Origin of the sequence: Mesorhizobium sp. B283B1A (assembly GCF_020165735.1) — a bacterium.
GTDB classification, from domain to species: domain Bacteria; phylum Pseudomonadota; class Alphaproteobacteria; order Rhizobiales; family Rhizobiaceae; genus Mesorhizobium; species Mesorhizobium opportunistum.
The window spans coordinates 110589-167723 of record NZ_JAIUIQ010000012.1 but is presented as its reverse complement, the minus strand read 5'-3'; the positions used below and the strand labels follow the sequence as shown (position 1 = coordinate 167723).

Below are 57135 nucleotides of genomic sequence, written 5' to 3'. Positions count from 1 at the left end.
CTCGGCGGTGTCGTTGGTGATGTTCGCCATATTGCTCATCTTCACCATGATCTATGTGCGGCTGGCGATGCGGGAGCAGCGCGCATGACGAGTAAATTCAAACGCACCGTCATCGCATGGCTGCTGCTGTCGCCCTTGATCGTGGTGACGATCTTTCCCTTCGCGGTGATGTTCCTGACCGCAGTCAAGCCGCGGCAGGAGGTGCTGTCGCCGACATGGTGGCCGAGCGAGTTCCGTTGGTCGAATTTCTCCGACATGTGGGTGGCGACCGGCTTCGGCCAGGCGCTGGCCAATTCGCTCTACGTCTCGGTCATCGCCACGGTCGGCGCGATCCTGATCTCGGTGCCCGCGGCCTATGCCATGTCGCGCTTCCGCTTTGCCGGTTACGGCGCCTTCCGCCAGTTCCTGCTGATCTCGCAGATGATCTCGCCGATCGTGCTGGTGCTCGGCCTGTTCCGGCTGATGGCCGCCTGGGGGCTGGTCGAATCGACGACGGCGCTCGGCTTCATCTACATGGCCTTCAACGTCGCCTTCACGGTGTGGATGCTGCAGAGCTATTTCGACACGATTCCACGCGATCTCGAGGAGGCGGCCTGGATGGAGGGTGCCGGCCGCTGGCTGACGTTGCGAAAAGTGTTCCTGCCGCTCTGCCTGCCGGCAATCGCGGTGACAGCGATCTTCACCTTCATCAACGCCTGGAATGAGTTCGTCGTCGCGCTCACCATGCTGCGCAGCCAGGAAAGCTATACGCTGCCGATCCAGGTGTTCTCGCTGGTCGCCGGCCGCTACACGATCGAGTGGCATCACGTCATGGCGGCGACGCTGCTGGCGACGCTGCCGGTGGCGATCCTGTTCGTCTGGCTGCAGCGCTACCTCGTTCGCGGGCTGGCGCTCGGAGCCGTTAAATAGCAATCCCAGCAATTCCAGGAAAAGGGTGCAGCGGTTTTGCGTCCGGAATTGCGAAAACAAAAAGTCCATCCCTGGAGCTTCCATGCGCATCTTCACCGCCTCGCTGGCGACGGAAACCAACACCTTCTCGCCGGTGCCGACGGACCGGGCCTCGTTCGAGATGGCCTTCTATGCCGGGCCGGGCAAGCATCCGGAGACGCCGACGCTGTGCTCCTCGCCGATCGTCGCCTTGCGCCGGCGCGCGGCCTCCGAGGGGCTGACCGTGATCGAAGGCACCGCCACCTGGGCCGAGCCCGGCGGGTTGGTGCAGCGGCAGACCTATGAGGCGCTGCGTGATGAGATTCTCGACCAGTTAAAGGCAGCACTGCCGGTCGATGCGGTCATCCTCGGACTGCACGGCGCCATGGTGGCGCAAGGTTACGACGATTGCGAAGGCGATCTGCTGGAAAATGTGCGGGCGATCGTCGGGCCTGACGTGGTGATCGCCTCCGAGTTCGATCCGCACAGCCATCTGACGCCCAAGCGCGTGGCGGCCTCCGATATCATGGCCTATTTCCTGGAATTCCCGCACACCGATTTCTACGAACGCGGCGAGCATGTCGTCGAGCTCGGGCTGGCCGCGGCGCGCGGCGAGATCGAGCCGGTCATCTCGACCTTCGACTGCCGTATGATCCAGGTTTTGCCGACCAGCCGCGAGCCGATGCGCTCCTTTGTCGACCGCATCAACGCGCTGCAGGGCAAGGATGGCGTGCTGTCGGTCTCGGTCATCCACGGCTTCATGGCGGCGGATGTTCCCGAGATGGGCACGCGCATCCTGGTCGTCACCGACAATGACAAGGAAAAGGGCGATGCGCTGGCGGAACGGCTGGGGCGGGAACTCTATGCCATGCGCGAGAAGACGGCGATGACGATGCTCGATACCGCCGACGGCATCGATCGCGCCTTGGCCGTGCGGGCCGAAAGACAGGACAGGCCGGTGGTCATCGCCGATATCTGGGACAATCCCGGTGGCGGCGTTGCCGGCGATGGCACCGTCGTGCTGCGCACCATGCTGGAACGCGGCTTGAAGAATGTCGGCGTGGCGACGATCTGGGACCCGATCGCGGTAACCTTCTGCCAGGCCGCGGGCGAGGGTGCCGTCATCGACCTGCGCTTCGGCGGCAAGGCCGGGCCGTTGGCGGGCGAGCCGATCGACGCGCGCGTCAAGGTGCTGAAGGCGGTTCCGGAGGGATGGCAGAGTTTCGGCCCAAGCCGGGTGACGCTCGGACCGGCGGCACTGGTCCGCATCGAAGGCACCGAGGTTGACATCATCCTCAACACCAACCGCACGCAAACCTTCGAGCCGGACATTTTTTCCAACATCGGTGTCGATCCGATGAGCAAGGACGTGCTCTTGATCAAGTCGACAAACCATTTCTACGCCGGCTTCGAGCCGATCGCCGCCGAGATCATCTATGTCTCGGCGCCGAGTTCGTATCCCAGCAATCCGGCGGTGACCGCTTACAAGAAGCTGACGCGGCCGGTGTGGCCGAGGGTGGCTGATCCTTGGAAGCTGCCAATCTCCCCCCCTGTGGGGGAGATGCCCGGCAGGGCAGAGGGGGGCGCGAAGGATCGCGACCTCACTAGTCATGCAGGCAAGAAATCGAACGAAGATCGCTGATCTTTTTGCTGACAGGCCGGCGGGACAGCGCCCCCCTCTGGCCTGCCGGCCATCTCCCCCACGAGGGGGGAGATCGGCTAATCACACCAAACCCCGCTTCACCATCATCGCTTCGGGCGAAGGCATCTTGCCGCGGAACGCGGTGTAAAGCTCTTCCGGGTCCTTCGAGCCGCCGGCGGCGTAGATGTTTTTCCGCAGCCGCTCGGCGAGCGCCGGGTTGAAAGGGTCACCAGTCTCCTCGAAGGCGGCAAATGCATCGGCGTCGAGCACCTCGGACCACATGTAGGAATAGTAGCCGGCCGAATAGCCGTCGCCTGAAAAGACATGGCCGAAATGCGGGGTGCGGTGGCGCATCGCTATGGTGTCCGGCATGTCGAGCTCCTCCAACGTTTCGGCTTCGAAACGAAGCGGCTCCGCCGGGGCATCGGGCCGGGCGTGATAGGCCATGTCCATCAAGGCCGAAGCGGTGAATTCGACGGTGGCGAAGCCGGCGCCGAAGGTGCGCGCGGCCAGCATCTTGTCGAGCAGCGCCTTCGGCATCGGCTTGCCAGTCTTGACATGCAGCGCGTGCTTTTCCAGCACCGCCGGCACCGTCAGCCAGTGCTCGTAAAGCTGCGAGGGCAGTTCGACGAAATCGCGGCTGACCGAGGTGCCGGCGACCGAAGGCCACGTGACGTCGGTCAGCATGCCGTGCAGCGCATGGCCGAATTCGTGGAACAGCGTCTTCGCCTCGTCGACCGACAGCAATGCCGCTTCGCCCGCCGGCGGCTTGGCGAAGTTCATGATGTTGTAGATCACCGGCTTCGAGCCGTGGCCGAGCCGGTAGCCGGACTTCAGCGCGCTCATCCAGGCGCCGGAGCGCTTCGAAGGCCGGGCGAAATAATCGGCAAGGAACAGGCCGCGCTCGCTGCCGTCGGCATTCTTCACCAGGAAGACACGCGCGTCGGGATGCCAGGCGGCAATGCCCTTCTTCTCCTCGAAGGTTATGCCGAACAGTCTTGTCGCCACGTCGAAGCAGGCATCGATGACGCGCTCGAGCTGCAGATACGGTTTTAGCTCCGCCTCGTCGAAAGCGAACTTTTCGGCGCGCAGCTTCTCCTGGTAGAAGCGCCAGTCCCAGGCGGCGAATTTCTCGTTGCTGCCGGCTTCCGCCGCCAGCCGCTGCAGTTCGGTCTGGTCGGCGGCGGCCTTTTCCAGCGCCTTTTCCCAGACCGGATCGAGCAGCGCGTGCACCGCCTTCGGCGTCTTGGCCATGGTGTCGTCGAGCTTCAGCGCGGCGAAGGAGGCGTAGCCGAGCAGCCCCGCCTTTTCGGCGCGCAGCTTCAGCATGTCGCGCACCACGGAAGTGTTGTCGGTGGCGCCGCCGTTCTGGCCGCGCATGGTGAAGGCGCGGAAGGCGATCTCGCGCAGATCGCGGCGTTCCGAGAAGGTCGTGAACGGCTCATAGATCGAGCGCGACAGGGTGACGGCGTAGCGGCCTTTCTGGCCGCGCATCTCGGCGGCTTCCGCCATGGCGCTCTTCAGGAAATCCGGCAGGCCGGCAAGGTCGGCCTCGTCGAGGAACAGCGCCCAGTCACGCTCGTCGGCCAGCATGTTCTGGCCGAAAGTCGTGCCGAGCGAGGACAGTTCCTCGCTGATCGCCGCCAGCCGCTTCTTGCCCTCGGCGTCGAGCCTGGCGCCGGAGCGGACGAAGCCTTTCCAGGTCTTTTCCAGGACCCGCAGGGTTTCGGCGTCGAGCTTGAGGCTCTCGCGGCGCTGGTAGAGGTCGTCGATGCGGGCAAACAGCCTCTCGTTCATCGAGATCGCCGAGAAGTGCCTGGACATCTTCGGCGAGATGTCGCGCTCCAGCGCCTGGATCGCCTCGTTGGTGTGGGCGCCGGCCCGGCACCAGAAGATCGACGAGACGTGATCGAGCGCCTCGCCGCCGAGTTCCAGCGCGGCAAGCGTGTTCTCGATGGTCGGCGCCTCCTTGTTGCCGGCGATCGCTTCGATCTCGGCCTCATGCGCCTTCAGCGCGGCGTCGAAGACCGGGGAAAAATCGCCGTCGCCGATATGGGCAAAATCGGGCAGGCCGAGCGGCCCTTGCCACGCGGTCAGTGGATGGGCGGCGAGGTCGACGGTTTTCGTGGAGGGCATGGAGGGTCTTTCGCTGGTGATGGCAAGTGGGGTGGCAGGGTTGGCTCGGTGTCACCGATGTAGGGCGTGGCATTCGGCCCCGCAATATGGCAGTCGGCCGCCTCAGAAGCCGTCGCAGTTTTCGGCGATCGCCGCTTGTGAGCTGGCGATGATGCGGTTGTCGGTGACCGCGAAAGTCTCATGCATCAGCATGTCGTTGCCGGGGAAGTCGTAGCAGGCGATGACCGTGGTGACGCCGGCCTCGCTCTTCTCGATCCGGTGGCGGATCGCAGCACCCGCGACCGCGCCCCTCCATTCGTCGATCGAGGCGATGAATTCCTGCTTGTTCTGGACGATGCCGAGGTCGTCGAGCTTGATGCGAACGTCGTCGGCGAGCAGGTCGGAGAGTTCGGTGCGGTCGGCGACCAGCAGCGCCGAATACCAGCGGCTGATGATGGCGCGGTCATCGGCGCGGGCGGCCATGATGGCGATCAGCAGCGCGACGGTCGTGAAAACGACCGACCGGACGTTTACCACCTGCCGCGCCTTCCCGTTCATTCCAGCACCGGCCGCTCGAAATCCCCGGTGTCCTTGTTCATCAGCCAGAGTTCGCCGGTCGAAATGTCGAACCAGGCGCCATGCAGCGACAGCCGCCCCTTGCTCTCCAGGATCGAGACGCAAGGAAAGGTCCTGAGATTGGCGATGGAATAGCGGATCGAGATGCGCTCGAGCGCGGTCTGGCGCTCCGTTGTCGTCATGAAGGTGCTGGACGAGACGGTCTCGGCGGCGGGCGCGATCAGGCTCATCCATTTGCCGATGAAGTCGCCGGGCGACAGCGGCGCAGAGTTGGGATCGAGCGCGGCACGGATGCCGCCGCAGCGACCGTGACCCATGACGACGATGTTCTTGACCTTGAGGCTTTGCACCGCGAATTCAAGCGCGGCCGAGGTCGAGTGGAACTCGCCATCCGGCTCGTAGGGCGGCACGAGATTGCCGACATTGCGCAGCACGAAAAGCTCGCCGGGTCCGGCGTCGAAGATCGCTTCGGGGGCCGAGCGGGAGTCGCAACAGGCGACGATCATGGTCTCGGGAGCCTGCCCTTCCCGGGCGAGCTCGCGATAACGGCCGCTCTCGGTGAGATAACGGCCGTTCATGAAATTGCGATAGCCGGCGAGAAGGTGGTCGGGAAGATGCGGCATGGGCGGCTAAGGCCTTTCCAGTTGGAGGCGGAAGCTCGTTGCGGTCGAGAAAGGCTCTAACGGTAAAAGCCTGTTGCGAGCAATGCAGAATTGTGGGGGCTAGTCATAAATGCCATGCGTCAAAGCGGGGCGTCAGCTGATACTGTCATGCCCAGATGGCGACCTGTATGCCAAAACCGTCAACGAGCGGCGGGTTGGGAAACGACCTGGCCTTGCCGCTGGCGATGCGGCCGGCAATCAGCATCATCGCGGCGGCATCGAGAAAATCGTCGGCGGCCGCGCCGCGCGGCGGCACCTGGTCGAGAAAGGCCATGTCATAGCCGTGCCGGCACAGCAGCGCCTTGCGTTCGGCCACGCCGGCGGGATTGATGCTGCCCTTGATCTTCTTCGGCAGCCGCATCGCCTGGTCGTCGTTCAGGCGGCAGAAGGCGACTTCCGGATGCGATTCGAAGACGCAGCCGCGCAGATCGGGCCGCGCGATCAGCAAGGCGTCGATCTCGCGGATCTTCGAGAAGATGCCAAAGGCCTGGATCGAAACGCCGCGCGGCGGATCGGATGTGGTCCTGGCCACCTCGCTTGCCCTGATATGCGCGGCGTACCAGGCTTCGATCGTGGTGAAATCGCTGGTGTCTGCATAAAGCGCCGATCGGGACGGGATCGAAAAGACGCTGGACTGGCGTGGCCCGAGCATTGGCCGCACCAGCGCTTCCGGTCCGCGCCCGCTTTTGCTGGAAAACTCGGGCAGGCCGATCGGCATGTCGACGGCGACAACGGCGTTGTCGGGATTGGCCGCGAGCAGCGCCGCGAAGCTGGCGAAGACCTCGACGGAAGGCACCGCGCCCGGCGCGCACCGCACGGCGATCCAGCCGGCCTTGCAGCCGTCTACGCCGACCAGAACGACCTCGGTCGAGATCACGCCAGGCGATCCCGCCCCGGATGCGTGAGGTGGCGCAGCTGCACCATGGCCATCGGATGCGACAGGCTCTGCGCGTCGGTTTCGAGCTGCAATTCGTCGCCGCCGCGCTTGGCGGTGCGCGCGAGTATCTCGTAGACCGCCGCCGTGGTCGACTGCAGGGCCTTGATCGCCGGTTGGCCGGAGAGGATGCGGGCGAGGTAGACGGCCGCCGTCAGGTCGCCCAGACCGTTCGGCGGCTTGTCGATCAAGCGGTGCTCGGCAAGCAGCGCCTGGGTGCCGTCGAGCAAAAGATTGCCGGTGCTACCGGTCATCATCGACGGCGCCGAGGTGACCAGCATGGTCGACGGCCCGGCATGGAGTGCGGCCGAGATCACCGATTTGAGATCGGGAAGCGGCGCGCCGGCCATCCATTCCAGCTCGTAGCGGTTGGGGGTGGCGATGTCGGCGATCGGCATCAGCCGGTCGCGCATGGCGGCCGCGGTTGGTTCGGGCACATAGAGGCCGCCCGAATCGCCCATCACCGGATCGCAGATATAGACCGCGTCAGGCGTCCTGGCCTTGACGGCGGCGACCAGCGAGGCGACGGCCTCGGCCTGGCCCGCCTCGCCGAGATAGCCTGACAGCACGGCGCCAACCTCGCCCAGCCATGGCGCCCGCTCGAGGTCGGCCATCAGCGCCTTGAACTGGTCGAGCGGCGGCACGATGCGTGTCGCCCGCCCGTGGCCGGGATGCCAGGGCAGGATGACCGTCGGCACCGCCCAGACCGGAAACCCCAGCGTCTCCAAGGCAAAGACAGCGGCGCGGTTGCCGACCGAACCACGGGCGACATGGCTCGAAATGACGATGACCGCGCGCGGCGCGTCGGGTTTTTCGGCGCTCATTGTTTTTTGATTCCTAGCTGCCCCGGATGAGGAAAAGCACGAGCCAGACCATCAGGCCCAGCGCCAGAAGCAGGCCGAGTATCCTGCCAATGCGCGTACCCCAGACCTCGACCGGGTCCGCGCGGTCGGCGTCGGCGGCGGCGACGTGGTCGCGCACGCCTTTCGCGGTCCGCGCCACCAGCGAGGTGCCGGACGGATCGGTCTCCTGCGCGACGCGCTCGAGGATACGGCGCGATTCGTTGTCGCTGTCCTGTCGTCCGGCCATGATGGTGTCCTGCCTTCCGCCGACCTTATCGTGATCGCCCTGCCAATTACAGCGTCTTGTCAATTATAGGATATTGCCAGTTATTACAGGGTCTTGCGGTCGATGGTAACGTGGCGATAACCCGTTCCCGCCGAGGTCGTTTTCTTGCGCGCTGATTGTGGTAATGCTTCGCATGCAACTTCTGTCGAGGGACCGATCATGCTTGCCCAGCGCCTTGCCTCACCATCCATGTTCCGCACGCTTCCCGCCTTCCTGATGATGGCTTTCGTGCTGCCGCTGCTTGCCGGCTGCGGCTACAACACCATCCCGACGGCGGAGGAAAACGCCAGGGCGGCATGGAGCGAGGTGCTGAACCAGTACCAGCGCCGCGCCGACCTCATCCCCAACCTGGTCGAGACGGTCAAGGGCTACGCCTCGCATGAGAAGGACACGCTCGACGCGGTGGTCGAGGCGCGCGCCAAGGCGACGCAGATCACGGTGACGCCGGAAACGCTCAAGGATCCCGAAGCGCTCAAGAAGTTCCAGGATGCCCAGGCCGGGCTGACCAGCGCCCTGTCGCGGCTGATCGCGGTGTCGGAAGCCTATCCGGATCTCAAGGCCAACCAGAACTTCCTGGCGCTGCAGGCGCAGCTCGAAGGCACGGAAAACCGCATCGCGGTGTCGCGCCGCGACTATATCCAGGCGGTCAGGGACTACAATCTGACGCTGAGGACCTTCCCGTCGGTGCTGTGGGCGACCTTCTGGTTCCGCGGCAACGAGCCGTTCGCCAATTTCACCGTGGACGAAGACAAGATGCAGGTGCCGAAGGTGGATTTCGGCACGAAGCAGGGCGGGTGATAGGCGAAATCGGCTGAGCGTCTCTTTACCACAAGACGGACCGCTGGCGTGCAAACACCCCCCTCTGTCCTGCCGGACATCTCCCCCGCAAGGGGGGAGATCGGTTGTCGCTTAGGCTTTCGCCAATCTTCGGCGTTTGAAGGTTCGCGCCAACAGCGAAGCTGCCAATCTCCCCCCTTGCGGGGGAGATGGCCGGCAGGCCAGAGGGGGGTGCGAAGAAACGCCAACCTCAATATTCTTGCCCTAGTTTTCTTCCTTCTCTTTGTCCTTCCGCCAACCGCCTTCGCCGCCGAACTGCCTGCCCTTACCGGCCGAGTGGTCGACAATGCGGGCATCATCGATGCCGCGACCAAGGCCGCGCTGACGCAGAAGCTCGCCGACTTCGAGACCAAGGGCTCCGACCAGATCGTCGTCGCCACCATCCCCAGCCTCGGCGGCGAGGAGATCGAACCTTATGCCAACCGGCTGTTCCGCTTCTGGAAGCTCGGCCAGGCAAAGGAAAACAACGGCGTGCTTTTGCTGGTCGCGCCGAACGACCGCAAGATGCGCATCGAGGTCGGCTACGGGCTGGAAGGCACGCTGACCGACCTGCACACCAAGCTGATCATCGAAAACGACATGGTGCCGGCCTTCCGCGCCGGAGATTTTTCCGGCGGCATCAGCAAGGCCGTCGACGACATGGTCATGGTGCTCGAAGGCAATCCGGAGGAGCTGGAAGCGCGGGGAAAACGCAACCAGCAGGCGCCGTTCAATTCCGACGACCTGTTCTTCGCCATTTTCATCAGCATCTGGGCAGTCATCTTCTTCGGCAGCATCGCGGCCTCGATCCTGCCGCCGATCTTCGGCCAGAAGCTCGGGCCCGGACGCTATCGCTGGCTCGGCATGACCTTCGAGCCCGGCCGGCGATCCTCGAGCGGCGGCTGGTCCTCGGGTAGTTCCGGCGGTGGCTGGTCTTCGGGTGGCGGTGGCTTTTCCGGCGGCGGCGGTTCGTCCGGCGGCGGCGGCTCATCCGGCAGCTGGTGAGCCCATGACAAGGCCCGCCCTCGCTTTTTCGATATCCGGTCATTTCGTCAAGGGGTTGCGCCTTGCGCTGATGTCCGTGGTGGCGCTGCTGTTTGCCTTGCTCAGCGCCTTCGCCGCCGAACTGCCTGCTCTGACCGGGCGGGTGGTCGACAATGCCGGTATCATCGATGCCGGTACCAAGGCGGCGCTGACGCAGAAGCTCGCCGACTTCGAGACCAAGGGCTCCGACCAGATCGTCGTCGCCACGATCCCCAGCCTCGGCGGCGAGGAGATCGAGCCCTATGCCAACCGGCTGTTCCGCTTCTGGAAGCTCGGCCAGGCAAAGGAAAACAACGGCGTGCTTTTGCTGGTCGCGCCGAACGACCGCAAGATGCGCATCGAGGTCGGCTACGGGCTGGAAGGCACGCTGACCGACCTGCACACCAAGCTGATCATCGAAAACGACATGGTGCCGGCCTTCCGCGCCGGAGATTTTTCCGGCGGCATCAGCAAGGCCGTCGACGACATGGTCATGGTGCTCGAAGGCAATCCGGAGGAACTGGAAGCGCGGGGAAAACGCAATCCCGCCGACAGCGGCACATCCATCGACCCGATTGCCTCGGTGTTCCTGATCCTATGGGCGACGATGTTCTTCGGTGGCCTGGCGCTGGCATTCCTGCCGCCGATGTTCGGCACGAAACTGTCGCCGGGCGTGTATAGATGGCTGGGCATGACGTTTCGTTATGGCCGAGGCCCGAGCGGATCCTCGGGCACCAACGTCTGGACAACGGGCTCGTCGGGTGGCGGCTGGTCGTCGGGAAGTTCCGGCGGCGGCTGGTCCTCGGGATCGAGCAGCGGCGGCGGCGGATTTTCGGGCGGTGGCGGCTCGTCCGGTGGTGGCGGTTCTTCAGGAAGCTGGTGAGACAATGGCAACACGACCGATCAGCCCGCAGGATCATGAGCGCATCGCCGATGCGATCCGCGCCGCGGAAACCAGGACCGACGGCGAGATCTACTGTGTCGTGGCGCATGCCAGCGACGGCTATTTCGCCCCCGCCGCCTTGATGGCGACGCTGTGCATGCTGGTCGTCAGCCTCGCCGTCGCCTATGGGCTGGAGGCCTGGTGGCTCACCATCCGGCTGCCGCATTTCGTCCTCGCCCAGCTTTTGGCGCTGGCCTGCGTGCTGGCCCTGCTGTGGGCGCTGCCCGGCTTGCGCATCCACATGGTGCCACGGCGGCTGCGCTATCAGGCGGCACACGCCAATGCGATCAAGCAGTTCCTCGCCCGCAACGTCCACCGCACCGCGGCGCGCACCGGCGTGCTGGTCTTCGTCTCGATCGCCGAGCGCTATGCCGAGGTGGTCGCGGATTCGGGCATCGACGCCAAGGTCGGCCAGCATGTCTGGGACGGCGTGGTGCGCGACTTGACCGCGCATGCCGGCAACGACCGGCTTGCCGACGGTTTCGTCAAGGCGATCGAGCAGGTGGGCGCGGTGCTGGCCGAGCATTTCCCGGTCACGTCCGGCGACACCAACGAGCTTGACGACCATCTGGTCGAAATCTAAGCGCCTGCCGTCGATATTGCTTGCCGATCCGGCCTGTTTCCGGACGGGCTTTGCACGATGTCACCTACCATGATCGTCTGTGAGAAAGCGGTTGGCGGGCTGCCCGGACTCTTGCAATCGGCCGATGCGGGTTTATGGTTAACAAATCATGAATACGCTGACGATCGACATCCGGAAGGCAGAGCCGCGCGACGCTGGCGCTATCGCCGAGGTGCATCTGGAAGCCTGGCGCGGCGCCTATTCCGGCATCATTCCGCACCGCACGCTGACATCGATGATCAACCGCCGTGGCGCCGACTGGTGGGCGAATGCGATTCGCCGTGCCGCCACCGTCCTGGTGGTCGAGATCGGCGGCACGATCGCCGGCTACGCGACGATCGGCAAGAACCGGGCCCGGGAACTCAAGCAGCAAGGCGAGATCTACGAACTCTACCTGCGCCCGGAATATCAAGGCATCGGCCTCGGCAGGCGGCTGTTTTCGGCCGCCAAGGCGCGCCTTGCCGACCATGGCCTGAAAGGTATGGTGGTGTGGGCGCTGGAAGACAACCAGAGCGCGCTCGCCTTCTATGCCGGCGCCGGCGGCCGCGACATCGCCGAGGGCGTCGAGATCTTCGAGCAGAAAGCGCTGAAGAAGGTCGCTTTCGTCTGGGAATGACCGCCGAGGGCTGATCGCGGAGAGCGAAGCAGGCTCACGGGATGTATCCAACGCGAAATCACGACGCTGAAACATCTTGTTCCGATGATTGAACGTGTCGGGTGCCATCGCGTCTCGCCCGACGCCGGTCAGCACCATTCACCGCATTGCGCCATTCTGCGCCGCCCGCTATCTCCTCCCCATCGAGAGAGGGACAAAAGCCATGCGCATCGAAGCCATAGCCAGCGGAAAGAACCCGCCTGAGGACGTCAACGTCATTATCGAGGTGCCGATCGGCGGCGAGCCGATCAAGTACGAGATGGACAAGGAGGCCGGCACCTTGTTCGTCGACCGCTTCCTGCACACCTCGATGCGCTATCCCGGCAATTACGGCTTCGTGCCGCACACGCTGTCGGGCGATGGCGATCCGATCGACGTGCTGGTCTGCAACACGCGCGCACTGGTGCCGGGCTGCGTCATCAATGTCAGGCCGATCGGCGTGCTGATCATGGAAGACAATGCCGGTCAGGACGAAAAGATCATCGCCGTGCCGTCGCCCAAGCTGACGCTGCGCTACGAGAACGTCACCGAGTATACGCAGTTGCCCGACATCACCCGCCAGCAGGTGCAGCACTTCTTCGAGCACTATAAGGATCTCGAGCCCGGCAAATGGGTCAAGATCGAAGGCTGGCACGATTCCAAATACGCCAAGAAGATGATCATGGACGCGATCGAACGCGCCAAGGCGAGCAAGTAGCGCTTCGGATCAGTTGTCGACCCGGCCGAAGGCCGGCACGTTGCCGATGACGGTGTGCCGGTCCTTGCCGCAGGCGAAGGTTCGCGCCTTCTCGTCGGCGAGTTTACGCGCCTGGTCGTTGGCTTGCGAGTTGCCGGTGGCCAGTACGAGGCCGACGGTGCAGCCGACGCGGGCGTCCATCTGGCCGACCTTGGCGACGAGCAACACTTCGGTCGACTTGTTCTCATCCTCGCCATTGCTGATCGTGCGGCGGTGAATGACCGCGAAGGGTACGGCCTTGTCGCCATTGGTCTCGACGCGCCATTCGATCTTGGCCCCGGACGAATTGAAGGCGGAAAAACTCTCCCAGACGGATGTCATGTCGCCGCTGGGCGGAAAACCATAAAACAGCGATTCGCGGGCATCGTCATAGGCGATCAGCACGGGATAGCCACGGTAGCCCGAACAGGCGAGGTCGGCCCAGTCGCCGTCGCCTTGTTCGGCCTGAGCGTAGGTCACGCAGTCCTTCTTCCAGTCGAGATCGGTATAGGCGCTCGATATGTCACCGGCATGGGCTGCCTGAGAGAGGCCGGCGAGGGCAAGCGGGATCAGCAGGCTGCGCATGACGGATATCTCCGTTGGAGCTCGCCACAACGTATCGCCAATCGCTATTTCTTCAAGCTCGCTTCAATCAGCAGGTCGGCATTGCGGGCGACCGACTGCGCCGGCCCACCGAGCCCGAACAACTGGCCGCTGATATAGGCGCCCTCGAGCAGCAGCAGCAGCCCGTCGCCCAGCGTGTCGGCATCGCCGGCGCCCATCGCGGCGGCCATGGCGCGCAGCCGGCGGCGCAGTTCCTGCTTGTTGTCTTCGCTCACCATTCGGGCCGGATGGCCGTGTTCGGGGTATTCGACCGCTGCGTTGGTCATGCCGCAGCCGCGATAATCGGGTTTTTGCGTGCGCCTTCCGACGCGGGTCAGGAAAGCCTTGATCTGCGCGCGCGGATCGCCGGGATGGGCGTCGACAGCCTCGCCGAAGCGCTCCCAGAATTCGAGGTCGTATTGCCGCAGATACGAGGCAGCCAATTCGTCCTTCGAGGGGAAGCTGCGATAGAGGCTGGGCTTGGTGACGCCGGCGCGCTTGACGATCTCGTCGACCCCGATCGCCCGGATGCCGCGCCGGTAGAACAGGTCGTAGGCGACGTCGAGGATCTTCTTGGCGGCCTTCGGCGGGGCCGATGCATGACCATCGCTGATGGTCAGTTCAATATTTTTGTCGGTTGGCATCATGGGACTCGATTGACAGTGTTACCGATCGGTACGTATACATGTTGCCACCCTGCAACGTACCGGTCAGTAACATGATAGCTCAATCCCGCCCATTTGGCCAGCGCTACGCCTTCGTCGTGGTCGGCGTCATCTTCCTCTGCCTGCTGATCGCCGCCGGTCTGCGCTCGGCACCCGCCGTCATGATGCTGCCGCTCGAAAACAGCTTTGGCTGGCGGCGCGACGTCATCTCGCTGGCCGCCGGTGTCGGCATCCTGCTCTATGGCCTGACTGGTCCGTTCGCCGCCGCGCTGATGGAGCGGATCGGACTGCGCCGCACGCTGATCGCCTCGCTGGTGATCATGTCGGGGTCGACCGCGCTCAGCCTTTTGATGACCAAGCCCTGGCACCTCTTCATCACCTGGGGCGTGTTCTCCGGCATCGGCTCAGGCGCCGTAGCCAGCGTGCTCGGCGCCACCATCGTCAACCGCTGGTTCAAGACCAATCGCGGACTGGTCATGGGCTTGATGTCGGCCTCCAGCGCCACCGGCCTCCTGGTGTTCCTGCCGCTGCTTGCCTCGCTTGCGCAAACGGGCGGCTGGAAGCCGGTCGCCATCGCGGTCGCGGTCGCCACGGCCTGCCTGCTGCCGCTGGTCTGGTTGCTGGTGCCGGAGCGTCCGGCCTCGATCGGCATGGTGCGTTATGGCGCCGAGGCCGATGACGTGCCGCCGACATCGCCGGCATCGCAAGGCAATTTCCTGGCGCACACGCTCAACACGCTGCGCCGCGCCGCCGGCACGCGGGTGTTCTGGTATCTGTTCGCCACCTTCTTCGTCTGTGGCTTCACCACCAACGGGCTGGTCGGCACGCATTTGATCGCGTTCTGCGGCGACATGGGCATCGGCGAGGTGCAGGCGGCCGGCCTGCTGTCGATGATGGGCATTTTCGACCTGATCGGCACGACGCTGTCCGGCTGGCTTACCGACCGTTTCGACCCGCGCAAGCTGCTTGGCGTCTATTATGCCATCCGTGGCCTGTCGCTGATCTACCTGCCTTATTCCGGCTTCTCGGCGACCAGCCTGATCATCTTCGCGGTGCTCTATGGCCTCGACTGGATCGCCACCGTGCCACCGACGCTCAGGCTCGCCAACGAGGCGTTCGGCGACCGCAGCGGACCGATCGTGTTCGGCTGGATCGTCGCCGGCCACCAGGTGGGAGCTGCCACGGCGGCCGCCTTCGGCGGCACCATGCGCGAACTGCAGGGCAATTACGAACTGGCCTTCCTGATCGCCGGAATGACGGCCATCGCCGCCGCCTGCATCTCGCTGCTGATCAATACCAGCCGGCCGGCCTTCGATCCCGAACCGCAAGCGGCATAGGCGCGGCCCTCCCTTCTCCCCTTTTGGGCCCGTTGCCTTATTGATCTCTGGGCGTGAGAGGAGACGGAAAGGGCAGCCCTGTTCATTGTTATCAAACGTTCATGATTTCGAGATGCGCCTGAAACATTGAGGCTGGAGCTTGGTGGCAACGTTCAACGCCATCCAGGAGACAGCCATGAACAAGCTCTCGATGACTCGCCGCGCTTTTGTCACCTCCGCCAGCGCCGCTGGTCTGGTCGGCGTTTCCAGCCTGGCGCTGCCCTATTATTCTCGCGCCAACCAGCGCCCGGCCTTCACCCATGGCGTCCAGTCGGGGGATGTCGACGCCACCAGCGGCATGGTGTGGACGCGCACGGATCGCCCGTCGCGTGTCATGTTCGAAGTGTCGTCGACCGAGAATTTCGCCAACGCGATCCGGCTGGCGCCGCTCGATACGTCGCCGGCCAGCGATTATACGGTCAGACGCCTGCTCACCGATCTCGCTTCCGATCAGGACATCTTCTACCGCATGACGGCAGCCGACCTCGCTGACATCAACGCCGTCTCCGAGCCGATCGTCGGCCGCTTCCGCACCGCGCCGGCCTCGAAGCGCGACATCAAGTTCGCTTGGTCGGGCGACACCGCCGGCCAGGGCTGGGGCATCGACGAGACCGGCATGAAGACCTACGCCACGATCGGCAAGCATACGCCCGATTTCTTCCTGCATTCGGGCGACACCATCTATGCCGACGGCGCGATGAAGGACGAGGTCGACCTGCCCGGCGGCGGCAAGTGGAAGAACGTCGTGCTAGTCGATGGCAAGCGCAAGGTCGCCGAGACGCTGGACGAATACCGCGACCAGTGGAAATACAACATGATGGACAGACACGTCCTGGGTCTCAGCGCCATCTGCCCGACCTTTTATCAGTGGGACGACCACGAGGTGCTGAACAACTGGTCGGATTCGAAAAATCTGAGCGCCGACGATCGCTACACGGAAAAATCCATCCATGTGCTGGCGGCCCGCGCGGCCCGAGCCTTCCATGAGATGACGACGATCCGTTACGAGCCGTCGGAGCCCGGCCGCGTCTACCGCAAGATAGCCTACGGGCCGCTGCTCGACGTGTTCTTCCTCGACATGCGCTCCTATCGCGGCCCCAACGGTCCGGACATGCAGGATGAGATGACACCGCAATCGCGCATGCTGGGCGAACAGCAGACGAAATGGCTGAAGCGGGAGCTAGCCAACTCCAAGGCGACATGGAAGATCATCGCCGCAGACATGCCGCTCGGCCTCGTCGTCTGGGACGATGGCGTCAAAAAGGCAGGCGCGGAGGCTGTCAGCAATGGTGACAACGGTCTGCCAAAGGGACGCGAGCTGGAGATCGCCGACCTGCTGCGCTACATCAAGAATGCCGGCATCAGCAACATCGTCTGGCTCACCGCCGACGTGCACTACACAGCCGCGCATTACTACAATCCCGAGAAGGCGCAGTTCCAGGACTTCAGTCCATTCTGGGAATTCGTCTCCGGCCCCATCCATGCCGGAACCTTCGGCCCGAACGATTTCGACATGACCTTCGGTCCGGAGCTGAAGTTCATCAAGGCGCCGACAGCCGAGCAGGGGCAGAACCTGCCGCCGTCAGCCGGCCTGCAATTCTTTGGCCTTGTCGACATTTCCGGCGCCACCGAGCAGATGACCGTGCGGCTGATGGATCGCGACGACAACGAACTCTACAAGATCACGCTCGACCCGGTACGGTCGGCGTAAAGACCTGACGGTCGTCAGTCCGGGTAGCAGACCATTGGAATGTTCGGCCAGACGGCGCTGTCGCAGTTGGCTGCGTCCTGGCGCTGCTTGAAGGCGGCGCTGACCGGGCCAGTCACCATCGGATCGACGCCGTCGGGGGCGTCGGCGAAAGCCTGTTGGGCCGAAGGCGCATCGATCGGCAGGGACGACCGTGCTTCCTTCAGCGTCGCGGCCGACTGCGCGGCGTTGGCCGCCAGCAGAACGGCAAAGGCCGCAGAGGCGATTAGCGGCCAAAATCGGTTGAGTTTATCGGTCATGACGTTCGAACTGCCCGGGCCCTGAATGGTTCCCGCCTTGGTTAACAAAATCATTTCACACGCAGATGCTTAAGATTTGATGAGTATTTGGTGTTGCGCTTCCCCTTTCGCAACTGCGAAAAACCCTGTATGAGCCGCGCAACCGAAAGAGGCAGCGCCTTTGGCCTGCTGCCTGCAACGCTTCCGAGATCAGAACATGAAACTCCGTAATATCGCGATTATCGCGCACGTCGACCATGGAAAGACCACCCTGGTCGACCAGCTTTTGAAGCAGTCCGGCTCGTTCCGCGACAACCAGCGCGTCGCCGAACGCGCCATGGATTCCAACGACCTCGAAAAGGAACGCGGCATCACCATCCTGGCCAAGGCGACCTCGGTCGACTGGAAGGATACGCGCATCAACATCGTCGACACGCCCGGACATGCCGATTTCGGCGGTGAGGTCGAGCGCATCCTGTCGATGGTGGATTCGGCCATCGTGCTGGTCGACGCCGCCGAGGGCCCGATGCCGCAGACCAAGTTCGTGGTCGGCAAGGCGCTCAAGGTCGGCTTGAAGCCGATCGTCGTCATCAACAAGATCGACCGGCCGGACGCCCGCCATGTCGAGGTCGTCAACGAGGTGTTCGACCTGTTCGCGGCCCTCGACGCCACCGACGAGCAGCTCGACTTCCCGATCCTCTATGGTTCGGGCCGCGACGGCTGGGTCTCGGAAAATCCGGAAGGCCCCAAGGACCAGCAGCTTGCGCCGCTGTTCGATCTCGTGATCAAGCATGTGCCGGCGCCGACCGTTCATCCCGGCCCGTTCCGCATGATCGGCACCATCCTGGAAGCCAATCCCTTCCTTGGCCGCATCATCACCGGCCGCATCGAGAGCGGCACGCTGAAGTCGAACCAGGCGGTCAAGGTGCTGCACAATGACGGCACGCAGATCGAAACCGGCCGCATTTCCAAGATCCTGGCCTTCCGTGGCCTCGAGCGCCAGCCGATCGAAGAAGCGCAGGCAGGCGACATCGTCGCCATCGCCGGCCTGTCCAAGGGCACGGTCGCCGACACGTTCTGCGACCTGGCGGTGACCGAGGCGCTGCATGCGCAGCCGATCGATCCGCCGACCGTGACCATGTCCTTCCTGGTCAATGACAGCCCGCTCGCCGGCACCGAAGGCGACAAGGTGACCAGCCGCGTCATCCGCGACCGCCTGCTGCGCGAAGCCGAAGGCAATGTCGCGCTGAAGATCGAGGAATCGCCCGCCAAGGATTCGTTCTTCGTCTCCGGCCGCGGCGAATTGCAACTCGCCGTGCTGATCGAGACGATGCGCCGCGAAGGCTTTGAGATCGCCGTGTCGCGTCCGCGCGTCGTCATGCAGAAGGGCGAGAACGGCGAATTGCTGGAGCCGGTCGAGGAAGTGGTCATCGACGTCGACGAGGAACATGCCGGCGTGGTGGTGCAGAAGATGTCGGAGCGCAAGGCCGAGATGGTCGAGCTGCGCCCGTCCGGCGGCAACCGCCAGCGCATCGTCTTCCACGCGCCGACGCGCGGCCTGATCGGCTACCAGTCGGAACTGTTGACCGATACGCGCGGCACCGCCGTGATGAACCGCCTGTTCCATGCCTATGAGCCCTACAAGGGCGAACTGCCGGGCCGCACCAACGGCGTGTTGATCTCCAACGAGCAGGGCGAGTCCGTGGCCTACGCCATGTGGAACCTGGAAGACCGCGGCCCGATGGTCATCGATCCGGGCGTCAAGGTCTATCAGGGCATGATCATCGGCATCCACTCCAGGGACAACGACCTCGAAGTCAACGTGCTGAAGGGCAAGAAGCTGACCAACATCCGCGCCGCCGGCAAGGACGAGGCGGTCAAGCTCACCCCGCCGATCCGCATGACGCTGGAACGCGCGCTGGCCTGGATCCAGGACGACGAGCTGGTCGAGGTGACGCCGAAGACCATTCGCCTGCGCAAGCTCTATCTCGACCCGAACGAGCGCAAGCGCTTCGAGAAGTCGGCCAAGGTGGTCGGCGCGGCGTAATATTCTGGTTCCTTACATAAAAAGGGGCGGAGCACGGGATGCTCCGCCCCTTTTTCATTCAACCGCCGGCTGCCGAGATGATGGCTTCGCGGTCGGGTTCACCCGCCAGATCGATCAGTACGAACGCTCCCTCGCGAGCCGGTCTGCGCAGGGCTTTGGCCCCGTCCGGCTTTACAGCCAGCAATCGCCTCTCTTCCAGGCTCTGAAGCCGCGACCGCGAGATGCCGAGTTCGTTGGCAAGCAGGCGGTCGAGGCGGAGCGATATCGGCATTTCCAGCCCAAGCCTGAGTTCCAGCGCTGTCGCGCTTTCGCTTGTCTCCCCAACCAGATGCCTTTGCACGGCGACATCGGGAAACTCCTCGACACGTCCTACCTGATTGCGCAGAGCGGAGACGTTGAAGGCATGGCGCCGGGCCAGCCCCGGATCATTGCTTTCGAGCGCCTGCAGCAGTTCCGGGTCGATGTCGCGGCGGTTGCAGCGTTCGAAAATGCCGAAGTTCCAGGAATTGTCGCAATCGACGCAGCGATAGATCAGCCACACGTCGATGCGCTTGCCGTTGGCGTTGACGCGGAATTTTTCGCTGCAGCGATACGCCTTCACGCCGCCGCAGCGATTGCAGTTGACCAGGGGTCGAGGAGCGATTGCGGGCGCGATCGCCCAGTGGATACGCACAGTGCCGGACATGCCGATAAGCCCTTCCCGTCGGGAAGTTCATCAGGTCGGCAATATCGAGATGCCCATGCGGGCGCGGCGTGGCGATAGGCTGCGGAGATCGTGAAGTCAGGTGTCGCTGGCGGAAAGCGCGCGACAGCGGTTCAGCAGTGCCAAACCGGTCTCGAACAGCCGCCAGAGGAACACATGAAAATGAAACCAGCACCGCGAATGCGGCGCCATGCAGGTGTGTCGGGGGAGTTGACGAGACCGGCGGTTACGTAGGCAAAGTGAAGCTCAAAAATTGTTTCGCGGCGGTTCTTCTAGCCGCGGGACGCGGAGCCGGCAAGGGATCGCGAGCATGGAGGCCTGAGCTGCCGACCGATTACCTTGTCTTTGCCAATGCTGCTGTTGCTGGTTAGTGTGGCAGTCAAACCTCAGTCCGAGTCCTTGCCATGCATCTCACCTCGCTGCTCATTTTCGCCGCCGCCCTGTTTGTCGCTGCCGGCTCACCCGGCCCCTCGATCGCGGCTCTGGTCGCGCGGGTCATCTCGAAGGGCTTTCGCGACGTGTTCCCGTTCCTGCTCGCCATGTGGATCGGCGAGGGCATCTGGCTATCGCTGGCGGTGTTCGGGCTGGCCGTCGTGGCGCAGACCTTCCATTTCGCCTTCGTCGTGGTGAAGTGGGTCGGAGTAGCCTATCTCGCGTACCTCGCCTGGAAAATGTGGACCGCACCTGTCGACGCCAAGGAAGGCGAGATGCCGCGCGAGGATTCTCCGGTGAAGCTGTTCTTCGCCGGCATGGCGGTGACGCTCGGCAACCCCAAGATCATGATGTTCTACCTGGCGCTGCTGCCGACCATCATCGACCTGGCCTCGGTCAGCATCGTCGGCTGGGTCGAGCTGACGGCGACCATGGCCGTGGTGCTCATTGCCATCGATCTCGCCTGGGTGCTCGCCGCCTCGCAGGCGCGCAAGCTGCTGAAGAGCAAGCGCGCCATGAAGATCGCCAACCGCATCAGCGCCACGACGATGGCCGGCGCCGCCGCGGCCATCGCGGCGCGGTCCTGAACCGGCGCGTCAACCCATAATATTGAGGATCGGCGCGATCTCGACGTTGCAGTTCGGCTCCATCAGGATCGGACAATCCTTGGCTTTGCTGGTGGCGTCGTCGATGTCTTTCGCCTCGATGATCGAATAGCCGCCGGTCGGGTTGCTGCCGCCATTGTTCTCGACCTTGCCGCCGGGCAGGACGGTTTTCGACATGCCAACCGGATTGCCACGGTCGACCACAGCCGAGCCAAGTTTTCCGAACCAGCCCGTCCAGCTGTCCGTCAACGCCTTTAGATCGGCCTCGGTCGCCGGCATCTTGCCGGAACCGTGATAGACGTAGAGAAATTTCGCCATGTTCTCCTCCCTTCATCAGCGGCATCGAACCGGCATGCGGTCACGCCGCGCGCCGATCATCGGACCAAACGGGCAAACAATCAACGAAGATGAGGGATAGCTGATATAAGGCGGGCAGGATTCCGGCCGCCGCGCCTCACCTTGCCATGGCGTGGTATTCGTCGTTCGGCCGCATGTCGATCGCCGCCGCCACGCGGTTCGACATGTTGAAGAAGGCAGCGGTCGAGGCGATGTCCCATGTGTCGCGATCGGTGAAGCCGGCGTCGCGCAGCGCTGCCCGATCAGCCTCGACGATCTTTGCCGGCTGTTCGGTCAGCTTGACGGCGAATTCGAGCATTGCGGTCTGCCTGGGCGAAAGATCGGCGGCGCGGAAATTCATCACCATCATCTCGCCGAGCGCCGGGTCGCCGGACAGCTGGCGCACCGCTGCGCCATGCGCGGTCAGGCAATAATAGCAATGGTTGATGGAGGAGACGGCGACCGCGATCATCTCGCGCTCCAGCTTCGACAGGCCAGACTCGCCCAGCATCAGATCGTTGTACATGTCGGTGAAGGCGCGCAGTTTCTTGTCGTCGAAAGCGTAGGCCTTGAGCACGTTGGGAACGAGGCCGAGCTTCTCCTCGCATTTGGCGAAATAGGCTTTTGTCGGCTCGCTCAACTCTTCGGGAGCCAGATCAAGCGCCGAAATTTTGCCGTTCATTGGTCATCTCTCCACCCTGGATGATGGCTTGCCGCCGAATTCCGACAATTGGAATTCCGATAATTCTTGGCAAGCCGTCAAACCTTTGTCGCCAAACAGCGGTCATCTGCTACCATAGTCTCAAAAGCATGCGACGGGAGGCAAGAAGCACCATGGCCAGCGTGAAAACCGCAGCTAAGTCGAAAAAGAAGGCAACAGCGGCGGCGAAAACGGAGGAAAGGCCAGCCAGGCTTGCCGATTACCTGCTTGCCCGCGCGCCGGCCGAAGATATCGCCGCCTATGAAGTGGCCGACCTCGAACGCGCCGCCGACCTCGCCGGTCAGGCGGTCGCCGGCCACAAGAAGGGTGAATGCGTCGTCGCCGTCGCGGCCGATTCGGGTGTGTTCCGCGAAGGCCGCCCGGTCACGGTGATCACCGTCGTCAACGACAACATGCCGTTCCTGTTCGATTCCATCCTCGGCGAGGTCACGGAAACCGCCGGCGAGCCGAGCCTGGTCACCCACCCGGTCATCACGGTTCGCCACGGCAAGGGCGGAGTGGAAGAGATCCTCGGCGATGGCAATTTCGCCAAGGACGACGGCAGCCACGATCGGCTGAGTGTGATCCACGTTCATATTCCACGGGTGACGGTCGAAGCTGCGAGCGGCTTGACCGAGCGGCTGCGCAAGATGCTCGGCCAGGTTCACGCCGCCGTCCACGACTGGAAGCCGATGCTGGCCCGGCTCGACCAGGCGATCTCGGAGTTTCGCTATTCGGCGGTGCCGCTCGACAAGAAGAGCGTTGCCGAGGCGATCGCTTTCCTGGAGTGGCTGCGCGACGACAATTTCACCTTCCTCGGCATGCGCGAATTCAAATACACCGGCGGCGAGGAAAGCGGCACGCTGGAGCGCGCCGACAAGGCCGGCCTCGGCATCCTGACGGATCCCGACGTCCTGGTGCTCAGGCGCGGCACCGAAGCGGTGACGACGACACCGGAAATCCGCGCCTTCCTGCACGGGCCGGAGCCGCTGATCGTCACCAAGGCCAATGCCAAGTCGCTGGTGCACCGCCGCATCTATCTCGATTACATCGGCATCAAGACCTACACCGCCAAGGGCGCGTTGGCGGGCGAACTGCGCATCGTCGGCCTGTTCACCTCGACCGCCTACACGCGCTCGGTGATGAAGATTCCCTATCTCAGGTCCAAGGCCGAAACCATCATCGCCAAGTCCGGCTTCGACCGCCACGATCATTCCGGCAAGGCACTCATCAACGTGCTGGAAAGCTATCCGCGCGACGAACTGTTCCAGGTGCCGGTGCCGATCCTGAGAAAGCACGCCGCGGCCATTCTCGGCCTGGTCGAGCGGCCGCGGGTGCGGGCGCTGGTGCGTGCCGACCAGTTCGACCGCTTCGTCTCGATCCTCGTCTTCGTGCCGCGCGACCGCTACGACAGTGTCGTGCGCGAGAAGATCGGCGCCTATCTGAAAACCGTTTTCGAGGGCCGGCTGTCGGCCTATTACCCGGCCTTCCCGGAAGGCGGCCTGGCGCGCGTGCATTTCATCATCGGCCGCTCCGGCGGCAAGACGCCGAAAGTCGAGCAGGCGACGATCGAGGCGGCGATCCGAGACATCGTGCGGACCTGGGAGGATGCCCTTTCCGACGCGGCGGATGCCCATGGCGGGGACCAGGCGCTGAAGACAATCGCCGCGAGGCTGCCGGAGAGCTATCGCGAATCGTTCAGCGCGGCGGAGGCATTGGTCGATGCCGGGCGCATCGCCAAGATCGGCGCCGACAATCCGATCGCCATCGACTACTACCGCCATGCCGAGCAGAAGCCGCATCAGGCGGCGCTGAAGATTTTTCACCATGCCAGCCCGGTGGCGCTGTCGCGGCGGGTTCCGCTGCTGGAAAACATCGGCTTTCGCGTCATCAGCGAGCGCACCTTCGAGGTTGGTGACGAGCAGTCCGGCCGGGTCTTCATCCACGACATGGAGTTGGAGAACAGCTATGGCAAGCCGATCGACCTCGGCAATGGCGGCGCGTTGTTCGAGGACGCGTTCCTGTCGGTGTGGCGCGGCGATGTCGACAATGACGGTTATAACGGCCTTGCTCAGACCGCCGGCCTGTGGTCCGGCGAAATCACGATCCTGCGCGCCTATGGCCGCTATCTGCAGCAGGTCGGCATTCCGCAAAGCCAGGACTTCATCGCCGCGGCACTGAACCGCTATCCCGACATCGCGCGCGGCTTGCATGCGCTGTTCATCGCCCGGCTTGGCCCGACCGCCCAGGGCGAAGGCATGGTGGCGGCCAAGCATCTCAAGGCCAAGATCAAGGATGCGCTCGAAGATGTGCCCAACATCGATGACGACACCATCATTCGCCGCTACCTCAATCTGATCGAAGCCTCACTGCGCACCAATCATTTCGTTGCCGATACGAAAGAGAAAGGCCGGTCGCTGGCGATCAAGCTCGACTCGCAGGCGGTCGAGGGGCTGCCGGCGCCACGGCCGTGGCGGGAGATCTTCGTCTACGGTTCCGAGGTCGAGGGCCTGCATCTGCGCTTCGGCCCGGTGGCGCGCGGCGGCTTGCGCTGGTCTGACCGCGCCCAGGACTATCGCACCGAGGTGCTCGGCCTGGTCAAGGCGCAGCAGGTCAAGAACGCCGTCATCGTGCCGGTCGGCGCCAAGGGTGGTTTCTATCCCAAAAAACTGCCGATGAGCGCCGGGCGTGACGCGATCTTCGAGGCCGGCACGTCGGCCTACAAGAATTTCGTCTCCAGCCTTTTGTCGATCACCGACAATATCGGGCTGGACGGCGTCATTCCGCCGGCCGGCGTCGTCAGGCGCGATCAGGACGATCCGTATTTCGTCGTCGCCGCCGACAAGGGCACGGCGACCTTCTCCGACACCGCCAACGCGATCTCCGAGAAACACGGCTTCTGGCTCGACGACGCCTTCGCCAGCGGCGGCTCGGCCGGCTATGACCACAAGAAGATGGGCATCACCGCCAAAGGCGCCTGGGAAGCGGTCAAGCGACATTTCCGCGAGATCAACCGCGATATCCAGACGTCGCCCTTCACCGTCGTCGGTGTCGGCGACATGTCGGGTGACGTGTTCGGCAACGGCATGCTGCTATCGCCGAAGACAAGGCTGATCGCCGCCTTCGACCATCGCGACATCTTCATCGATCCGGACCCGGACATGGCGGCCTCGATGGCCGAGCGCGAGCGCATGTTCGCTCTCGCCCGCTCGTCCTGGCAGGACTACGACAAGAGCAAGCTTTCGGAAGGCGGCATCATCGTCTCGCGCAACCAGAAGTCGATCACCTTGCCGGCGGCATCGGCGGCGGCGATCGGCTTGTCCAAGACGACCGCCACGCCGGTCGAGATCATGACCGCCATCCTCAAGGCGCCGGTCGATCTGTTGTGGTTCGGCGGCATCGGCACCTATCTGCGGGCATCGACCGAAACCAATGCCGAGGTCGGCGACCGCGCCAACGATGCCGTCCGCATCACGGCACTTGACGTTCGTGCCAAGGTGATCGGCGAGGGCGCCAATCTCGGTGTCACGCAGCGGGCGCGCATCGAGTTCGGCATGAATGGCGGCCGCTGCAATTCCGACGCCATCGACAATTCGGGCGGCGTCAACTGCTCCGACGTCGAGGTCAACATCAAGATCGCGTTGGCGTCGGCCATGCGCAAAGGATCGCTGACGCGTCCGGCGCGCAACAAGCTGCTGGCCGAGATGACCGGCGAGGTCGGCTCGCTGGTGCTGTCGAACAACTACCAGCAGACGCTGGCGCTTTCGATCGCGCGCAAGCGGGGGCTCGCCGACATCGCGCATCAGGCGCGGTTCATGACCGCGCTCGAGGCACGCGGCCTGCTCGACCGTGCCGTCGAGACGCTGCCGTCGCCGGCAGCGCTTGCCGAGCGCGAGGCGCGCGGCGAGCCGCTGACCCGGGCGGAGCTCGGCGTGCTGCTCGCCTATGCCAAGATCGTGCTGTTTTCCGACATCGTCGCCAGCGACGTGCCTGATGATGCGCATTTCGACCGCGACCTGATGGGTTATTTCCCGGACCGGATGGGCAAGAAATACGCCGCCGAGATCCACGGCCATAGGCTGCGCCGCGAGATCATTGCCCGTGTCGTCGCCAACGACCTGGTCAATCGCGGCGGCCCGTCCTTCGTCAACCGGCTACAGGAAGCGACGGGCCGCACCGCCGCCGACGTGGTGCGCACCTTCGCGGTGGTGCGCGACGGCTTTGCGCTGCCGGCGCTCTATCGCGAGATCGACGCGCTCGACAGCCAGATCGACGGCCAGGTGCAACTCGATCTCTACCAGATGGTCAGCCGGCTGATCTATGTGACCAGCGGCTGGTATCTGAAGAACGATGCCGGCACGGCGCCGCTCGGTCAGCGCATCGCCGAGCTGCAGGAAGCGCGCAAGGCGCTCGAGCCGAAACTCGTTTCGCTGCTGCCGGCGTTTTCACGTGAGCGGATCGAGGAGAAGCGGCACGGGCTATTCAAGGCCGGCGCGCCGGAACGATTGGCCGGGCAGTTGGCGCTGAGCGAGGTGGCGGAACTCATCCCCGACATCGCCCTGACCGCGCGCACCGCTGGTGCCGACATCGTCGCCGCTGCCAAGGCGTTCTTCGCCGTCAGCGACGCCTTCCGCATCCCGCGTGTCGAGGACGCCGCACGCTCGATCACACCTTCGGACTATTATGACCAACTCGCTCTGTCCCGTGCCACCGACACGATCGGCGCGTCGCGTCGCGGCATCGCGGTGGCGGCGCTCACCGGCCATGCCGATACGGCGGATCCGGTGGCGGCCTGGCTTGAAGCCGGCGGCGAGCGGGTGGCGCGCATCCGCGAGCGTTTGCAGGCGCTGACCGAAGGCGGCGACATAACCGTGTCGCGGCTGTCGGTGGCGTCGGGACTGATGAGCGATCTGACGGGGATGTGAGGCCGATAGCGTGCATAGCAGCTTGGCGCATGCATTGTTATGCCGCGCTGGTCGACCCCCACTCCGTCTCGGCTTCGCCGAGCCACCTCTCCCCCGATCGACGGGGCAGAGGAAAGGCGCCAAGCTCTTTGCCGTCAACGCGCGTCCAGCAACGCTCCTTTCCTTTCCCTCCGGAGGGGGGAAAGGTGGCGCTGCGAAGCAGCGACGGATTGGGGGAACCACGTGGCAATCAAGCCTCGGCCGATCAGTCACGCTAATCACACAAGATGTGCGCATAGCGCAGCTTTCGTGGGGGTACGGAACCCAGGAGCAATGAACGGCAGCTGGACGCTTGTCATTTGCGCGGTCATGAAAAACATGCAGACATGGCGCCCGACACGGGCGCGGCCGGGGGAATCATCATGGCGGTAGAAACAGTGCAGCGTGCGTCGGGACGCGGCATCTGGGGATGGATGTTCTTCGACTGGGCGGCGCAGCCGTTCTTCACGGTCGTCACCACCTTCATCTTCGGTCCCTATTTCGTTTCGCGCATGGCTGGTGATCCCAACACCGGCCAGGCTGTCTGGGGCTACGGCATCGCCGCCGCCGGGCTGGTCATCGCGGTGCTGTCGCCGATCCTCGGCTCGATCGCCGACCAGACCGGGCCGCGCAAGCCGTGGATCGCCTTCTTCGCCGCGATCAAGATCACCAGCCTTATCCTGCTGTGGTTCGCGGCGCCCGGCTCGAACCTGTTCCTGGTCGTGGCGCTGTTCTCGCTGGCTTCCGTGGCTGCCGAGTTCTCGACCGTATTCAATGATTCCATGATGCCGCGGCTGGTGCCGAAGAGCGAGATCGGCCGCATCTCCAACATCGCCTGGGGCCTCGGCTATCTCGGCGGCATGATCGCGCTGATCTTCGTCGTCACCTGCCTGGCCGGTTCGCCGGAGACCGGCAAGACGATCATCGGCATCGACCCGCTGTTCGGGCTCGACCCGAAGCTCGGCGAAGACGCCAGGGCCACCGGGCCGCTATCGGCCGGCTGGTATTTCCTGTTCATCCTGCCGATGTTTTTCTTCACGCCGGACGCCATCAAGGGCATTCCGATCGGGCCAGCGGTGCGTGAAGGGCTGTTGGAGCTGAAATCGACCCTGGCCGAGGTGCGCAAGCGCGGCGGCATCTTCCGCTTCCTCGTCGCCCGCATGATCTACCAGGACGGCGTCAACGCCTTGCTGGCGCTCGGCGGCACGTTCGCGGCAGGCATGTTCCACTGGTCGATCACCGAGATCGGCATGTTCGGCATCATCCTCAACGTCGTCGCCATCTTCGGCTGCTGGGTCGCCGCACGGCTGGACACCGCGCTCGGCTCAAAGGCCGTGGTGATGATTGCGCTGGTCATGCTGTCGGTCGCCACCATCGGTGTCGTCTCGACCGGTCCGGGCTTCACGCTGCTCGGCCTGATCCAGCTGCCGACCACCGATTCCGGCGGGCTGTTCGGCACGGCGGCGGAGAAGGCCTACATCCTGTACGGCCTGCTCATCGGACTGGCTTTCGGGCCGGTGCAGGCGTCGTCGCGTTCCTATATGGCGCGCAGCGTCACGGCCGCCGAATCCGGCCGCTATTTCGGCATCTACGCGCTGGCCGGCCGCGCGACCAGTTTCCTGGCGCCGTTCCTGGTGGCGACGATCACCGCGGTGAGCGACTCCGCCCGGCTCGGCATGGCGGTGATCATCCTGTTCCTGGCTATAGGCATGGCGATCCTGCTCAGGACGCCGTATCCGGCGGATCGGCCGGTGGAATAGCGCCTCTTCCTTCTCCCCTTGCGGGAGAAGGTGGCCGAGCGAAGCTCGGTCGGATGAGGGGTGCGCCAGGGAACGCCAACGCCTCACTCCGCTGGAACACCCCTCAACCGTCTCGGCGCTGTCGCGCCGATCCACCTTCTCCCGCAAGGGGAGAAGGAAAAAGGTGCTTCAATGCCTGAAGTGCCTGACGCCCGTGAACACCATGGCGATGCCATGCTTATCGGCGGCGGCGATGACGTCGTCGTCGCGCATCGAACCGCCGGGCTGGATCACCGCCGTGGCACCGGCTTCGATGGCTGACAGCAAACCGTCGGCGAAGGGGAAGAAGGCGTCGGAGGCGACGACCGAGCCCTTGGTCAGTGGCTCCGCCATGCCGGCTGCTTCGGCCGCGTCGAGCGCCTTGCGGGCGGCGATGCGCGAGGAATCGACGCGGCTCATCTGGCCCGCGCCGATGCCGACGGTGGCGCCGTCCTTGGCGTAGACGATGGCATTCGACTTGATGTGCTTGGCGACGCGGAAGGCGAATTTGAGGTCGGCCATTTCGGCCGGCGTCGGCGCGCGCTTCGTCACCACCTTCAACTCGAGCTCGTCGACCACGGCATTGTCGCGGCCTTGGACCAGCATGCCGCCGGCAACCGACTTGACCGTCGTGCCAGGCGAGCGCGGGTCGGGCAGGCCACCTGTGACCAGCAGGCGCAGGTTCTTCTTCGCGGCGACGATCGCCGCCGCCTCGTCGGTTGCGCCGGGCGCGATGATCACCTCGGTGAAGGTTTTCACGATCTCCTCGGCCGCCTCGGCGTCGAGGGTGCGATTGAGAGCGACGATGCCGCCGAAGGCCGAGACCGGGTCGCAGGCCAGCGCCTTGGCATAGGCGGCTTTCAGCGAGGCGCCCTCGGCGACGCCGCACGGGTTGGCATGCTTGATGATCGCCACGGCGGCGGAGCGGCCGGGATCGAATTCGCCGGCCAGTTCGAAGGCGGCGTCGGTGTCGTTGATGTTGTTGTAAGACAGCTGCTTGCCCTGCAGCTGGCGCGCCGTGGCGACGCCCGGCCGCTTGTCGCCATTGACGTAGAAGCCGGCGCCCTGGTGCGGGTTTTCGCCATAGCGCATCACCTCGGTCAGCCTGCCGCCGAAGGCGCGCCAGGTCGGATGCTCGATGTCGAGCGCTTCGGCAAACCAGCCGGAGATCGCCGCGTCGTAGCTGGCGGTGCGGGCAAAGGCCTTGGCGGCCAGCTTCTTGCGGAAGTCCAGCGACAGCGAGCCGATGTTCATCTCCAGCGCATTCAGCACCGAGGCGTAGTCGCCAGGATCGGTGACGATGGCGACATAGGCGTGGTTCTTGGCCGAGGCGCGGATCATCGCCGGGCCGCCGATGTCGATGTTCTCGACGATCGCGGCATAGTCGGCGCCGGAGCGGCGCACCTCCTCGAACGGATAGAGATTGGAGACGACGAGATCGATCGGCTCGATGCCGTATTTGTGCATCGCCGCCGAATGTTCGGGGTCGTCGCGCACGCCAAGCAGCGCGCCATGCACGGATGGATGCAGCGTCTTGACGCGGCCATCCATGATCTCGGGAAAGCCGGTGAGCTCGGAAACGTCGCGCACCGTCATGCCGGCCTCGGCGATCGCCTTGGCGGTGCCGCCGGTCGAGACCAGTTCGACGCCGGCCGAAGCCAATCCCCTGGCGAAGTCGATCAGGCCGGTCTTGTCGAAAACGGAGAGCAGGGCACGGCGGACGGGAACGAGGTCCGGTGCGGGAATGTTCTTGGCGGCGACGGCCATGGGCTGGCGGCCTTTCACGGCTGGAGGGGCAAGCCCGCGCCCTAGCACATGATTTCAGGAAATCAAACCGGCGGTCGGGTTTTGACGCAATTCACAAGGGAAAGCGCTGCGCGCTTTTCCCGGAAAAACCGCTTCACACTTTCCTGGAATTGCTTCAGTTGTTTTCCGGGTAGCCGGCGATGCTGGTGCGCGTCAGCTGCCAACGGACTTCGGCCACATCGGACGCCTTGAACGCAAGCACGATCTGGCGGTTGCGGCGCGGGCCGCCAAGACCGGCGAAATAGATCGATTCCTCGACCTCCGGCACCACTTCGCTCGAGGTGAACACCCAGGTGTCGGCCTGATCGGCGGTCAGCACCAGGCGGTCATGCTCGTCCTGCAAAAGGTTGATGTCTGGATGGATATGGAAGCGCACGGTGACGAAGTCGCGGCCGTTGTTGCGGATCTCGGCATTGCCGGGCCGCTGGAACCGGTCCCTGCCGGCGAGCACATTGCCGTTCGAGGACAGTTTCAGGTCGCGCTCATGCAGGAAGCCGAAGCGCTGGAGATAGCCATCATGACGGGCGATGAAGCCGTGAACGCCCTTCTGGTCGGTGCGCTTGCACTGGACATGCTGCGGGCCGCCAATCAAGGGCGAACCCAGCTGATCGTTGACCCGCAGCGAGTGGGTGAACCGCGCCGAAGAGGTGTCGTTGATGGTGGCGGTCGAGTGCGCGGCGGTAGCGCGGGCCAGCGGCCGGAACTCGGCGGCGCCATAGGTGTCGATGCCGGCGTTGACGATGTAGTGCTGGCGGCCCGACGACAGTTCGAAGGCGAGACAGCCGGCGTGGGCCGCGTTGGACACGTCGACCGGCGGCGGCAGGCCGGTATCGGCAATGACGGTGGTGCCGCCCATCGACAGCCGCTCATAGCCCGAATGCGGCGCGTGCAGCAGCGGAGCTCCGGCGGTGTCGTCGTGGCGCAGGATGGTGGCGATACGGTCGTGGATCGTGGCGCCCATGCCGTTGAAGCGGGCCAGGCTGCCATCCTGGTGGCGGAAGAAGCGCAGCGCCGGCAGCATGCGGTCGATCGCGCCGATCAGCGCCTGCGGCGGCGCCTCCGCCTGGTTGGCGTAGGTCTGGCGCAGCGGCAAAAGATCGGCGAGGATTTCCAGCACCGTCATCGGATTGCGTGAGATATGGCCGCCGTCGGCGAGGATCTGGCGGTTGAGTTCCTCGGCCAGGTTGCGGGTGGCACCGCGCAGCGCCGAAGCCGGCGCCGGCAGGGAAAGCGCCGCGAAGGCCAGCGCGATGCGGGCCCGCAGCCGGTCCTTGCCGTCAGGCATTTCGCGGGCCATCGACCTCAGGTAGCGGATCTGGACGGCCAGCGATTTCAGGAAGGCGCGATAGAACGGAAACTCCGCGCCTTGCAGCACCACGGAAGAATGCTGCAGCCAGGCGATGATGCGCTTGGCCGTGATGCCAGGCTCCCAGGCGATGCCGGAAATATGGCTGCCATGCATGGTGATCCAGTCGGAAACCAGAGCGCGGGCATTGGCGGCGGCAAGCTCGGTGCCGGCTGCGCGCATGTGGCGAAGCCAGCGAAAGCCATGCAGCGTCTTTTGCCAGCCGTGATTTGGAACATTGATCTGGAAGGGTGACTTGCCGCCGGTCTCGACCAGATGCCCCGACAAGGGATAGCGGCCGTAATAGATCTCAAGCGCGATCTGCGGGTCGGCGAGGCGCAAGTCCGGCGGCGCGATAAGCACGCGTTCGGGCGTGCGCCCGGAATAGCGCCAGCGATAGACTGGCCCGGCGCGCAAGCGCCGGCGCGTCTTGCGCCAGAACTCCTTCGCGACAAGCGTCCAAAGACGCGTCGTGTTGCTGGCAACCAGTGCCAAAAGCCCTCCTGGACGTCCTCTACCCCGGTGCAAGTTTATACGATTCAAGAACTTATGCGAAGGCCGATTTCGCCTGATCGAGCCACTTCACGCGGCCGTGGCCGGGTCGTCCCTAAAAAAGTCACGTCTTTTCCGGGTCATACACCCGGTTCATGCCGCGACTTAGGTCCTCTTGTGGCGTGGCGATCGGCACAAGGCATAGTGCCGGCTGGTCATGAGCGAAAGAGTCCGGGTCGATTTTCCACCCATGGGAAGAGTTGAGATATCAAGCTATTGTTCTGCCAAGGTCGAAGCCATCCAGGTGATTGAAATGTCGATATCAGCCGGCGAACAGCCATTGCGGGGCGCCCCGCCGGTTGCCTTGACAGCCAACGGCAAGGTGCTGTCGACGATGCCGAACAGGCTGGGCTACCTTTCCCCGACGGACCCTTCCATTGGCGTCGAGGCCATTCGCCGCCTTTTTGGAACGCAAGGCTATGTCTGGCTGAAAGGGCTCTTGCCGCGCGGTGAGGTGATCGAGTTTCGCGGCTGGGTGCTTTCCCATCTTGCCGATAGCGGACTTTTGAAGCCGGCGACCAACCCTTCGCTCGGTATCGCTTCCGATAGTGCTATCGATCACCAGCTCGCCAATCGCCGCTTGATGTCGGTGGTCCGTTCGGCGGCCTATGAGGGCTTTTGCGCGCAGCCGCGCCTATCGCGCCTGATGGACGCTTTCACGGGCGGGTTATCCTACCTGCACAAGCGAAAGATCATGCGCTTCACCTTGCCTGGCACCGCCACCGCGACGCCCGCGCATTACGATCTCGTCTACCTGCGCGGCGGCACAAGCCGCGTGGTGACGGCCTGGATACCGATCGGCGATGCCTCGATCGACATGGGAGGTCTCATCTATCTGGAGGGATCGCATGCCATTGGCGCTACCCTGGAGGCACAATTCGCCAGGGACAATGCCGATCTCGGTCCTGAGGAACGCATCAGCGCCTACAACCGCAATATGACAGAGGGTGGATGGGTATCGAAGGACCTGCCTCACATGGCGGAACAGTTCGATACAAGGTGGCTGATGGCGGATTTCGAGGCGGGCGACATCGTCCTTCACTCGCCCTACATGATCCATGCCTCCACGACAAACCAGAGCAAAAACGGACTGATCCGGCTGTCGACGGATATCCGCTACCAGAATGTCGACGACGAAATCGATGCTCGTTGGGGCAACCACTGGAGCCTGGACGACATGCTCTAACTCTTTGTTTTGACGCAATTCCGGACGGAAAACCGTTCACACTTTTCCTGGAATTGCTCTAAAGAGCTCGGCGCATGCGCGCGGCGAAGAAGCCGTCCAGACCCGAGCGCTCCGGCGCTCCGAGATCGAGATCGGCGGGCGTGGTGCGCAGCGTGCCTTGCGCCGTCAGGAACGAATCGATGCCGGCAATCTCTCCCTGATGCAGGGGATCATCGGTGACTGTCGGTGTCGCCTTGAGGAACGCGCGATGGAGATCCTCGCCTTCGATCGGGTCGAGCGAACAATTGGAAAAGACGATCCGGCCGCCCGGCCTGACCAGGGTGACGGCGCGGGCAAGCAGCCTGTTTTGCAGATCGGCGAGTTTTTCGACATCGGCCGCCGTCTTGGTCCAGGGCACGTCGGGATGCCGGCGCACCGTGCCGGTCGACGAGCAGGGCGCATCGAGGAGCACGGCGTCGAACAGTTCCGCCGGCTCGTATTTGATGAGGTCGGCCTGGACGATGTCCGCGGCAAGGCCGAGGCGGTCGAGATTCTGCGCCAGCCGGGCCAGCCGGTTCTTCGAGGTGTCGACGGCGGTAACCCTGGCTCCGGCCAGGATCAGCTGTGCGGTCTTGCCGCCGGGCGCCGCGCAGAGATCGGCGACGCGCAGTCCCCTGACATCGCCGAACAGCCGGGCGGGAAAGCTGGCCGCCGCATCCTGCACCCACCAGGCACCCTCCGCGAAGCCGGGCAGTTCGATAACGGGGCCGGCAAGATTTTCCACTCGAACCGTTCCGGTCGGCAGCACGATGCCGCCGAGCTTTTCGGCCCAGAGTTCGGGATCGGCCTTGACCGTGAAGTCGACCGGCGCCTCATGCCGGTGGGCGGCGAGAATTTGCTTCGTCTTGTCGGCGCCATAGGCGGCCTTCAGCCGGTCGGAGAACCATTTTGGCGCTTCGTCGGTGGCGGCAAGGGCGGCGGGCAATTCCGTTTCCTTGGCGCGCGCCAGGGTGCGAAGCACGCCGTTGACCAGGCCGGAGAAGCGCTGCGTGCGCGGGTCGGATTTGGCGTGGGTCACCGCCAGGTCGACAGCGGCGCTGTCGGGAATGTCGAGAAACAGGATCTGCGCGGCCGCCACATGCAGGATGTGGGACAAAGCGGTGGCGTTGGGCGGCAGGGACTTTTCCAGGCGCCGCGCCAGCAACACCGTAATGGTCATGCGATAGCGCAGCGCGGTGACCAGGATGGCTCGCACCAAGCCACGGTCGCGCAGATCGAGCGCCTTGTATTGCGGATGGCCGTTCTCGTGGTCGGTCAGCCCGTCGAGCGGCGTCCTGGCATCGATGACAGCGGCAAGCAAGCGCGCCGCCGCCTTGCGGGCGGCGAGACCAGCGACGAATTCGCCGCCGTCCTTGTGTTCCTGGTCGCCTGAAACCGTGCGTCGAGGTCCTCTGTCCGCCACGCTCACGACCACCGGCCCTTGGGCCCGGTCGGGTTGCGACCCCATGGATTGGAGTTCGGCCTGGCGGGTTCGCCCGACTGTGCCGGTGCGGCCGGCTTGCCCCACGGCCCGGCCGATTGCGGTTCGTCAGCCCGCGGCGGCACGGGCGCCCCGCGGCCTGCCGTCCGGGGGGCACTGTCGCCCATCTGCCGCGCCATCTCCTGCAGCGCAGCGATGCGGTTCTCGGTGGCCGGGTGGGTAGAGAACAGACTGTTCATGCGCTCGCCGTGTAGCGGATTGATGATAAAGAGATGCGCCATCGCCGGATTGCGCTCAGCATCGGGGTTGGGAATGCGTTCGGCGCCACGGGCGATCTTGTCAAGCGCCGATGCCAGCCACAGCGGGTGTCCACAGATTTCGGCGCCGCGCCGGTCGGCCTCGTATTCGCGGGTGCGGCTGACCGCCATCTGCACGATCATCGCGGCGAAGGGCGCCACGATCATCGCCGCCAGCACGCCGACAAAGCCGAACGGGTTGTTGTCGCGGTTGCCGCCGAGGAAGAAGGCGAAGTTGCCGAGCATCGAGATGGCGCCGGCAAAGGTGGCGACGATGGTCATGGTCAGCGTGTCGCGATGCTGGACGTGGGCGAGTTCGTGCGCCATGACGGCCGCTACTTCCTCATGGGTCAGCCGCTGCAGCAAGCCGGTGGAGGCGGCAACCGCGGCGTTCTGCGGATTGCGGCCGGTGGCGAAGGCGTTCGGCTGGGGACTGTCGATCAGATAGGTTTTGGGCATCGGCAGGCCGGCCTGCTGGGCCAGCGCCTGGACGATGGCGTAATATTCCGGCGCGTTCTTCTCGTCGACCTCGAAGGCATGGTTCATCGACAGCACCATCTTGTCGGCGTTCCAGTAGCTGAACAGATTGGTGCCGGCGGCGATCACCAGCGCGATCATCATGCCGCCCGACCCGCCGATCAGAAAGCCAACGCCCATGAACAGCGCCGTCATCGCGGCAAGAAGCATGGCGGTGCGAATGGTGTTCATCGTCTGCTCCTGTCCAGATCGCGAAAGGGGGTCGATAGTCCTAGGCTCATCGCTATATGATGGGAAACGCCTGTCCCTGTTTCAATCCGCTGGAAATATCGCATGAACGACGAACCCAGTAAAACGCCGGCCGAAACCGATGGCGACACCCCGCCAAAAGAGCTGACGCCAGCCGCCCGCCGTGCCCTGGCGGAAGCCGATGCACGGCGGCAAGACTATCGCCGCAAGGAAGCCGCGCTGGCGAAGGAAATCGGCGGCCGTGGCGGCAAGGAACCCGGCCGCTACGGCGACTGGGAAGTCAAAGGTCTGACCAGCGATTTTTAGGGTGTGTTGAAATTCAGGTGAGACCGGCCACCATTTTCGACTCGGCCTGACCTGAATCCCGACACACCCGATAACGCCACACCTAGGCGGCGTCGCGCTGCGCCTCAAGCGCCAGCCAGCCGCGCTCGTCGACGGTGATGCCGACCGCATCGTAGCCGGCGATCGCGGTATGTTGCGTCGCCATCGGATGCTGGTGCGTGGCGTTGATCACCATGACCGCGGCTTCCGCTGCCTCGGCCGCCGCGATGCCGGCAGGGGCATCCTCGAACACCAGGCAGTCGCTCGCGTCGAAGCCTAGCCGTCTTGCGCCGAGCTGGAAGCAGTCGGGCGCCGGCTTGCCTCGGGATACGTCTTCCGCCGCGACGAGAACGGCGGGAACCGGAATGCCGGCAACCTTCATGCGTGCAAGCGCCAACGAGCGTGGCGCGGAGGTCACGATCGCCCAGCTCTCGGGAGGCAGCGCCTCGAGAAACGCCACGGCGCCGGCGATCGGCATAATGCCATCGAGATCGTCGGCCTCGGCTTTCAGCAACAGGTCGGCCTCATGCGCCGGATCGACGCCTGGGAGGGCAAGGCCGGTGATGGTCTCGATCGCCCGCACACCGTGGATCGTCGGCAGGAAGGCGGCGACGTCGAGGCCGTGACGACGTGCCCAATCGCTCCACACCCGCTCCGCCGAGGCGATGGAATTGATCAGCGTGCCGTCCATATCGAAGAGGAAGGCGGCGAATTTTCTGCCTGCAAACATGATTTTCCTTGAAGTCCGGGGAGCGCGTCGAGGGAGGGCGCAACCGTAACGTCAAGGCACCGACATGGGAAGGCGCGAGGGTGTCTTTTCGGACGCTCCAGGGAACCACGGCTCCCCTCCGGCGTTTCAACGACACTGCTTTCCATGACGATTGAAGGGGGGACGTGTGATGCTGATCCGGCTCGGCTATGAAATCGCCATTGAATGCGCCGAGGCCACTCCGGTGATTTCGCTGCTCGAGATCCACAAGGACAGGCAGGCCGACATCAAGCGGCAGACGCGCGTGCTGACATCGCCTTCCGTGCCGACCAGGCTCTACCATGACATGCACGGCAATGCCTGCCGCCGCTTCACCGCGCCTGCCGGAGGCTTTCGCATCCTCTACGACGCGGTGGTCGAGGACAGCGGCGAACCGGATGAGGTCAACACGCTGGCCAGGGAGCTACCGGTGTCCGAACTGCCCGACGAGGTGCTCGGTTATCTCCTCGGCAGCCGCTACTGCGAGACCGATCATCTCAGCAATCTCGCCTGGCAGCTGTTCGGTCACCTTCCATCCGGCTGGGCGCGGGTGCAGGCGATCGTCGACTATGTCCACAACCGCCTGTCGTTCGGCTACGGCTATGCGCGTTCGACGCGCACGGCGGCGCAGGCGCATGAGGAACGGGTCGGCGTCTGCCGCGACTTCGCCCATCTGGCGATCACGCTCTGCCGCTGCATGAACATCCCGGCGCGTTATGTGAACGGCTATCTCGGCGACATCGGCGTGCCGATCGATCCGGCGCCGATGGATTTCTCGGCCTGGATGGAAGTGTTCCTGGACGGCAAATGGTACACGTTCGACCCGCGCCACAACCGGCCCAGGATCGGCCGCGTCGTCATCGCGCGCGGCCGAGACGCCACCGACGTGCCGCTGCTGCACAGCTTCGGCCCGCACCGGCTCAGCCTGTTCAAGGTTTGGACCTATGAACAGGAAGGCAGGCTGTTCAATCCGCCCTACCACGGCATCGACAAGACGGTCAGCGCACGGATGCTGGCCTAGCCTCTCACCATTTCGGTTTTGCGGACATCTGGTCCGCTTCGGCGCAAAGCGCTGTGCCGCAACAGGAGGTCGCCGGGTGTGCCGCGATCCCTGGGTCCAGACGATCGCCAGCAACATCGAAACCCTAGCGCTGACGAAGTAGGCTCGCCCCAAAAGGAAAAGGCCGCCGCTTCTTGCGAAGCCGGCGGCCTTCCGTGTTTCCGTCCATGGCGCGGCCTGTGGCGGCGACCGAAGGGTCACCCTCCGCGCATCTCGCGCCTTAACGGGAAGACTGCTTCCCGAAAGTGCAATCCTGCGAGGCCACGTTCTGGAAAACGAAATCACTCGACATCGGATCACCTCCTTTCGATTTGTTGAACACATGGACATGATGGGGTGCGTTGCAGCAAATGACAAGGTGCCTCGCTGAAAAAGGCACCTGCCGGAACCGCGGAGCATTTCAGGGCGCTTGCGATCCCCGCGTCAAATGGACAAGATCGCGTCATCGAGCCGCAGGGAGGGAGCATGGACGCTACCGAGAAAGCCGCGCGCGTCGTTCGAACGGTGATCGAAACGCTGAAGCCCGGTTTTGCCGTCAGGCTGTGGACCGGCGAGCGGATCGGCCCCGCCGGCGGGCCGGTGCTCACCGTCAACGACCAGGATATCGTTTGGCAGGTTGTGAGGCGACCGTCTTTGTCGACACTGATCGAGATGTGGATTTCCAAGACCATAGACATCGAAGACGGGACGCTGTTCGATTTCTATGCCCTGCCGTCGCAAGGCAAGCTGCGGACCAAGCTCAAATCGCTGCCGAAGCTGGCGATCCTGCGCGACCTGCCTTCCGTGCTTTTGTCACGCAAGCAGATGAGCGCGCGGACCGATCTGTCCGGGCGCAATCCCTATGTCAGCGGTTCGAGCCAGGAAGCGATCCAGCATCACTACGACATTTCGAATGCCTTCTACCGGCTCTTCCTCGACGAGCGCATGGTCTACAGCTGCGGTTACTTCAAGGATTTCGCCAACGGCATCGACCAGGCGCAGGCCGACAAACTCGACCACATCTGCCGCAAGCTCCGGCTGAAACCGGGCGAAAGGCTGCTCGACATCGGCTGTGGCTGGGGCGCCATGCTGATCCATGCCGCGAAGAATTACGGCGTCGTCGGTCACGGCGTCTCGCTGTCGCAGGCCCAGACCGATCTTGCCCGCGAGCGCATCCGCGCCGAGGGGCTGGAGGACAAGATCACCATCGAGATCAAATCCTATGCCGAGCTCACCGGCTCTTTCGACAAGATATCGTCGATCGGCATGTTCGAGCATCTGGGTATCGCCAACCACGCCACCTACTTTTCCACCATCCACCGGCTGCTGAAGCCGGGCGGCATCTATCTGCATCACGCCATCACCCGGCGCAGCAAGGGCGACATGAAGAAGACCCTGCGCAAGGGACCGGAATACAAGGCATTGCTCAAATACATCTTCCCCGGCGGTGAACTCGACACGATCGGCATGACAACAGGCAATCTCGAGGCGCACGGTTTTCTCGTCTACGATGTCGAGAATTTGCGCGAGCATTATGCCCGCACCTGCAGGCTGTGGGCCGAGCGGCTGCAGGCCCGCTTCGATGAGGCAGTCGCCGAGGTCGGCGAGGCCAAGGCGCGGCTGTGGCTGCTTTATCTGACTGGCTGTTCGATCACCTTCGAGCGCGCCTCGGCGCAGATCTTCCAGACCGTCGTCACCAAGCGCGCACGCGGCCCGAGCGGCCTGCCGCCGACGCGGGCCGATCTTTATCGGTGACTACACGAACCGCATCTCGTCGCCGAGCTTGATGCTGGCCGGCTTGTCGACCGTGCAATATACCCCGAGATTGTGCGCGTTGTGGCGGACCAGGTTGCGCAGGATGCCGGGGTCGTTGTCGAAGCCGTCCTGGGCGATGATGGTGAAGCCGCAGCGGCGGCATGGTTCGGAGATGGTCAGCAGGAGATCGCCGATCGCCAGCCTGCGGCCGATCCATTCCGTCTCCGGAAACGAGCCTTCGATCGCCGCCATGTCGACGACGATGTTGGGGCGGAAGCGGCGAGGGTCGGCGGCGCCTTCCGGATGCAATGCCTTCAGGCGCGCCAGCGAAGCCGTGGTCAAGAGATGAATGGGCGCCTTGCGGTAGCGCTCCGCCGTCAACGGGCCGGAATAGCCAGGCGCATTCTCCTGGCTGAACGGCCGGAGCGAGGCTTCGAAGCCGAGATAGGCCGACACCGCGCGGTCGCTCTCGACGCCGGGAGCAGGCAGCCATTCGCCGCCGGGGATGGCGACCTCAAGCTGGCGAGCGGGGTTCAACCGGGTGCGGATCAACGGCACCTTGTGCCATTTCTCGGCCCGGTCTGGCCGGGCGATCTCGTTGTCGGATGCATCGACCAGGCCGAACATGCGGTCGCCCTCGATGCTTTCGAGTGCAACGGAGATCGCCTCCAGGCGTTCGCCGGCGAGCGAGCTCGCCGGATAGCGCCAGAGTTCGCTGACAGTGCCGCGCAAGGCCGCGTCCCGCATCAGCCCTTCTTGTTCTGCCGGTTGGCGACCAGGTCGTCGACCACGGCTGGATCGGCGAGTGTCGAGGTATCGCCAAGGGCGGCAAAATCGTCCTCGGCGATCTTGCGCAGGATGCGGCGCATGATCTTGCCGGAACGTGTCTTGGGCAGGCCGGGGGCGAACTGGATCTTGTCGGGCGAGGCGATGGCGCCGATCTCCTTGCGGACATGGGCGACAAGCTCCTTGCGCAGCTCTTCGGTCGGTTCGGCACCCTTCATCAAGGTGACGTAGCTGTAGATGCCCTGACCCTTGATGTCGTGCGGGTAGCCGACGACCGCGGCCTCGGAGACCTTCTCATGGCTGACCAGCGCCGATTCGACTTCGGCCGTGCCCATGCGGTGGCCGGAGACGTTGATGACGTCGTCTACACGGCCGGTGATCCAGTAGTAGCCGTCAGCGTCGCGGCGGCAGCCGTCGCCGGTGAAGTACTTGCCCTTGTAGGTGGAAAAATAGGTCTGCACGAAGCGGTCGTGATCGCCATAGACGGTGCGCATCTGGCCCGGCCAGGAATCGGTGATGCAGAGGTTACCGTCGGCCGCCCCTTCCAGCACCTTGCCTTCGCCGTCGACCAATTGCGGCTTGATGCCGAAGAAAGGCCGCGTCGCCGAACCCGCCTTGAGGTCGGTGGCGCCGGGCAGCGGCGTGATCAGGATGCCGCCGGTCTCGGTCTGCCACCAGGTGTCGACGATCGGCACCTTGCCGTTGCCGACGACGTTGAAATACCACTCCCAAGCTTCCGGGTTGATCGGCTCGCCGACCGATCCCAGCACGCGCAGCGACTTGCGCGAGGTCTTCTTCACAGGGTCATTGCCGGCGCCCATCAGCGCACGCAATGCGGTCGGCGCGGTGTAGAAGATGTTGACCTTGTGCTTGTCGATGACTTCCCAGAAGCGCGACTGCGATGGGTAATTCGGCACGCCCTCGAACATCAGCGTGGTGGCGCCGTTGGCGAGCGGGCCATAGACGATGTAGCTGTGGCCGGTCACCCAGCCGACATCGGCGGTGCACCAGTAGATGTCGCCGTCGTGGTAGTCGAAGACATATTGGTGCGTCATCGAGACATAGACGAGGTAGCCGGCGGTGGTGTGCAGCACACCCTTCGGCTTGCCGGTCGAGCCCGAGGTGTAGAGGATGAACAGCGGATCCTCGGCCTTCATCTTCTCCGGCTTGCACTCGGCCTTCACCATCGCGACCTCGTCGTGGTACCAGACGTCGCGGCCCGGAGCCCAGCCGATCTTGCCGCCGGTGCGGCGCACGACGACGACGTTCTTGACCATCACATGCTGTCTGGCGGCGATGTCGATCGCCTTGTCGGTATTGTCCTTCAGCGGGATCGGCTTGCCGCCGCGCAGGCCCTCATCTGCGGTGATGACGAAGGTCGATTCGCAATCGACAATGCGGCCGGCCAGCGCATCCGGCGAAAAGCCGCCGAAGACGATCGAATGGATGGCGCCGATACGGGTGCAGGCCAGCATCGCATAGGCGGCCTCCGGGATCATCGGCATGTAGATGGTGACGCGGTCGCCCTTCTTGACGCCGTGCTTCTTCATCACATTGGCGAGCCGGCAGACATGCTCGTAAAGCTCGTTGTAGGTGATCTTCTTGTCGTCGTAGGGATTGTCGCCTTCCCAGATGATGGCGGTCTGGTTGCCGCGCTTCTTGAGGTGGCGGTCGATGCAATTGTAGGAAACGTTGGTCAGCCCGTCCTCGAACCACTTGATCGAGACCTTGCCGTCGAAGGAGGTGTTCTTGACCTTGCTGTAGGGCTTGAACCAGTCGATGCGCTTGCCGTGCTTGCCCCAGAATTTGTCCGGGTTCTTGATGCTGTCGGCATACCATTTCAGGTAGGTATCGTTGTCGATCAGCGCATTCTTCTTCCACGCCGGCTGGACGCGATGGACATGAACCTCGGACATTCCTGACTTTCCTCCCGAACCAATCCGCCGGCTTGAAATGCCGGCGGGATCGCGGTGACACGACCGCGAATTCGGCGGCATTATTACCAGTTCCGCCGTTACGGCAATATTAGACGTTGGATTCGCGCGGCGGGATGCCGCAGGTAGGCTTTGGAGGGTTGTCAGCACTCGGTCGAGCGCGCTGCTAACTGCATGTTTTCGCGTGGTAAAGCCGGTTTCGATGAAGAAAAAATCAATAGACGGTTAAGCAACGGCGCGCACAATCGGCCTTGGGAGGAGAGGAGAATCAACAAGGGACCGCCCAGGGGGACCGCAATGCGCGATCATGCCGAAATGGACCTGATGCTCAAAGGCTATGGCCTGACCACGGCCAAGATTCTGTACCACTTTCCCGATCACCCGCATTTGCTGCAGAGCTTTATCTGGCAGGACTACGACATCGCGCCGAAGTTTCCGGTGCTGATCAAATTCATCGAGTTCTGGAAAGCCAAGCTCGACGGGCCGCTGCACTCGATCAGCTACACGCACCAGAAACTGATCGCGCCGAACGAGTGGCGCAAGGTGGATGGCGAGTTCGTGCTGCACTGAGGCGAGTTGGTTTGTTGAGGTTGGGGCTCTACGGCGCCCCCCTCTGTCCTGCCGGACATCTCCCCCTCAAGGAGGGAGATTGGATGTCGTGACGACTTTCGCCAGTATCGAGAGGGGGGGCGCTGTCCCGCGAGTCTCTCGTTAATTGCGGGGGGTTCAGACCGCCGGCGGGTTGAGCCGGGCGAATCCCTCCTGGCGTCGGTAGGGGAAGTACGGGTAGGGTGCGGTGACTTCGCTGGCGGCGTCGAGCTTTTTCATCTGCTCCGGTGTCAGCGTCCAGCCGACGGCGCCGAGGTTCTGGCGCAGCTGTTCCTCGTTGCGGGCGCCGATGATGACCGATGACACGGTCGGGCGCTGCAGCAGCCAGTTGATGGCGATCTGCGGCACGGTCTTGCCGGTTTCCTGCGCCACCGCGTCAAGCGCATCCATCACCCGATAGAGATGCTCGTCCTCGACCGGCGGACCGAAGCTCGCGGTGTCGTGCAGCCGGCTCGTTTCCGGCAGAGGCTGGCCACGGCGGATCTTTCCGGTCAGGCGGCCCCAGCCAAGCGGGCTCCACACCAGTGCGCCGACGCCCTGGTCGAGGCCGAGCGGCATCAGCTCCCATTCGTAGTCGCGCCCAACCAGCGAATAGTAGACCTGGTGCGCGACATAACGCGGGTAGCCATGCTTATCCGCTTCGCCCAGCGACTTCATCACTTGCCAGCCGGAGAAATTGGAGACCCCGACATAGCGCAGCTTGCCGGCGCGCACGAGCGCGTCCAGCGTCGACAAAACCTCGTCGATCGGCGTGCCGGCATCGAAGGCGTGCAGCTGCAGCAGGTCGATGTAGTCGGTGCCGAGGCGGTTCAGCGCGGCATCCACGGCCTTTATCAGACGCGAACGCGACGAGCCGTAGTCGGCCGGTCCGTCGCCCATCGGCAGCGAGGTCTTGGTCGAGATCAACACGGCGTCGCGGCGGCCTTTTATGGCTTCGCCGAGCACCTCTTCCGAGGCGCCGTTCGAATAGACGTCGGCGGTGTCGAACAGATTGACGCCGGCCTCGAGGCAAATGTCGACCAGCCGGCGCGCTTCCCTGGCGTCGCTGTTGCCCCAGGCGCCGAACAGCGGGCCAGAGCCGCCAAAGGTTCCCGCGCCGAATGAAAGTGCGGGCACTTTCAGGCCCGATGCGCCGAGAGGTCGATAGTCCATTTTTCTACTCCTGATGATATCGAAAACGGATTGCGGGCGAGCCTTACGAGTTGGCGCAGACAGGCGTGCCGAGCGAGGCGCTGCGGTCGAGGCGCAGCGCCAGCCCGGCGACGCCGAGGGCCGCGACCGGCAGCAACGCGGCGACCCAGGTGAGCGCGCCAAGGCCGAGGCCGTGGGCAATGACCGCGCCGCCAAGCCACGCACCGCCGGCATTGCCGAGGTTGAAGGCGGCGATGTTGAAGGACGAGGCAAGGCTCTGGCCCGCGCCTTGGGCCTTTTCCAGCACCCACATCTGCAGCGGCGCGACGGTGGCGAAGGCGGCGGCACCGAGCAGACCGACATAGATCACGGCCATCACCTGGCTGTGGATGGCGAAGCTCATGGTTACGAGCACCAAAGCGAGCGCGACGAGGCTGCCGAGCACGGACGGCACCAGCCAGCGGTCGGCGACCTTGCCGCCGGTGAGATTGCCGGCGATGAGACCGCCGCCGAAGACGAGCAGGATCGGCGATACCGCCGCTTCCTTGAAGCCCGAGAGCTCGGTCAACAGCGGGGCGATGTAGGTGAAGACGGCGAAGACGCCGGCATAGCCAAGCACGGTGGTGGCGAGGCCGAGCAGGACGGGCGTGCGGCGCAGAACGGCAAGATCGGCGCGCAGGTCGCTCTTCTCGGGTGCTGTCCGGCTGCGCGGCACCAGGGCCAGGATGACGGCGAAGGCCGCCAGGCCGACCGCGGTTACCGCCCAGAAGGTCGCGCGCCAGCCGAAGGCCTGGCCGAGCCAGGTGCCGAAGGGCACGCCGAGGATGTTGGCGATGGTCAAGCCGGTGAACATCAAGGCGATCGCCGAAGCCTTCCTGTTGGGTGCGACAAGGCCGGTGGCGACCACCGAGCCGACGCCGAAGAAAGTGCCGTGGGCAAAGGCGGTGATGACGCGGGCGCCCATCAGCGTCCAGTAGTCGGGCGCCAGCGCACAGGCGAGATTGCCAAGCGTGAAGATCGCCATCAGCGCCAGCAGCACGGTCTTGCGCGGCCAATTGCCGGTGGCGATGGTGAGCAGCGGGGCGCCGATGACGACGCCCAGCGCATAGCCCGAAATGAGCTGGCCGGCGGCCGAGATCGAGACGCCAAGGTCTTTGCTGACATCGAGCAGCAGACCCATGATGACGAATTCGGTGACGCCGATGCCGAAGGCACCGGCGGCGAGGGCGTAGAGAGCAAGAGGCATGGTGGTTCCCACTTCGGCGATGACGAGCGCCTTGTCCCGCGCCCGACCCGGAAGATCGTGTTGCCGTGCATTGTGAACCAGACTTGCTCCAGGCATGTTTTCTGTGAAATAGATTCACAGATGGCCAGATCCGACATCAACCGCTCCGGCGAGATCGAAGTCTTCGTGCGCGTCGTCGAGGCGGGCAGTTTTTCGGCGGCTGCGCGCGCCTTGCGCATGACGCCATCGGCGGTCAGCAAGCTGATCGCGCGGCTGGAAGCCAGGCTCGGCGCCCGGCTGGTCAGCCGCTCGACGCGCAAGCTGCAGCTGACGCCGGAAGGCAGCGCGTTCTACGAGAGCGGGCTGCGCATCCTGGCCGACATGGCGGCGGCCGAGCGCGAGGCGGCGGCGGGTGCTGCGCCGCGCGGGCGGCTGCGGGTCAACACCTACGTGCCCTTCGGCGTGCACCGGCTGATTCCGCTTTTGCCGCGCTTCCTCGAACGCTACCCCGAAATATCGGTCGACCTGGTGCTGACCGACAGCGTCATCGATCTGATGGCGGAGCGTGCCGATGTCGCAATCCGAGCCGGGCAGCTCGGCGAGTCACGGCTGGTGGCGCGCAAGCTCGGCCAAAGCCCGATGGTGGTGGTTGCCGCCCCGTCCTATCTTGGAGCGCATGGGACGCCGAGCCTGCCTGCCGAACTCGACCGTCACAATCGCCTTGCCTTCGGCTTCGCCCGGTACAGCGACGGCTGGCCGTTCGCGGACGGTACGTCCTTCACGGTTCCGGCCAGCGGCAATGCGATGGTCAGCGACGGCGAAGCGATGCGGCTGGTGACGATTGCGGGAGCGGGCATTGCCCGGCTGGCGCGCTGGCATGTCGAGCCCGATATTGCCGCCGGCCGGCTGATGCCGCTGCTGGAAGACTTCAACCCTGGCGATGTCGAACCGACACATGCCGTCTATGTCGGCCACGGCAAGCACCTGCCGGCCAGAGTGCGGGCTTTTCTCGATTTTCTGGTCGAGACCGTGCGGATGGCCTGAAGTGATACCCGGGAGCCGTCCGACTCCCGGGGATAGTCTTCGTCGGCCACGTTATGCTTTGGGCGTGAACGGCGCCGGCCGGCGGCCGGCCGCCTGGCGTTCGACCATCCAGCCGGGATATTCCGCCGGCAGCGCGCTGACCTCGTCGAGACGGGCGAGATCGTCGGTGTCGAGCTTCACTTCAGTCGCGGCAAGGTTCTGTTCGAGCTGCTCCATGCGGCTGGCGCCGATGATGACGCTCATCACGAAAGGCTTGGCCAGGACATAGCCGAGCGCCACTGTGGCAACGCTGACATCATGTTTCCTGGCAACTTCGCGCATGACGGCGACGGCCGCCCAGGCGCGGTCCTCGTTGACCGGCGGGAAGTTGAAGGACGCACGGCGGCCCTCGCCATTGCCGGGCGCGCCGGGGCCGTATTTGCCGGACAGCAGGCCACCGCCATCGGCGACCACACCATCAGGCCGAGCTTTTCCTCGTTGATCAGCGGCACGATCTCGCGTTCGAGGTCGCGGCCGGCGATCGAGTAATAGGACTGGATGGTCTCGAAACGGGCAAAACCCTTGCGGTCGGCAATGCCGAGCGCCTTGGCGATGCGCCAGGCCTGCCAGTTGGAGACGCCGACATAGCGGACCTTGCCGCTGGCAACCAGATCATCGAGTGCCCGCAGCGTCTCATCGATCGGCGTCACCGCGTCGGTGCCGTGCAGCTGATAGAGATCGATGTGGTCGAGCTGCAGCCGTTCGAGGCTGGCATCGACCGAATCCATGATGTGGCCGCGCGAGGAGCCACGCTGGTTCGGGCCGTCGCCCATGGCGCCATGCACCTTGGTGGCGATCACCACGCTCGATCTGGCAACGCCGAGATCCCTCAGCGATTGGCCGAGCAGCCGTTCGGACTGGCCGAAGGAGTAGACATCGGCCGTGTCGAAGAAATTGACGCCGGCGGCAATCGAGCGGGCGACGATCTCGTCGACTCCCTTCTGGTCGAGGCTGGCGATCAGGCCCCATTGGGCATTTTCACCGGCGGCGCCGAAGGTCATGGTGCCGAGGCAAAGTTCGGAGACGAACATCCCCGTATTTCCAAGCTGATTGTAACGCATGGCGAAGGCTCCAGGAGAATTGTGATGACGCCAAATAGGAACGGTACGTTTCGTTTCCAGCGTTGGCGTAACGACCGCGCGAGATTGGCCCAATGCGCGTGAGCGTAGATGGAACGCTTCGAAAAGCAGACGAACGAGCTTAGACGTCCCAGGGATCGAGCACCGTCACGCCTGTATCATCGAAGTCGGCGGTGTTGCGCGTCACCAGAATAAGATCATGGACAAGGGCGGTTGCCGCGATGAGGGTATCGGCGCTGCCTCTTGTGCGGCCGGCCGTGATACGGCCCCAAGCCAACGCGACATGTTCGGTAACGGCAAGAATACGGTCGGCATTGTCCCGCCGAAGCTCTCGCAGCCACAGATCGAGGCGTGTTGCCCTTTCGGGTTCGGCCTTGCGCAGCTTGATGATCCCACGCTCGATCTCTCCAAGCGTAATGACGCTGAGATTGACCGATGCCGGGTCCACCGATGCCAGCCAGTCAGTCGGCTTGGGCAATCGCCTCTGCACATCCGAAACGATGTCCGTGTCGAGCAGATACATCAGAGATCGACATCCCGGATCATCGTCTTCGGGCGGCGGTTGACCTCTTCGGCGAAACCATCGTCCCAGACAGGACCTGTCAAAAGGTACTCGGCCAGCGATTTTTTCCTTCCAGCGAGACGGTCGTAGTCCTCGGCGGAGAGCACCACTGCGGCACGCTCGCCGCGCAACGTCACCGTCTGCGGTCCCTAGCTTCGCGCACGCTGAACCACCTTGGAAAAATTGTTCTTCGCGTCCTGAAGGTGCCAGTTCATGAAATGCTCCTAGCTAGCTTGGCAAGATTAGCATTTGCATGGTGAGGCAGCAGGGAATGTGCTGGTGCCGGGCGGGACTAACGACTGCCGAAGATCGCCGAACCGACCCGGACGGTGGTGGCGCCGAAAGCGATCGCCGTCTCGTAGTCGCCGGACATGCCCATCGAGAGTTTGGCGACGCCGGCTTCCTTGCCGAGCTTTTCCAGTAGCGCGAAGTGCGGACCGGGATTCTCGTCGGCCGGCGGGATGCACATCAGGCCTTCGATGGCGAGCCCGTGGACGTCGCGGCAGCGCGCGACGAAGGCCACCGCCTCACGCGGTTCGATGCCGGCCTTCTGCGGTTCCGAACCGGTGTTGACCTGGACGTAGAGCTTTGGCGCGTGGCCTTGCCGGGCGATCTCCCTGGCGAGTTCGGCGGCGATCTTTTCGCGGTCGACCGTCTCGATAACGTCGAACAGCGCGACGGCCTCCCTGGCCTTGTTCGATTGCAGCGGGCCGATCAGGTGCAGCTCGATGTCCGGGAAAGCTCCTTTCAGCGCCGGCCACTTGCCTTGCGCCTCCTGCACGCGATTCTCACCGAAGACGCGCTGGCCGGCCTCGATGACCGGGCTGATGTCGGCGGCCTCGAAGGTCTTTGAGACGGCGACCAGCGTGACCGTCCCGGCTTCGCGGCCAGCCTCGCGCTCGGCCCCGGCGATCTTCGCCTTGACCGCAAAAAACTGCTGAACGGCGTCGCCCATATGCAAATCCTGCTGTTTTGACCCGCGTTTTTGGCCGACGCGATGCCCATATGGTTGACGGGTTTGCCAAACCATGGTGAACACCCGGACCACATTCCCTGAACTGCCGAGCGTCTCGCCCGCAGTCCGTGCATGCTTTTAAGTGAAAAACGTCCCATGGCAACCGAACGATACAATCCGCGCGCGTCAGAACCCAAATGGCAGAAGGCCTGGGCTGCCAAGAAGCTTTTCGAAGCGCACAATGACGACCCGCGCCCGAAATACTACGTGCTGGAGATGTTCCCCTATCCGTCGGGGCGCATCCATATCGGCCACACCCGCAACTACACGATGGGCGACGTGGTGGCGCGCTACAAGCGCGCCAAGGGCTTCAACGTGCTGCATCCGATGGGCTGGGACGCCTTCGGCATGCCGGCCGAGAACGCGGCGATGCAGAATAAGGTCCATCCCAAGGAATGGACCTACCAGAACATCGCCACCATGCGCGAGCAGCTCAAGGTCATGGGCCTGTCGCTGGACTGGGCGCGCGAATTCGCCACCTGCGACGTGGACTATTATCACCGCCAGCAGATGCTGTTCCTCGACTTCGTCGAGAAGGGCCTGGTGACGCGCAAATCCTCCAAGGTCAACTGGGATCCGGAGGACATGACCGTGCTCGCCAACGAGCAGGTCATCGACGGGCGCGGCTGGCGCTCGGGCGCGCTGGTCGAACAGCGCGAGCTGACGCAATGGTTCTTCAAGATCACCGACTTCGCCCAGGACCTGCTGGATTCGCTGGACGGCCTCGACGAGTGGCCCGAAAAAGTGAAGCTGATGCAGCAGAACTGGATCGGCCGCTCGGAAGGCCTGCTGATCCGATGGCCGTTGGTCTCCGACATTGCCGGCGAACACGAGCTGGAAGTCTACACGACGCGGCCCGACACCATCTTCGGCGCCTCTTTCATGGCCATCGCCGCCGATCATCCGCTGGCCAAAAAGGCGGCCGAGACCAATCCGGCGCTGGCGAAGTTCATCGACGAGGTCCGCCATATGGGCACGTCGGTGGCGGCGCTGGAGACGGCCGAGAAAAAGGGTTTCGACACCGGCATCCGCGTCGTCCACCCGTTCGACGAGAGCTGGACGCTGCCTGTCTACGTGGCCAATTTCGTGCTGATGGAATACGGCACCGGCGCCATCTTCGGCTGCCCGGCGCATGACCAGCGCGACCTCGACTTCGCCAACAAATATGGCCTGCCGGTGGTGCCGGTGGTGATGCCGGAAGGCGAGAATCAGGCGACCTTCCAGATCGTCGACGTGGCCTATGGCGACGATGGCGCGATGATCAATTCGCGCTTCCTCGACGGCATGAAGCCGGACCAGGCCTTCGACGAGGTGGCGAAGCTCCTGGAGCAGAAGACGATCGGCAACCGGCCAATGGCCGAACGCAAGGTGAATTTCCGCCTGCGCGACTGGGGCATTTCGCGCCAGCGCTACTGGGGCTGCCCGATCCCGATGATCCATTGCGAGGATTGCGGCGTGGTGCCGGTGCCGAAGGCGGACCTGCCGGTCAAGCTGCCCGACGATGTCGATTTCGACCGGCCGGGCAACCCGCTCGACCGTCATCCGACCTGGCGGCATGTGAAGTGCCCGCGATGCGGCAAGGACGCGCGCCGCGAAACCGACACGATGGACACGTTCGTCGATTCGTCGTGGTATTTCGCCCGCTTCACCGCGCCCTGGGCGCACGAGCCGACCGATCCCAGGGCGGCGAACGAATGGCTGCCGGTCGACCAGTATATAGGTGGCATCGAGCACGCGATCCTGCACCTGCTCTATTCGCGTTTCTTCACCCGTGCCATGCGCGAGACCGGCCATGTCGATCTGGCCGAGCCGTTCAAGGGCCTGTTCACGCAAGGCATGGTGGTGCACGAAACCTATCGCGTCGGGTCGGCATCGAACGGCCGCTGGCTGGCGCCAACCGAGGTGCGATTGGAGGAAGCCGACGGCAAGCGCCGTGCCATCGAGATCGCCACCGGCGAGGACGCGACGATCGGCCCGCTCGAGAAGATGTCGAAGTCGAAGAAGAACACTGTCAGTCCTGAGGACATCACCGACGGCTACGGCGCCGATACGGCGCGCTGGTTCATGCTGTCGGATTCACCGCCCGAGCGCGATGTCGAATGGACCGACGATGGCGCCGCAGGCGCGCATCGCTTCATGCAGCGCATCTGGCGGCTGGTGTCGACGGCAGCCGAGACGCTGGCTGGCGTCAAGCCGGCGGCCGCCGACAATGGCGAGGCCGGAGCGGTTTCCAAGGCCGCGCACAAGATCCTCAAGGCGGTCGGCGAGGACATCGAGAAGCTCGCCTTCAACCGCGCCATTGCCCGCATCTATGAACTGGCCAACGTGCTGACCGCGCCGCTCAACGACGTGGCGGAAGGCAAGGCCGATCCGGCGATGCAAGGCGCCTGTCGCCAGGCGGTGGAGATCCTGGTGCACCTGATCGCGCCTGTGATGCCGCATTTGTCCGAGGAGTGCTGGGAGGCGCTGGGCGGCACCGATCTGGTTGCCGAACGGCCGTGGCCGGTCTTCGATCCGGCGCTGGTCGTCGACAATGAGGTCACCTATCCGGTGCAGGTCAACGGCAAGAAACGTGGGGATTTGACAATTGCCCGCGACGCGGACCAAGGTGCGGTCGAAAAAGCTGTGCTCGCTCTCGACTTCGTGCAGAAAGCGCTCGAAGGTAAGGCCCCGCGCAAGGTGATCATCGTGCCGCAGAGGATCGTCAATGTCGTTGCCTGACCTTGAGTTGCCTGACCTGGAAAAGACAGAGCTGAGCCGCCTGCTGCGCCGCCTCGCGCTTGCCGGCCTTGTCGGCTCGCTGGCACTGGTTTCGGCCTGTCAGGTGCGGCCGCTCTATTCGACCGCGCCGCTGTCCACGGGCTCGACCGCAAACGCCGAACTGGCGTCGATCGCCGTCAAGCCGGTCAACTCACGTTATGCTCAGCAGGTGCGCAACAATCTGATCTTCGGATTTGGGCGCGGCGCCGGCGAACCGGCCTCGCCGCTTTATTCGCTTGGTCTCAGCGTGACCGAAGCCGTCGATTCGGCCGCGCTGGTGCAGGTCCAGACCGATCAGGACGAGCCGACCGCCGGTTCGGTGACGCTGACCGCCAGCTACACGCTCACCGATGCGAAAACTGGCGCCGTCATCGCGGTCGGCAAGCGGGCGATCACCTCATCCTTCGACAGACCCCGGCAGGAATTTGCCTCGTATCGGGCGCAGATCGACGCCGAGAATCGCGCCGCGCGCGAACTGGCCGAAGCCCTGCAATTGTCCATCGCCCAGGATCTGGTCAGGCACGGCAAGACGGCTGGCTAACGCCGTTTTTCGTTTCACGCAAAAGCCGAGCCAAGGACGGGCAAAACGCACCGGCCTTCGGGCTGCCAGCGGCATCTGAATTCTGGTCTTCGACACGCCTCACGACTGCCAGGGCCGATCTCTATTTTCAGCTTTTCTATCGCTCCGGCGCTGCCGATGGGAAGCAACTGTTAACCACTCGCTCCCTATTGCTCAGCAGACGTTTCAGAGTGAGTCTTGAGCATGGAATCCAGGCGTTTTCTCCGGGTCAATTCATTGAAGGCAGCTTCGCCCGATGACCCCGGGGTAAAGCGTTTCAACACCATGAACGACAAGGCGGACGGCCGGCAGCCAGGCGCGGTCGGAGCCGGCAATTCCGGTGATTTCGTCGATCTCGGCGGCAACGAAAGCCCGGCCTGGCAAGACTATTTCTTCCTGGCGCCCAATGTGCGGTTTACCCGCACGCCGGACTATGAAGCCAAGACGCGCCATCCGCAGCGCGACCAGATTGCCGCCGAGCAAAGTGAACCGCCGGTCCCACCGGCGCAGCAAGCAAGCGCTCGGCCCGCCGCGGCCGCGCCATCCCATGCAGCTTCGTCTTCACCATTGCTGAAAAGCCGGAACCCCGTCTTGGACGCCGTCCGTTCGACCGCCGGCAACCGGGACGCGGTACAGCAGAGGCAGGTGGGTTCGGCCCCGACATCCGTTACGCCAAGGCATACCGGCGAACCTGCGGGGTCAAGGATGACCGCAACGTCACGCGTATCGGCTCCGGTCCAGGAAACGGCGGCGCCGGGCAAGGTGACAAACCGCGAAAGAGTGCGCTGGCCCTATCTGTCGGATCACGCCTTTTTCGAGGTCATGGCGCCCTATATGGTCGAAGCTCCGCCGGTGCCGCAAGCCGTCCCTGCGCGGCGCCCGGCCGGGCCGGTGGTCGCCAAACCGGCCGACAGGCACGCCGCGCCGACGGCGGATCCCACCTCGCTGTTCCGCGTCATCGAATGCCTTCCGGGCCTGCAAGCTCCGCCTGCACTGCCGGACGTCCGTCCGACCAATTCGAACGAGGCCGAGGTCCAGCCGGTGGCGAGCAGCACGCCGCGACAGGCCCGGCCCGCGATCGCAACTTCCGCCGTCGCGCGCAAAGCCGTTCCGGTCCAGGTCGCGCAAAGCCTGGAGGAGACCGTGCAGGCTCCGGCCGGGCGCGCCTCTTCGCCGCTGCCCAAGGTCGGCAAGATCGTGCCGTCCACGACCGGCGAGGCATACGAACTTCCCTCCGAGGAGCTGCTGCAGCAGCCGCCGGAAGGGCAGGGCTTCTACATGTCGCAGGAGCGGCTCGAGCAGAATGCCGATCTCCTGGAAAGCGTGCTGGAGGATTTCGGCGTGCGCGGCGAGATCATCCACGTTCGTCCCGGCCCGGTCGTGACACTCTATGAGTTCGAGCCGGCGCCGGGCGTCAAATCGTCTCGCGTCATCGGTCTCGCCGACGATATCGCCCGTTCCATGTCGGCGATTTCGGCGCGCGTCGCGGTGGTGCCCGGCCGCAACGTCATCGGCATCGAGCTTCCGAACGAGACCCGCGAGACGGTCTATTTCCGTGAGCTGATCGAATCGCAGGGTTTTCGCAAGACCGGCTGCAAGCTGGCGCTTTGCCTCGGCAAGACGATCGGTGGTGAGCCCGTCATCGCCGAACTGGCGAAGATGCCGCATCTGCTCGTTGCCGGGACCACCGGTTCCGGCAAGTCGGTCGCCATCAACACCATGATCCTGTCGCTGCTTTACCGGCTGAAGCCGGAAGAATGCCGGCTGATCATGGTCGATCCCAAGATGCTCGAACTCTCCGTCTATGACGGCATCCCGCATCTTCTGACCCCGGTCGTCACCGATCCAAAGAAGGCCGTCACCGCGCTCAAATGGGCGGTGCGCGAGATGGAGGACCGTTACCGCAAGATGGCGCGGCTCGGCGTGCGCAACATCGACGGCTACAACGAGCGCGCCGCCCAAGCCCGCGACAAGGGCGAGACGGTCGTCATGACCGTGCAGGCCGGCTTCGAGAAGGGCACCGGCGAGCCGCTCTTCGAGCAGCAGGAAATCGACCTCGCGCCGATGCCCTATATCGTCGTCATCGTCGACGAGATGGCCGACCTGATGATGGTCGCCGGCAAGGAGATCGAAGGCGCGATCCAGCGCCTGGCGCAGATGGCGCGCGCGGCCGGCATCCATCTGATCATGGCGACGCAGCGCCCCTCGGTCGATGTCATCACCGGCACGATCAAGGCCAACTTCCCGACCCGGATTTCCTTCCAGGTCACGTCCAAGATCGACAGCCGCACCATCCTGGGCGAGCAGGGCGCCGAGCAGCTGCTTGGCCAGGGCGACATGCTGCACATGATGGGCGGCGGGCGCATTTCGCGCGTGCACGGCCCCTTTGTCTCCGACGCGGAGGTCGAGCATGTCGTGGCGCATCTGAAGGCGCAGGGCCGCCCCGAATATCTGGAAACCGTGACGGCCGACGCGGATGAAGACGAAGACGAAGGCGACCAGGGAGCCGTCTTCGACAAGGGATCCGTTGCGGCCGAGGACGGCGATTCCAGTTATGACGAGGCGGTCAAGGTGGTGTTGCGCGACAAGAAATGTTCGACGTCCTACATCCAGCGTCGCCTCGGCATCGGCTACAACCGCGCCGCTTCCCTGGTCGAGCGCATGGAGAAGGAAGGGCTGGTCGGCGCGCCCAACCATGTCGGCAAGCGCGAGATCATGACGGGCCGGCGCCCGCCGGTTGCCGCGCCCGACGAAGAGGGCGCGGATTGACCGGCAGGTCGACGAAGGTCAATAAAAAAGGCCGGTTGCCCGGCCTTTTTGGTATCGGATATCGGATCGCTCAGCCGATCTTCTGGCCGGTCTTGGCCCAGTCGGCGAGGAAGGCGGCGAGGCCTTTGTCGGTCAGCGGATGGTTGACCAGCGCCTTCAGCGTGGCCGGCGGCGCGGTGACGACATCGGCCCCAATCAGGGCCGCCTGCTTGACGTGGTTCACCGTGCGCACCGAAGCGGTCAGGATCTCGGTCTGGAAATCGTAATTGTCGTAGATCTGACGGATCTCCTGGATCACCTCCATGCCGTCCGAGCCGGTGTCGTCGATGCGGCCGACGAAGGGCGAGATGAAGGAAGCGCCGGCCTTGGCGGCGAGCAGCGCCTGGTTGGCCGAGAAGCACAGCGTGACGTTGACCATGCGGTTCATTTCGGTGCGGATCGTCTTGCAGGCCTTCAGCCCATCGAGCGTCAACGGCACCTTGATGGTGACATTCGGCGCGATTTTGGCCAGTACCTCGGCCTCGGCCATCATGTTCTTGTACTCGGTGGCCACGACTTCGGCCGAAACCGGGCCTTCGACGATGTCGCAGATCTGCTTGGTGACCTCGGAGATCTTGCCGCCTGATTTCAGGATCAGCGAGGGATTGGTGGTGACGCCGTCGAGCAGCCCCAGATCGATCAGCTCACGGATTTCCTTGATGTCGGCGGTGTCGGCAAAAAATTTCATGGCGGTCTCCTGAAGATTTCGGCGTGCTTGGGAAGGCACGTTCAGCGTTGCCCTTTGATCTAGACCAAAGTCGGGGCAAGGTCACGCCTCATGATCGAAGATTCGCCCTTTGTCGCAGCCGCGCCGGTGCTGGTGCCGATGCCTGCAGAACGCCCCTACACCTATGCCGTGCCCGCAGGCATGCGCGTCGTGCCGGGCTCGATCGTGCGCGTGCCGCTCGGGCCGCGCCAGGTCGCCGGCATCGTCTGGGATGGCGTGGTCGAGAATATCGACGCGAAAAAGCTGCGTCCCATCGAACAGGTCTTCGACTGCCCGCCGATCGACCGTTCGATGCGCCGCTTCGTCGACTGGGTGGCGCAGTACACGCTGTCGGCGCCGGGCATGGTGGCGCGCATGCTGCTCCGGGCGCCGGAGGCTTTCGACCCGGAACCGTGGATCGAGGGGCTGCAGCGCACGCTTCTCGCGCCCGACCGGATGACGAGTGCCAGGGAGCGGGTGCTGGAGGTGGCCGAAGGCGGCCTTGCCTGGACACGCTCCGGCCTTGCCCATGCCGCCGGCGTGTCGTCGACGGTGATCGAGGGACTGAAGGCGCAAGGCGTGTTCGAGACGGTGATGATCCCGCCACGCCCGGTGGTGGCCGCGCCTGATTCCCTGTATGCCGTACCGGAGCTGATGCCGGACCAGAATGACGCGGCGTCGATGCTGCGCGCCAATGTCGCGGCCGGCAC

50 protein-coding genes and 1 pseudogene (2 of these 51 running past the window's edge) are annotated in these 57135 nt (G+C 64.2%); 25 read left to right on the top strand and 26 right to left on the bottom strand.

The features are described 5' to 3' along the window. From LB577_RS13200 to LB577_RS13190, 3 genes are all read left to right on the top strand, one after another. Positions 1 to 88, top strand: partial view of a carbohydrate ABC transporter permease gene (locus tag LB577_RS13200; protein WP_023765997.1) — the 3' end only. The gene continues 782 nt to the left of window position 1, outside the view; the window shows 88 of its 870 coding nt (coding positions 783–870); its start codon lies beyond the left edge, outside the window; its stop codon occupies positions 86 to 88. Next, positions 85 to 909 carry a carbohydrate ABC transporter permease gene (locus LB577_RS13195; RefSeq protein WP_224687014.1) on the top strand — a complete coding sequence of 275 codons (825 nt, stop codon included), beginning with the start codon at positions 85 to 87 and terminating at the stop codon, positions 907 to 909. Before LB577_RS13200 ends, LB577_RS13195 begins: the two co-directional genes overlap by 4 nt. Positions 910 to 991: 82 nt before the next feature. Next, entirely contained in the window at positions 992 to 2569 is a 1578-nt protein-coding gene (locus LB577_RS13190; RefSeq protein ID WP_224687013.1) for a M81 family metallopeptidase, read from the top strand. A gap of 81 nt (positions 2570 to 2650) precedes the next feature. On the opposite strand, the gene LB577_RS13185 is transcribed toward LB577_RS13190, so the two are convergent. The 6 genes from LB577_RS13185 to LB577_RS13160 form a co-directional block, all read right to left on the bottom strand. Beyond that, a complete protein-coding gene (locus LB577_RS13185) occupies positions 2651 to 4705 on the bottom strand; it encodes a M3 family metallopeptidase (protein ID WP_224687012.1) in 2055 nt (684 codons plus the stop codon). Between the two features lie 102 nt (positions 4706 to 4807). After that, positions 4808 to 5242, bottom strand: coding sequence for a nuclear transport factor 2 family protein (locus LB577_RS13180; RefSeq protein ID WP_224687011.1), 435 nt, complete (start codon positions 5240 to 5242; stop codon positions 4808 to 4810). Next, positions 5239 to 5883: a carbonic anhydrase gene (locus LB577_RS13175; RefSeq protein WP_224687010.1), complete on the bottom strand. Its 645-nt coding sequence runs from the start codon at positions 5881 to 5883 to the stop codon at positions 5239 to 5241. Before LB577_RS13175 ends, LB577_RS13180 begins: the two co-directional genes overlap by 4 nt. A gap of 145 nt (positions 5884 to 6028) precedes the next feature. Continuing rightward, a complete protein-coding gene (locus LB577_RS13170) occupies positions 6029 to 6799 on the bottom strand; it encodes a DUF429 domain-containing protein (RefSeq protein WP_224687009.1) in 771 nt (256 codons plus the stop codon). Further along, the gene (pdxY, locus tag LB577_RS13165; protein WP_023766004.1) at positions 6796 to 7680 is read right to left on the bottom strand and encodes a pyridoxal kinase PdxY; all 885 of its coding nucleotides are present in this window, start codon (positions 7678 to 7680) and stop codon (positions 6796 to 6798) included. The genes LB577_RS13170 and pdxY overlap by 4 nt, the downstream gene beginning before the upstream one ends. 13 nt (positions 7681 to 7693) lie before the next feature. Beyond that, a complete protein-coding gene (locus LB577_RS13160) occupies positions 7694 to 7945 on the bottom strand; it encodes a hypothetical protein (RefSeq protein ID WP_013892381.1) in 252 nt (83 codons plus the stop codon). Between the two features lie 198 nt (positions 7946 to 8143). Between LB577_RS13160 and LB577_RS13155 the strand changes: the two genes are divergently transcribed. The 6 genes from LB577_RS13155 to ppa all read left to right on the top strand — a co-directional run bounded on the left by LB577_RS13155 (position 8144) and on the right by ppa (position 12740). Continuing rightward, positions 8144 to 8782, top strand: coding sequence for a LemA family protein (locus LB577_RS13155; protein ID WP_224687008.1), 639 nt, complete (start codon positions 8144 to 8146; stop codon positions 8780 to 8782). Positions 8783 to 8959: 177 nt separating this feature from the next. Further along, complete coding sequence (locus LB577_RS13150) at positions 8960 to 9805, top strand: TPM domain-containing protein (RefSeq protein ID WP_263496036.1); 846 nt, start codon at positions 8960 to 8962, stop codon at positions 9803 to 9805. Positions 9806 to 9809: 4 nt separating this feature from the next. Continuing rightward, positions 9810 to 10706: a TPM domain-containing protein gene (locus tag LB577_RS13145; protein WP_411969253.1), complete on the top strand. Its 897-nt coding sequence runs from the start codon at positions 9810 to 9812 to the stop codon at positions 10704 to 10706. A gap of 4 nt (positions 10707 to 10710) precedes the next feature. After that, a complete protein-coding gene (locus tag LB577_RS13140) occupies positions 10711 to 11349 on the top strand; it encodes a TPM domain-containing protein (protein WP_224687006.1) in 639 nt (212 codons plus the stop codon). A 148-nt stretch (positions 11350 to 11497) separates the two neighbouring features. Then, a complete protein-coding gene (locus LB577_RS13135; protein WP_013892386.1) occupies positions 11498 to 12004 on the top strand; it encodes a GNAT family N-acetyltransferase in 507 nt (168 codons plus the stop codon). A 202-nt stretch (positions 12005 to 12206) separates the two neighbouring features. Then, positions 12207 to 12740, top strand: coding sequence for an inorganic diphosphatase (gene ppa / locus LB577_RS13130; RefSeq protein WP_013892387.1), 534 nt, complete (start codon positions 12207 to 12209; stop codon positions 12738 to 12740). 9 nt (positions 12741 to 12749) lie between these two features. On the opposite strand, the gene LB577_RS13125 is transcribed toward ppa, so the two are convergent. Together LB577_RS13125 and LB577_RS13120 are read right to left on the bottom strand one after the other, a co-directional pair. After that, positions 12750 to 13343, bottom strand: coding sequence for a hypothetical protein (locus LB577_RS13125; protein ID WP_140572994.1), 594 nt, complete (start codon positions 13341 to 13343; stop codon positions 12750 to 12752). Positions 13344 to 13387: 44 nt separating this feature from the next. Continuing rightward, positions 13388 to 14005, bottom strand: a complete 618-nt coding sequence (locus LB577_RS13120) for a TetR/AcrR family transcriptional regulator (protein WP_224687005.1) — start codon at positions 14003 to 14005, stop codon at positions 13388 to 13390. A gap of 74 nt (positions 14006 to 14079) precedes the next feature. On the opposite strand from LB577_RS13120, the gene LB577_RS13115 reads away from it, so the two are divergent. Continuing rightward, positions 14080 to 15363: an MFS transporter gene (locus LB577_RS13115; RefSeq protein ID WP_041164012.1), complete on the top strand. Its 1284-nt coding sequence runs from the start codon at positions 14080 to 14082 to the stop codon at positions 15361 to 15363. Between the two features lie 175 nt (positions 15364 to 15538). After that, positions 15539 to 17113 carry an alkaline phosphatase D family protein gene (locus LB577_RS13110; RefSeq protein WP_224687004.1) on the top strand — a complete coding sequence of 525 codons (1575 nt, stop codon included), beginning with the start codon at positions 15539 to 15541 and terminating at the stop codon, positions 17111 to 17113. A 14-nt stretch (positions 17114 to 17127) separates the two neighbouring features. Here the strand turns inward: LB577_RS13110 and LB577_RS13105 are convergent, their stop codons facing one another. Next, entirely contained in the window at positions 17128 to 17409 is a 282-nt protein-coding gene (locus LB577_RS13105) for a hypothetical protein (protein ID WP_224687003.1), read from the bottom strand. 196 nt (positions 17410 to 17605) lie between these two features. Here LB577_RS13105 and typA point away from each other — a divergent pair, with 196 nt between their 5' ends. Then, complete coding sequence (gene typA / locus LB577_RS13100; RefSeq protein ID WP_224687002.1) at positions 17606 to 19435, top strand: translational GTPase TypA; 1830 nt, start codon at positions 17606 to 17608, stop codon at positions 19433 to 19435. A 58-nt stretch (positions 19436 to 19493) separates the two neighbouring features. Here the strand turns inward: typA and LB577_RS13095 are convergent, their stop codons facing one another. Continuing rightward, positions 19494 to 20120: a DUF1062 domain-containing protein gene (locus tag LB577_RS13095; RefSeq protein ID WP_224687001.1), complete on the bottom strand. Its 627-nt coding sequence runs from the start codon at positions 20118 to 20120 to the stop codon at positions 19494 to 19496. 422 nt (positions 20121 to 20542) lie between these two features. Here LB577_RS13095 and LB577_RS13090 point away from each other — a divergent pair, with 422 nt between their 5' ends. After that, positions 20543 to 21157, top strand: coding sequence for a LysE family translocator (locus LB577_RS13090; protein ID WP_023766016.1), 615 nt, complete (start codon positions 20543 to 20545; stop codon positions 21155 to 21157). Between the two features lie 9 nt (positions 21158 to 21166). Here the strand turns inward: LB577_RS13090 and LB577_RS13085 are convergent, their stop codons facing one another. Both LB577_RS13085 and LB577_RS13080 read right to left on the bottom strand, forming a co-directional pair. Then, positions 21167 to 21493 (bottom strand): hypothetical protein, encoded by a 327-nt coding sequence (locus LB577_RS13085; protein WP_023766017.1) that lies wholly within the window; start codon positions 21491 to 21493, stop codon positions 21167 to 21169. Between the two features lie 136 nt (positions 21494 to 21629). Continuing rightward, positions 21630 to 22193, bottom strand: a complete 564-nt coding sequence (locus LB577_RS13080; protein ID WP_224687000.1) for a peroxidase-related enzyme — start codon at positions 22191 to 22193, stop codon at positions 21630 to 21632. A gap of 152 nt (positions 22194 to 22345) precedes the next feature. Between LB577_RS13080 and LB577_RS13075 the strand changes: the two genes are divergently transcribed. Together LB577_RS13075 and LB577_RS13070 are read left to right on the top strand one after the other, a co-directional pair. Continuing rightward, entirely contained in the window at positions 22346 to 27136 is a 4791-nt protein-coding gene (locus LB577_RS13075; RefSeq protein WP_224686999.1) for an NAD-glutamate dehydrogenase, read from the top strand. A 401-nt stretch (positions 27137 to 27537) separates the two neighbouring features. Next, positions 27538 to 28914 (top strand): MFS transporter, encoded by a 1377-nt coding sequence (locus LB577_RS13070; RefSeq protein WP_224686998.1) that lies wholly within the window; start codon positions 27538 to 27540, stop codon positions 28912 to 28914. A 168-nt stretch (positions 28915 to 29082) separates the two neighbouring features. Here LB577_RS13070 and purH read toward each other — a convergent pair whose 3' ends face one another. Next, positions 29083 to 30699 carry a bifunctional phosphoribosylaminoimidazolecarboxamide formyltransferase/IMP cyclohydrolase gene (gene purH, locus LB577_RS13065; protein ID WP_224686997.1) on the bottom strand — a complete coding sequence of 539 codons (1617 nt, stop codon included), beginning with the start codon at positions 30697 to 30699 and terminating at the stop codon, positions 29083 to 29085. A 154-nt stretch (positions 30700 to 30853) separates the two neighbouring features. Beyond that, positions 30854 to 32578 carry a heparinase II/III family protein gene (locus tag LB577_RS13060; protein WP_224686996.1) on the bottom strand — a complete coding sequence of 575 codons (1725 nt, stop codon included), beginning with the start codon at positions 32576 to 32578 and terminating at the stop codon, positions 30854 to 30856. A 310-nt stretch (positions 32579 to 32888) separates the two neighbouring features. On the opposite strand from LB577_RS13060, the gene LB577_RS13055 reads away from it, so the two are divergent. Continuing rightward, on the top strand, positions 32889 to 33821 hold the full coding sequence (locus LB577_RS13055) for a phytanoyl-CoA dioxygenase family protein (protein WP_224686995.1): 933 nt from the start codon (positions 32889 to 32891) through the stop codon (positions 33819 to 33821). A 58-nt stretch (positions 33822 to 33879) separates the two neighbouring features. Here the strand turns inward: LB577_RS13055 and LB577_RS13050 are convergent, their stop codons facing one another. Both LB577_RS13050 and htpX read right to left on the bottom strand, forming a co-directional pair. Continuing rightward, positions 33880 to 35274 carry an RsmB/NOP family class I SAM-dependent RNA methyltransferase gene (locus tag LB577_RS13050; RefSeq protein ID WP_224687018.1) on the bottom strand — a complete coding sequence of 465 codons (1395 nt, stop codon included), beginning with the start codon at positions 35272 to 35274 and terminating at the stop codon, positions 33880 to 33882. Then, positions 35265 to 36284: a zinc metalloprotease HtpX gene (gene htpX / locus LB577_RS13045; protein ID WP_224686994.1), complete on the bottom strand. Its 1020-nt coding sequence runs from the start codon at positions 36282 to 36284 to the stop codon at positions 35265 to 35267. Before htpX ends, LB577_RS13050 begins: the two co-directional genes overlap by 10 nt. A 102-nt stretch (positions 36285 to 36386) precedes the next feature. Between htpX and LB577_RS13040 the strand changes: the two genes are divergently transcribed. Next, entirely contained in the window at positions 36387 to 36608 is a 222-nt protein-coding gene (locus LB577_RS13040) for a DUF1674 domain-containing protein (protein ID WP_224686993.1), read from the top strand. A gap of 82 nt (positions 36609 to 36690) precedes the next feature. Here LB577_RS13040 and LB577_RS13035 read toward each other — a convergent pair whose 3' ends face one another. After that, on the bottom strand, positions 36691 to 37356 hold the full coding sequence (locus tag LB577_RS13035) for an HAD-IA family hydrolase (protein WP_224686992.1): 666 nt from the start codon (positions 37354 to 37356) through the stop codon (positions 36691 to 36693). A 169-nt stretch (positions 37357 to 37525) separates the two neighbouring features. Here LB577_RS13035 and LB577_RS13030 point away from each other — a divergent pair, with 169 nt between their 5' ends. Both LB577_RS13030 and LB577_RS13025 read left to right on the top strand, forming a co-directional pair. After that, on the top strand, positions 37526 to 38395 hold the full coding sequence (locus LB577_RS13030; RefSeq protein WP_224686991.1) for a transglutaminase-like domain-containing protein: 870 nt from the start codon (positions 37526 to 37528) through the stop codon (positions 38393 to 38395). A 504-nt stretch (positions 38396 to 38899) separates the two neighbouring features. Further along, positions 38900 to 40168, top strand: a complete 1269-nt coding sequence (locus tag LB577_RS13025; RefSeq protein WP_224686990.1) for an SAM-dependent methyltransferase — start codon at positions 38900 to 38902, stop codon at positions 40166 to 40168. On the opposite strand, the gene LB577_RS13020 is transcribed toward LB577_RS13025, so the two are convergent. Both LB577_RS13020 and acs read right to left on the bottom strand, forming a co-directional pair. Then, positions 40169 to 40915 carry an MOSC domain-containing protein gene (locus tag LB577_RS13020; RefSeq protein WP_224686989.1) on the bottom strand — a complete coding sequence of 249 codons (747 nt, stop codon included), beginning with the start codon at positions 40913 to 40915 and terminating at the stop codon, positions 40169 to 40171. Then, positions 40915 to 42870: an acetate--CoA ligase gene (acs, locus tag LB577_RS13015; RefSeq protein WP_224686988.1), complete on the bottom strand. Its 1956-nt coding sequence runs from the start codon at positions 42868 to 42870 to the stop codon at positions 40915 to 40917. Before acs ends, LB577_RS13020 begins: the two co-directional genes overlap by 1 nt. Before the next feature lie 315 nt (positions 42871 to 43185). Between acs and LB577_RS13010 the strand changes: the two genes are divergently transcribed. Then, positions 43186 to 43458, top strand: a complete 273-nt coding sequence (locus tag LB577_RS13010; protein WP_013892414.1) for an usg protein — start codon at positions 43186 to 43188, stop codon at positions 43456 to 43458. A gap of 156 nt (positions 43459 to 43614) precedes the next feature. Here the strand turns inward: LB577_RS13010 and LB577_RS13005 are convergent, their stop codons facing one another. Further along, positions 43615 to 44649, bottom strand: a complete 1035-nt coding sequence (locus tag LB577_RS13005) for an aldo/keto reductase (RefSeq protein WP_023766030.1) — start codon at positions 44647 to 44649, stop codon at positions 43615 to 43617. 43 nt (positions 44650 to 44692) lie between these two features. After that, complete coding sequence (locus LB577_RS13000) at positions 44693 to 45874, bottom strand: MFS transporter (RefSeq protein WP_224686987.1); 1182 nt, start codon at positions 45872 to 45874, stop codon at positions 44693 to 44695. A gap of 120 nt (positions 45875 to 45994) precedes the next feature. Between LB577_RS13000 and LB577_RS12995 the strand changes: the two genes are divergently transcribed. Next, positions 45995 to 46897 carry a LysR family transcriptional regulator gene (locus LB577_RS12995; RefSeq protein WP_224686986.1) on the top strand — a complete coding sequence of 301 codons (903 nt, stop codon included), beginning with the start codon at positions 45995 to 45997 and terminating at the stop codon, positions 46895 to 46897. A 51-nt stretch (positions 46898 to 46948) separates the two neighbouring features. Here the strand turns inward: LB577_RS12995 and LB577_RS12990 are convergent. From LB577_RS12990 to LB577_RS12975, 4 genes and pseudogenes are all read right to left on the bottom strand, one after another. Further along, a pseudogene (locus LB577_RS12990) lies at positions 46949 to 47997 on the bottom strand (aldo/keto reductase). Positions 47998 to 48136: 139 nt separating this feature from the next. After that, on the bottom strand, positions 48137 to 48538 hold the full coding sequence (locus LB577_RS12985; protein WP_224686985.1) for a type II toxin-antitoxin system VapC family toxin: 402 nt from the start codon (positions 48536 to 48538) through the stop codon (positions 48137 to 48139). Then, positions 48538 to 48714: a type II toxin-antitoxin system prevent-host-death family antitoxin gene (locus LB577_RS12980; protein ID WP_224686984.1), complete on the bottom strand. Its 177-nt coding sequence runs from the start codon at positions 48712 to 48714 to the stop codon at positions 48538 to 48540. The genes LB577_RS12985 and LB577_RS12980 overlap by 1 nt, the downstream gene beginning before the upstream one ends. 155 nt (positions 48715 to 48869) lie before the next feature. Beyond that, positions 48870 to 49532: a YggS family pyridoxal phosphate-dependent enzyme gene (locus LB577_RS12975; protein WP_224686983.1), complete on the bottom strand. Its 663-nt coding sequence runs from the start codon at positions 49530 to 49532 to the stop codon at positions 48870 to 48872. A 156-nt stretch (positions 49533 to 49688) separates the two neighbouring features. Here LB577_RS12975 and leuS point away from each other — a divergent pair, with 156 nt between their 5' ends. The 3 genes from leuS to LB577_RS12960 all read left to right on the top strand — a co-directional run bounded on the left by leuS (position 49689) and on the right by LB577_RS12960 (position 55680). Further along, the gene (leuS, locus tag LB577_RS12970; RefSeq protein WP_224686982.1) at positions 49689 to 52313 is read left to right on the top strand and encodes a leucine--tRNA ligase; all 2625 of its coding nucleotides are present in this window, start codon (positions 49689 to 49691) and stop codon (positions 52311 to 52313) included. After that, a complete protein-coding gene (gene lptE / locus LB577_RS12965; protein WP_224686981.1) occupies positions 52300 to 52893 on the top strand; it encodes an LPS assembly lipoprotein LptE in 594 nt (197 codons plus the stop codon). Before leuS ends, lptE begins: the two co-directional genes overlap by 14 nt. Before the next feature lie 222 nt (positions 52894 to 53115). Further along, the gene (locus tag LB577_RS12960; RefSeq protein ID WP_224686980.1) at positions 53116 to 55680 is read left to right on the top strand and encodes a DNA translocase FtsK; all 2565 of its coding nucleotides are present in this window, start codon (positions 53116 to 53118) and stop codon (positions 55678 to 55680) included. Between the two features lie 70 nt (positions 55681 to 55750). Here the strand turns inward: LB577_RS12960 and fsa are convergent, their stop codons facing one another. Beyond that, on the bottom strand, positions 55751 to 56407 hold the full coding sequence (gene fsa / locus LB577_RS12955; RefSeq protein WP_023766039.1) for a fructose-6-phosphate aldolase: 657 nt from the start codon (positions 56405 to 56407) through the stop codon (positions 55751 to 55753). 90 nt (positions 56408 to 56497) lie between these two features. On the opposite strand from fsa, the gene LB577_RS12950 reads away from it, so the two are divergent. Continuing rightward, on the top strand, positions 56498 to 57135 hold the 5' portion of the coding sequence (locus LB577_RS12950) for a primosomal protein N' (RefSeq protein ID WP_224686979.1). 1546 nt of this gene lie beyond the right edge of the window; only the first 638 of its 2184 coding nucleotides appear in the window; its start codon is at positions 56498 to 56500; its stop codon lies beyond the right edge, outside the window.

Bases quoted from the DNA above. Each gene is read 5' to 3' on its own strand.
- LB577_RS13195 (WP_224687014.1), top strand. From the start codon at position 85: ATGACGAGTAAATTCAAACGCACCGTCATCGCATGGCTGCTGCTGTCG.
- LB577_RS13190 (WP_224687013.1), top strand. From the start codon at position 992: ATGCGCATCTTCACCGCCTCGCTGGCGACGGAAACCAACACCTTCTCG.
- LB577_RS13185 (WP_224687012.1), bottom strand. From the start codon at position 4,705: ATGCCCTCCACGAAAACCGTCGACCTCGCCGCCCATCCACTGACCGCG.
- LB577_RS13180 (WP_224687011.1), bottom strand. From the start codon at position 5,242: ATGAACGGGAAGGCGCGGCAGGTGGTAAACGTCCGGTCGGTCGTTTTC.
- LB577_RS13175 (WP_224687010.1), bottom strand. From the start codon at position 5,883: ATGCCGCATCTTCCCGACCACCTTCTCGCCGGCTATCGCAATTTCATG.
- pdxY (WP_023766004.1), bottom strand. From the start codon at position 7,680: ATGAGCGCCGAAAAACCCGACGCGCCGCGCGCGGTCATCGTCATTTCG.
- LB577_RS13160 (WP_013892381.1), bottom strand. From the start codon at position 7,945: ATGGCCGGACGACAGGACAGCGACAACGAATCGCGCCGTATCCTCGAG.
- LB577_RS13155 (WP_224687008.1), top strand. From the start codon at position 8,144: ATGCTTGCCCAGCGCCTTGCCTCACCATCCATGTTCCGCACGCTTCCC.
- LB577_RS13145 (WP_411969253.1), top strand. From the start codon at position 9,810: ATGACAAGGCCCGCCCTCGCTTTTTCGATATCCGGTCATTTCGTCAAG.
- LB577_RS13140 (WP_224687006.1), top strand. From the start codon at position 10,711: ATGGCAACACGACCGATCAGCCCGCAGGATCATGAGCGCATCGCCGAT.
- LB577_RS13135 (WP_013892386.1), top strand. From the start codon at position 11,498: ATGAATACGCTGACGATCGACATCCGGAAGGCAGAGCCGCGCGACGCT.
- ppa (WP_013892387.1), top strand. From the start codon at position 12,207: ATGCGCATCGAAGCCATAGCCAGCGGAAAGAACCCGCCTGAGGACGTC.
- LB577_RS13125 (WP_140572994.1), bottom strand. From the start codon at position 13,343: ATGCGCAGCCTGCTGATCCCGCTTGCCCTCGCCGGCCTCTCTCAGGCA.
- LB577_RS13120 (WP_224687005.1), bottom strand. From the start codon at position 14,005: ATGCCAACCGACAAAAATATTGAACTGACCATCAGCGATGGTCATGCA.
- LB577_RS13115 (WP_041164012.1), top strand. From the start codon at position 14,080: ATGATAGCTCAATCCCGCCCATTTGGCCAGCGCTACGCCTTCGTCGTG.
- LB577_RS13110 (WP_224687004.1), top strand. From the start codon at position 15,539: ATGAACAAGCTCTCGATGACTCGCCGCGCTTTTGTCACCTCCGCCAGC.
- LB577_RS13105 (WP_224687003.1), bottom strand. From the start codon at position 17,409: ATGACCGATAAACTCAACCGATTTTGGCCGCTAATCGCCTCTGCGGCC.
- typA (WP_224687002.1), top strand. From the start codon at position 17,606: ATGAAACTCCGTAATATCGCGATTATCGCGCACGTCGACCATGGAAAG.
- LB577_RS13095 (WP_224687001.1), bottom strand. From the start codon at position 20,120: ATGTCCGGCACTGTGCGTATCCACTGGGCGATCGCGCCCGCAATCGCT.
- LB577_RS13090 (WP_023766016.1), top strand. From the start codon at position 20,543: ATGCATCTCACCTCGCTGCTCATTTTCGCCGCCGCCCTGTTTGTCGCT.
- LB577_RS13085 (WP_023766017.1), bottom strand. From the start codon at position 21,493: ATGGCGAAATTTCTCTACGTCTATCACGGTTCCGGCAAGATGCCGGCG.
- LB577_RS13080 (WP_224687000.1), bottom strand. From the start codon at position 22,193: ATGAACGGCAAAATTTCGGCGCTTGATCTGGCTCCCGAAGAGTTGAGC.
- LB577_RS13075 (WP_224686999.1), top strand. From the start codon at position 22,346: ATGGCCAGCGTGAAAACCGCAGCTAAGTCGAAAAAGAAGGCAACAGCG.
- LB577_RS13070 (WP_224686998.1), top strand. From the start codon at position 27,538: ATGGCGGTAGAAACAGTGCAGCGTGCGTCGGGACGCGGCATCTGGGGA.
- purH (WP_224686997.1), bottom strand. From the start codon at position 30,699: ATGGCCGTCGCCGCCAAGAACATTCCCGCACCGGACCTCGTTCCCGTC.
- LB577_RS13055 (WP_224686995.1), top strand. From the start codon at position 32,889: ATGTCGATATCAGCCGGCGAACAGCCATTGCGGGGCGCCCCGCCGGTT.
- htpX (WP_224686994.1), bottom strand. From the start codon at position 36,284: ATGAACACCATTCGCACCGCCATGCTTCTTGCCGCGATGACGGCGCTG.
- LB577_RS13040 (WP_224686993.1), top strand. From the start codon at position 36,387: ATGAACGACGAACCCAGTAAAACGCCGGCCGAAACCGATGGCGACACC.
- LB577_RS13035 (WP_224686992.1), bottom strand. From the start codon at position 37,356: ATGTTTGCAGGCAGAAAATTCGCCGCCTTCCTCTTCGATATGGACGGC.
- LB577_RS13030 (WP_224686991.1), top strand. From the start codon at position 37,526: ATGCTGATCCGGCTCGGCTATGAAATCGCCATTGAATGCGCCGAGGCC.
- LB577_RS13025 (WP_224686990.1), top strand. From the start codon at position 38,900: ATGGACGCTACCGAGAAAGCCGCGCGCGTCGTTCGAACGGTGATCGAA.
- LB577_RS13020 (WP_224686989.1), bottom strand. From the start codon at position 40,915: ATGCGGGACGCGGCCTTGCGCGGCACTGTCAGCGAACTCTGGCGCTAT.
- acs (WP_224686988.1), bottom strand. From the start codon at position 42,870: ATGTCCGAGGTTCATGTCCATCGCGTCCAGCCGGCGTGGAAGAAGAAT.
- LB577_RS13010 (WP_013892414.1), top strand. From the start codon at position 43,186: ATGCGCGATCATGCCGAAATGGACCTGATGCTCAAAGGCTATGGCCTG.
- LB577_RS13005 (WP_023766030.1), bottom strand. From the start codon at position 44,649: ATGGACTATCGACCTCTCGGCGCATCGGGCCTGAAAGTGCCCGCACTT.
- LB577_RS13000 (WP_224686987.1), bottom strand. From the start codon at position 45,874: ATGCCTCTTGCTCTCTACGCCCTCGCCGCCGGTGCCTTCGGCATCGGC.
- LB577_RS12995 (WP_224686986.1), top strand. From the start codon at position 45,995: ATGGCCAGATCCGACATCAACCGCTCCGGCGAGATCGAAGTCTTCGTG.
- LB577_RS12985 (WP_224686985.1), bottom strand. From the start codon at position 48,538: ATGTATCTGCTCGACACGGACATCGTTTCGGATGTGCAGAGGCGATTG.
- LB577_RS12975 (WP_224686983.1), bottom strand. From the start codon at position 49,532: ATGGGCGACGCCGTTCAGCAGTTTTTTGCGGTCAAGGCGAAGATCGCC.
- leuS (WP_224686982.1), top strand. From the start codon at position 49,689: ATGGCAACCGAACGATACAATCCGCGCGCGTCAGAACCCAAATGGCAG.
- lptE (WP_224686981.1), top strand. From the start codon at position 52,300: ATGTCGTTGCCTGACCTTGAGTTGCCTGACCTGGAAAAGACAGAGCTG.
- LB577_RS12960 (WP_224686980.1), top strand. From the start codon at position 53,116: ATGGAATCCAGGCGTTTTCTCCGGGTCAATTCATTGAAGGCAGCTTCG.
- fsa (WP_023766039.1), bottom strand. From the start codon at position 56,407: ATGAAATTTTTTGCCGACACCGCCGACATCAAGGAAATCCGTGAGCTG.